This window comes from Andreprevotia lacus DSM 23236, from assembly GCF_900176275.1.
GTDB classification, from domain to species: Bacteria; Pseudomonadota; Gammaproteobacteria; order Burkholderiales; family Chitinibacteraceae; genus Andreprevotia; species Andreprevotia lacus.
The window spans coordinates 56,200-110,980 of sequence record NZ_FWXD01000015.1; the positions used below are offsets into that span (position 1 = coordinate 56,200).

Below are 54,781 nucleotides of genomic sequence, written 5' to 3' on the forward strand. Positions count from 1 at the left end.
GGGCGGTGCTTGCAGGGCGATGATGGCATCCAGCATGGTGCCCATCTTGTCGACCGCCGCCGCAACCGGGATGGCGTGGCGGGCCAGATCGCCCGGCCCCTTCATCGCCTGTTGCAGCGCGTGCTCCAGCCCGTAGGCCAGCTCGCCCAGCGGACGGAAGCCGGCGGTCGACGCGATGCCGCCCAGCGTGTGCGCTGCCAGCAGGAAATTACCCGGCAGGGCATCACCCGCGCTCAGCTGTGCACTGCCGCTGCGCAGCACGGCCATGTGCTTGGCGGCTTCGTCACGGAAAATGGCAAACAGCGTGGACGATACAACCACATCGCCGACATGCACTTCATCGCTTTCCGGGCCGGCGGCGTTGTCGGCAGCGTCAGCCTCGGCGGTTTCCAGCGCCACTTCGGGCAGCGCTTCGGCCGCGGCGTGGTCAAGCTGGTGGCGCAGTTTTTCGGCGCGCTCGCTCCAGGGGGATTCATCCACCTGCGCGCTGCCGCTGTTGGCCAGTTCGGCCACCCAGCCGACAAAGGCGCCGTGCGTATCGCCGATCAGGTCCAGCAGGCCGGCCGATACCGGTTGCTCGGCCTGCAGCCATTTGTTCAATGTCTGCTCGACCGCCCAGGCAACCTCGCCCAGATGGTTGAGGCCCACCATGCGGCCGCTGCCCTTGAGGGTGTGGAAGCCACGGCGCAGCACGGTAGCGGCTTCGCGGTCGGCCGGGTTGGCGCGCACTTGCGCCAGGTGCTGCTCGATGGTGGCCAGCACTTCGACCGCTTCTTCGAGATAAACCTCCAGCAGCTCGGCATCGACCGCTTCGTCCGACTGCGGCAGCGCGCGCTGTGGCTCGGGCTCCGGCACAGGGGCGGCGGCAGCCGGCGCAGGGGCCAGCTCGGGTTCTTTTTCCAGTTCGGCCAGCACCGGTGCGGCTTCTTCTTCCGGCCCGGCGCCCAGCAACTTGGCCAGGCTGGGCGCGAGCAGCTCGCTGCCTTCGTCGCGGCCCTGCGCCATGGCGTCGATATAGAAACCCAGGCTGGACAGTGCCTCGGCCAGTTCTTCCAGCTCGACCGATTCCGGCGGTGTTTCCTGCTCGGCATAGCGCTGGATGCGTTGCTGGCTGGCTTGCAGCAGCGCAACGGCATCGTGCTTTTCCAGCATCATCAGCGCGCCCTGGATCTGGCGCAGGCCAGGATCAAGCTGCTTGAGCGCAGCTTGCGTGCCCGGATCGCGGAAATAGCTGTCCAGCGTTTCTTCAATCTGCTGCAGGTTGCTGCGCATTTCCTGCGCCAGTTGCGCCTGCAACAGGCGCTCCTGCGCTTCACGGCTGACTTCGTCGAGCTGCGGTATGGCGCCGGTATCGGCGCTCGGGTCGGCCAGGCGCTGCGCCATGGCTGCAGCCTGTGCGGCGAAGTCCGGCGCGCGGGTCGGGTAGATGGCGAGTGCGTTATCAGCCAGCAACAGCGCAGTGGCCATTTCCAGCGCGTCGCCTTCGGTCACACCGGCCGTGGCATACCGTTGGCATGCGGAGGCTACGGCCTGCCACAACACGTTCAGCCCGTCGATGGCGAGTGCATCGCTGCGCTCGGCCAGCTTGCCGATTTCGGTCTGCAAGGTCGGCAGCCGGTCACGCTGGCCAGTGGCAACACGGGTCCAGATTTCCTTGGCGGCGGCAACTTCATCGCGCAGCGCACGCGCCTGCATGCGGCCTGCCTCGGCCTCGGCCGGGGCAGCCAGTGCATCGGCATCGACCAGCAGGCCGGCCAGATCAAACGCTGCGTGCAGCTGCGCAGCCAGCGCGCTGCCGCGCTGGTCATGCGCCAGTGCATAGAGCAGATCGCGGAACAGCCGCTCGGCCACCTTGCTCGAGCCGTCGGACAGGCGACGAATCTGCAGGTTGAGGCGCAGCAGCAGCTGCTTGAGGTCGATATCCAGTGGCGCACGGCTGGGCAGCGTTTCCGACACGGCGGATGCAGTCCACCAGAACGCGCGTGCCAAGCCCTGCGGCTGCACGGCGGCAATATCGGCCAGAGCGCGGCCCAGCACGGCGGCCGCAGCCGGGTCGTGGTCACGGATCCAGCGCAGCAGCGCGGCCTCGAAACGGCGTCGCTGCTCGCGCAGGTAAACGCCCCACTCGGACGGGCCAAGCGGGCGGGCCGGCAAGGTGCGCGGCAGATTGAGCTCGGTGAGCAGCGGATAGAACAGCTCGGCGCCACCACTGCTGGCCTTGCGCGCGCGCGCCATCTCGGCAAAACGCGGCAGCATGGTCAGCGGCTGATTGGCACGGCCGGCCATCAGGTCGTCGAGGTAGTGCTTGACGTCGTCGATGGCTGATTCGGCCAGCGTGACAAGTTCGTGCGATACCTCGTCGCGCGCAATGCAGGCGACCAGTTGCTCGATTTCTTCGCCAAAGCGGGCCAGACCATCAAGGCCGACCATCTGCAGCGCGCCGGCGGCCTGGTGCAAATGGGTTTGCGCATGCTTGAGCAGCGCGGCATCGGTCTTTTCGCGATAGGCAACGAGGGCATCGCCGGCACGCGCCAGCGTCTGCTCCAGCTCGCCTTTCACCCAGATCAGCGAGCCTTGGTCAAATTCGGTATGAACGCTCATGGCGGGTCTCGCGAGAGTGCGGGGGCCGCATCATGCTGCGGCGGCACCCCGGAATGAGATTAGGAGAGCTTGAAGCCCGAGACCGAGTCCTTCAGCTCCTGCGCGAGGCCGGTCAGCTGACCGATGATCTCGGCCGACTGCTTGGTACCTTCGGTGGTTTGCTCGGTAATCGACAGAATGTCGCGCATCGAGTGGTTCACCCGGCCTGCCAGCTGTGTCTGGTCTTCGGTCTCGTTCGCGATCGAGCCGATCAGCTTGGCGAGGTCGCGCGATACCTGGCCGATCTCGGTCAGCGCCTTGCCGGCGGCGTCGGACAGCTTGGCCCCTTCCACCACACCCTGGGTGGAGAGTTCCATGGCCGCCACGGCGTCGTGGGTATCGGTCTGAATGGTCTTCACGATCGCGCCGATCTGCTTGGTGGCTTCGCCGGAACGTTCGGCCAGTCGCTGTACTTCCTCGGCCACGACCGAGAAGCCACGGCCGGCTTCGCCCGCCGCAGCGGCCTGGATGGCCGCGTTCAGCGCCAGCACGTTGGTCTGCTCGGTAATGTCCGAGATCAGTTCCACGATTTCACCAATCTCCTGCGACGATTCACCCAGACGCTTGATTCGTTTCGCAGTTTCCTGGATTTGTTCGCGGATTTCGCCCATGCCCTTGATCTGGTTCTGTACCGCATCGGCGCCCTTCTCGGCCGCGGTCAGCGATGCCTGCGCCACGTTGGCCGATTCGGCCGCGTTGTGCGACACACCCTGGATCGAGCGCACCATCTGCTCAACGGTATTGGTGGTGCCGTTGATTTCCTGCGACTGGCGTTCTGCAGCCATCAGCAGTTCGTTCGACACCGATTGCGCCTGCGCCGTGGCGCGGTTTACCTGCTCGGTGGCGCGGTTGATACCGCCAATCAGGTTACGCAGCTCTTCAATGGTGAAGTTGATCGAGTCGGCAATCGCGCCGGTCAGGTCTTCGGTCACCAGCGCGCGGACGGTCAGGTCACCGTCGGCGAGGTCGGACATTTCGTTCAGCAGACGCAGAATCGCGTCCTGGTTTTTCTTGTTCTCGTTTTCCGACTCGACACGACGACGTACCGCTTCCTGGTTGTAAACGCGCGACAACAGGTAAAGCGAAATGATCATGGTCACGGCGCAGAGCGCTTCGACCAGGTTGGTCACGAAGCTGCTCACGCCGCTTTCATAGCTGCCCGCCAGTGTCTGTGCATCGTTCAGCAACTTGTCCGAGTCCCGCACGATGCTCTGGTTGGCCAGACGGGTGTCGACCAGCGGCTGCATGTTCTTGGAGAACGAGGCCACGACCTGTTCAAAGTCATGGAAGGTGGTCTTGATGTTGCTGAGGCGCTCTGCCAGTGCCGAACTGGACACCGGGCGGATTTGCATCTGCTCGCTTACCTGCGGATCGTCACCCACGAACGCCTTGACGATATCGTTGAAGGTCGACACGTCCTTGCCCAGCAGGAACACCACTTCGGGGTTGATCAGCTCGCCGGCCAGCATGGCGTTGGCGTTCTTGGCCATACGCTGGCTCAGCATCGCCAGCTGGTTGGCACTATCAAGTTCGTGCACATTGCCGCCGCTCTCGGAGAGCAGCGAGGCAAATTGCTGGGTTTGCTCCAGCAGCTTTGCGTCGTTGGCGTTGATGCCTGCCACGCTCTTGCCCACGACAACCAGCGCAGCCTTCTGCTTGAGGATGGCATCAACGGTGGGGCGGCTGGGGTTGGGACGATAGGACGCGTTCCAAGTTTGCTCGATCGACTCGAGCTGCGCATTGCTGCCATGGAACCAGCCAAGGAAGCCACCGCTGGACTTGAGCTGCGCCAGGTTGGCGTCGAATTTCTGGTACGCCTTTTCCAGAATGTCAAACGCGTCGGGCTGGCCTTGAATCGCCTGCGTGGACGCCCGCGCCATACGCTGCGACAGCATCTGCATTTCGGTCGCAATCGAGCGGCGCTCGGCATTGCTGGTCGAGGCGCGATAGGAGTAAAACGCGGTCAGCGCCAGCACCAGCAGCGCACCGGCGGCGACGAGAATGAACAGCGCCATCTGCTGACGCGCCGGCATGTGGCCCACCACGGGCAGCGGTTTGAGCGCGGCAACGTCGTCCGCGTCCGTCGGCATGCGGATCTTTTCCAGAATCCACGTGGTTTTGGTCGGCTCGTAAGCCTTTTTGCCGTCTGCCTTGGGCGCTTTGCGGCCAAACAGCTTGAGGCCGTCCAGTTTCAGTGCCATTTGCGTCTGTCTCCCGATGCGTTTTTATCTGATTATGTCTGGGTTCAGGCCAGTCCGGCCTGCAGGAAGACCGGATCGGCCACCAGCGCGGGCACATCCAGTGCACGCCATTGCTGGCCGGCGGCATCGCGCCAGCAGCCCGAGGCGCGCGGATGCTGCGTCTCCTCGGCTTGCATGTCGGCAAGGTGCTTGAGGCCCAGCATGCGTTCAACCAGGATCGCCGAATGCAGGATGTGGCGCGGGTGCAACAGCATCAGCCGTGCAGCGGGCGAGGCCAGCAGCTCGGCGCCGCCAAAATAGGCGCCGACATCCGATACGCTGACCAGATTGCCGCGTACATTGGCCACGCCGCGAAACCACGATTGCGCCAGCGGCACCGAGGATACGGTGGGCACCGGCATCACTTCGGCCACGTCGGCCAGATCAACCAGCCAGTTCTCGCCGCCGATGCTCACGCCGAGGCGGGCATCGACCTGCGCCGTTGCCGTGGCCGTCTTGAGACGTGCCACCACCCCTTCCTGATACTCCCGCAAGCTGATGCGCTTGGCCATGTGCGACTCCCGGCTGTTGAACTCGGACGATCAGAGTGCGGCGATCTTGGCCAGCAGCTCTTGCGGATCGACCGGCTTGACCACGTACTCCACTGCGCCCTGGCGCTTGCCCCAGACCTTGTCGGTTTCCTGGTTCTTGGAGGTGCACATGATGATGGGGATGTGCTTGGTCGCGTCATCGCGGCTGATGGTGCGCGTGGCCTGGAAGCCGTTCATGCCGGGCATGACCACGTCCATCAGGATCAGGTCGGGCATGATTTCCTTGGCCTTGGCCACGGCCTCTTCGCCCGACTCGACGGTCAGGATCTGAAAGCCGTTCTTGGTCAGCAACTCGCCGAGGAAATGACGTTCGGTCGGGGAGTCATCGACGATGAGGATTTTCTTGATGGACATGGTGCCTTCCTAAAACTGGATCATCTGGCCTGGGCCGTTCATTCGTGGCGCACGTGCGCGCTCACGGCGGTCAGCAGGCTGTCTTTGGTAAACGGTTTGGTGAGGTATTCGTCGGAACCGACCATGCGCCCGCGCGCACGGTCGAACAGGCCGTCCTTGGAGGACAGCATGATGACGGGAGTTGCCTTGTAGCGGGCATTTTTCTTGATCAGCGAACACGTCTGATAGCCATCGAGCCGCGGCATCATCACATCGACGAAAATCACATCCGGCTGATGATCGCTGATCTTGGCCAGCGCATCGAAGCCGTCTTCGGCCAGTATGACTTCACAGCCGGCCTGACCGAGAAAAATCTCGGCGCTGCGGCGGATGGTGTTGCTGTCGTCGATCACCATGACCTTGACGCCGGCGAGATTCGACATGGACCTCCTCCTTTTACGGCTCACCCGGCGCGCATGATCACGCAGCCAAAGCAAACCCCTTGTTGATGCGATCATACCGACTGCTTTTTCAATAAGACAAGGCTGATGCGCGATTTGGCCCGGCGGCCTGCTTGTGGCAGCGGGCTGTTGCCATGGCCAAACCTGCATCATAGAACCCGGCGCAGCCCAGGTCTTGCCTGTTTTGCCAGAGACTGCGACGCGCTGCGCCCCCCCCGATTCTGCACAAGCGACTTTACCGCCATAAGCGGCGCGAGCAGTACCTTGATCGTTCAGCAATCGAGAGAGGGGGATTCGGCCAGACAAAAAAGAAACCCCGGTCCAAGGGGAAAACGACCGGGGTGTAATAGGCCCCGGCAATATGGCCGGGGCACCCGCTCAGGGAGGAAAAGCGGGAGGTGCGGGGGCGCACCCAGCTCCTAGGATAGAAAGCCCCACGCAAAGTTCAATGCGAATCACTCACCGTCTGTCGCCTCATCCGGCTGACTGGACGGCGGGACCGCTGCATCAAACCAGGCCCCCACGACTTTCTCTGTCTCTTCCACACCCTGTTTTTTCAGGCTGGAGAACAATTGCACGGTGATCAGCGGGTCACCGGCGAACTCGGCCTGCACCGCACGCAGCGTCTTGACCTTTTCCTGGTTGGTGAGCTTGTCGGCCTTGGTCAGCAGGCAGTGCACCGGCTTGCCGGTGGGACGGAACCACTCCAGCATGCGCCAGTCGCGCTCGGTCAGCGGGCGGCGCGCATCCATGATCAGCACCAGGCCGATCAGGCGCTCGCGGCCGATCAGATACTGGCCCAGCAGTTTTTCCCAGTGTGCGCGCACACTGGCCGGCACTTCGGCATAGCCGTAGCCGGGCAGGTCAACCAGATGGCGACCTGCACCGAATTCGAAGTAATTGATATGCTGCGTGCGTCCCGGCGTTTTCGAGACGAAGGCCAGCCGGGTATGATTGGCCAGCGTGTTGATTGCACTGGATTTTCCGGCGTTGGAACGGCCGGCAAAGGCAACCTCCAGCCCTGCATCGGGCAGGCTGTGCAGGTCATTGACGGTAATCAGGAATTTCAGTCCGCGAAACAGCGACATGGGCGGGGATCTCTATGGGCAGCGCGCGCCGGCAGGCACCGGCAGTGGCGGGAAAACAAGTGGCACGCGGCCTGTGTGGTTCGGCATTCTTTCTTGCTATAGAATAGCAGGATTATATTCGTTAGCCGTCGGTGAAACCGGCGCTTTTGCTTGGGGAGAGCATTCATATGCAGCGCGTGACCGCACTGGCAGCAGCACTGTTGATGACACTGGCGTCGAGCGTTTTCGCTGCCGAGGCGGCAAGCGCCAAGGGTGACCCGGTCAAGGGCAAGGAAATCGTCGACAAGGTCTGTGCTGCCTGTCACGGCGTCGACGGCAACAGCGCCGCGGCAGCCAATCCGAGCCTCGCCGGCCAGCATCCGGAATACATCGTCAAGCAACTGACCGAGTTCAAGAAGCAGGTGCGCAAGAACCCGGTGATGCTGGGCATGGCCACCCCGCTGTCGGATGCCGACATGCACAACGTTGCCGCCTACTTCGGCGCGCAACAGCCCAAGGAACGCGGCGCGTCGGACAAGGCGCTGATCGAGGCGGGCAAGAAGATTTACCGCGGCGGCATCGCCAACAAGGGCCTGCCGGCCTGTATGGCCTGCCACGGCCCGTCCGGCGCCGGCATCCCGGTGCAGTATCCGCGCGTAGGCGGCCAGCACGCCGGCTACATCGAAGCCCAGCTGAAGGCCTTCCGCAGCGGCGAGCGCACCAACAACGTGCCGATGCAACAAATCGCCGCCAAGATGTCGGACAACGACATCAAGGCCGTGGCCCAGTTCATGCAGGCGCTGCACTGATCTGCATCATTGCAACACCGCGGCCGGAACCGAATCCGGCCGCACCACTCCAAAGGGGCGGCCAACGCCCCTTTTTGCTTGAATGACGACCCGACGCCCCACCCCCTTTCTGCGCGCACTGTACGAACTCCTGTCGTCCATGCGCTTTGCCATCAGCCTGCTGACGGTGCTTGCCGTCGCTGCGGTGGTCGGCACCGTCCTCAAGCAGAACGAGCCCTATACCAACTATCACTTCGAGTTCGGTGACTTCTGGTTCGGCATCTTCGAGCCCATCGGCCTGTTCGACGTGTATCACGCGGGCTGGTTTCTGGGCATCCTCGCCTTCTTGCTGCTCTCGCTCGCGCTGTGCATCTATCGCCACCTGCCGGGCATGCTGCGCGACATCAAGGGCTACCGCGAGCACGCCAGCCTCACCTCGCTCAAGCTCATGCACCACGTGGCCGAACAGGACGGCAGCATTGATCTGGCAGCCGCCCAGGCCCAGCTGGGCCGCGCCGGCTATCGCTGGAAAATCCGCGAGGAAAATGGTGCAACACTGCTGGCCGCCAAACGCGGCAGCTGGCAAAAACTGGGCTATTTCTTTGCCCACGCCGCCATCGTGGTGATCTGCATCGGCGGCCTGCTCGACGGCAACGTGGGCCTCAAGATCAGCGAGCTTCTCGGCAGCAAGACGGCTGAAACACGCGAAATCCCTGCCAGCGCCGTGCCGCAGCGCAGCCGGCTTGGTGCAGACAATGGCGCTTTCCGTGGCAATGTCGAGCTGAACGAAGGCGGTGGCGGCGCCGACGTGGTGTTCATCAACTCCGGCAACGGTTATTACGTGCAGGAGCTGCCCTTCATCGTGCGGCTCAAGCAGTTCCACATCGAGCACTACAGCACCGGCCAGCCCAAGAAGTTCGCCTCGGACATCGAGGTGCTGGATCGCAACACCGGCAAGCTGATCAAGGCCGGCACGGTGGAAGTGAACAAGCCGCTGATCGTCAATGGCATCGCCATCTATCAGTCCAGCTTTGGCGACGGCGGCTCGGACCTGACCTTTGCCCGCCGCGATCTGCAGGGCGGCGCTACGTCGACACTGCAGGGCCGCTCCAAATCGAGCCAGCCGCTGACCATCGGCAAGGATGCCTACACGCTGGAAACCGGCGACCTGCGCGTGTTCAATATCGAAAACATGGGCAAGACCGGCGCGCAGACCTCGGCCGTGTCGGTCAACCAGTTCGAGCAGGCGCTGCAGGCAGCGCGCTCGGTCAAGGGTGAACACAATCTGCGCAACGTCGGCCCGTCCATCCAGTTCAAGCTGCGTGATTCGGCCGGCCAGGCCAGCGAATACCTGAATTATCTGGCGCCGTTCAGCGACAACGGTGCGCTCTATCTGGTCAGCGGCATGCGCCGCGCGGTGAGCGAGCCGTTTGCCTTCGTGCAGCTGCCGCTGGATGACGACGTCAAACCCGATACCTTCTTGCGCCTGCGTCACACGCTGCTCGACCCACAGCAGTGGCCGGCGATTGCGCGCCGCACGTCCGAGCAGGCCTTCAAGGACGGCGCCTTCTCTGCCACCAAGCGCGCCGATTTCGAGGCGGTCACCCAGACCATCCTGCAGCAGTTTGCCCAGGGTGGTTTCCCCGCCATTGAGCGTTTTCTCGCCGCCAAGGTGCCCAAGGCCGAGCGCCCGGCCGTGGCGCAGACCTATCTGAAAATCCTGCAGGGCGCCGCTGTCGATGCACTGACACTGGCACAGCAGCAGGCCGGCCAGCCGGTGCCCGCCATGGATGAGCGCCACTACCGCTTCGTGGTGGACAGCCTGGTGGCCACCAGCGCACTGTTTGATTACGGCAGCAGCATCTATCTGCAGCCCACCGGCTTTACCGAGATCAAATCCAGCGGCCTGCAACTAACGCGCGCGCCGGGCATGAAGATCGTTTTCCTCGGCTCCATCCTGCTGGTGCTGGGCATTTTCTGCATGTTCTATATCCGCGAGGAGCGCCTGTGGCTGCACCTTGCCAACGGGCGTACGCTGCTGGCCATGAGCAGCAACCGCCGCACCAGTGACTTTGATCGCGAGTTCGAGCGCCAGCGCGCTGCGCTGCTGCCCGCCGCCAATGGAGAAGCCGCATGACTGCCGCCTTGAGCCTGCGCCAGCGCAGCCCCCTCGATTTTGTCTTTGCACTGCTGGCACTGCTGGCCGGCGGCTTCGCCTTCTCGCGCTATGGCCACTACATGGACTACTACGAGCAGGGCATCCTGCTTGGCGCCACGCTGACGCTGATCGGCTTTGGCTGGTTCTGGCCGGCCATGCGCGTGTTCCTGCCCGTCTCCGCCGTGATTGCGCTGTGCGCCATCGGGCTCTACCAGGGCGATCTGGCACGCGGCCAGACGGCATTCTGGCTCAAGTACATGTTGGCCAGCCAGTCGCTGGTGATGTGGATGTGCGTGTGCTTTTTCCTCGCTACCGGCATGTTCTGGCTCGGCTTGCTGCGCCGCTCGGAAACCGCGCTGTCCATCGGCGTGGGGCTGACCTGGGCAGCCACGACCGCAGCGCTGTCGTCGGCGCTGGTGCGCTGGTACGAAAGTTATCTGATCGGCGCCGACGTGGGCCACATCCCCGTCTCAAACCTGTATGAAGTGTTCGTGCTGTTCTGCCTGATCACCGCATTGATGTATCTGTATTACCAGGCCCGCTTCAAGGCACGCAGCACCGGCGCTTTCATCCTGCTGGTGATTGCAGCCGCAGTCGGCTTCATTCTCTGGTACACCTTTGACCGGCAGGCGCATGAAATCCAGCCGCTGATCCCGGCGTTGCAATCGTGGTGGATGAAGATCCACGTCCCGGCCAACTTCATCGGCTATGGCGCGTTCGGCCTGTCGGCCATGCTGGGCGTGGCCTGGCTGCTGGCAGTACCGGCCGAGCGCCAGAACACGCAGATCCGCAACGCGTTGTATGCAGCAGCAGCCGGCATCGCACTGGCTGGCATCGTGCTCTACATGCAGGCCGATGCCTGGTTCCCCGAGCTGGGCTCGGGCGCCGGTTTCATCACCGGTGCCGCCCTGTGCGTGGCCGCTTGCGTCATCGTGCACCTGCAGCGCGGTCTGCTGTCCGGCCTGTTGCCCGCGCCGGATACGCTGGGCGAGATCATGTACAAGGCGATTTCGGTCGGTTTCCTGTTCTTCACCATCGCCACCATCCTGGGCGCAGCTTGGGCAGCAGAAGCCTGGGGCGGCTACTGGAGCTGGGACCCGAAGGAGACCTGGGCGCTCATCGTGTGGCTCAATTATGCGGCCTGGTTGCATATCCGCCTGGTGAAGGGCTGGCGCGGTGCGGTACTGGCCTGGTGGGCGGTCGCCGGCCTGCTTGTAACCACGTTCGCCTTCCTCGGCGTCAACATGTTTCTGTCCGGCCTGCACGCTTACGGCAAGCTGTAACCAGCAATACAGGCATTCGCGCCGCCAGACCGCGCCGATAAACGGTTTACATCAGGGTTTACTTGTAGTGCGGTCGACCCTGATACTGTCTTAATCTGTAACTGCATGCAGTCATGGAGGGGGACACCGATGGATGGCGTGATCTACCACAAAACCGAAAAAGGCCAACGCGAACTGACCGAGCGCACGCTCGCGCTTTCGCCACGGCTGCGGCAGTTGCTGATCCTGATCGACGGCAAGCGCAATCTGGGCGACCTGCAGCAGATGTCGGCTGGCGCCGACCTGACCGAGCCACTCAATCGCTTGCTCGACGCCCACCTGATCGAAGTCCTGTCCGGCAATCCGCTGCTCAAGCCCAAGGCCGAACCCATGACGAGCCAGCAAGGTGGCCTGACGCCGGAACGGGTAGCTGCGGTACTGCGCGCCGTACACGCCTGCAGCCACCAGTATCTGGGCCAGCAATGGGCCGACAAGCTGGAATCGGCCATACGCGCCGCGCGCACGCCACAACAACTGCAAACGGTGATCGACGATTGCCTGACCGCGTTGCGCCGTTCCGGCCACCGCGGCGCGGCCGATACCTGCCAGCGCGAGGTTGCCAGTGCGCTGACCGCCTGAGAACCCGTCTGCAGTCTGGCTGCAAAGGGCTGATCGGGATTCATGCGCCGCTCAAGCCCGATGTACGACAGTACATTCCGGTTTTTGCGCCATACCTCAGGCCGCCGAGCCGCCTCCGGCCAAAGCGCAAACAAGCTTCTGAGCCACAGGCTCTGTTGCCAAAATAAGACATCGGTGTTTGTTTGCCACGGTGCAGCAGCGCGGTTCTTGCGTACATTGCCGTCGATTCGTCAGCACGGATTCATGATTGCGCCCTGCCGTGGGGCGAACTGGCATAAACTTATAAGCTCGGACTTAAATTAGCAGTGTGCCCAGCACGCGAGGAAAGCAATGGAAGGGGTGATTTACCGCAAAACCCAGAGCGGCCTGGATGAGATGATCACCCGCGCCAACGGCTTGAGCGTAAAACTGCGCCAGCTGTTGATACAGATCGATGGCCTCAAGCCTGTGAGCGCACTGGTCACCCCGCTGTCCGGCCGGGAGCTGGTGCAGGGTTTGATGTCGCTGGAATGGGATGGCCTGATCGAAAAGATCGGCACCGTGCCGGTCGCACCCGCCACCGGCAAGGCAAGCGAGCATGCCGCGGCAAACGGTGCGACAGGGGCGGACAGTGGCCTGATCAGCAGTTCGCAGATCGAGCGTATCCGTCAGGTATTACAGATGTGCAATCGCGCCCATCTGCAAGGCGAGCTGGATGACTGGCTGGACACCACACTGCCGCGCGCCAACACCGAGCTGGCGCTCAACAGCTGTCTGGACTTCTGGAACATGCGCATGCAGGAACGCGGCCAGGCCGCGAATGCACGCACCTATATGCAACAGATTACGGCGATCCTGCAGAAAAATTGATCGCTGCAGCCAGCAAGGCTTGCTCCAGCGCCGCCCAATCGGGCGGCGTTGCTGCTTCCACGATGACCTCGAAGCGGTTGTCGCGCCGATAGGCCGACACGGCGGCGCCGGCCATGCCATCTACCCAGTCGAAGCGATACCAGTCGCGCTCGGTCTGGAACACCCCCTTGGCGCGGCTCAACCCCGCCAGACCATAAGCGGCAGGATCGCCCAGCCGCTCGAACAGATCGGCCAGTTTCGCACTATGGAATAGTGTTTCCGGCGGCAAGATCCAGCCGCAGCTGTGCGAGCCCAGGCTGGATTGCGTCTTGCGCAGCGGCCATTGCGTCGATGCCTCCGCGACTGCCTCCGTCGTGCGCCGGCGTGGCTGCAGCACGGCATTGCCGCTGTGCACATGCGCTTGCGGCTGCTGCGGCCAGCGAGCCTCGTCCAGCGTCAGGTCAAGCAGGGCCGGGTCAAACGCACCCTTGTAGGCATCGACCACCGCCAGCTTGGGCGGGAATAGCGCATCGGCCAACGCGTGCGCGCGATCCACCTGCTCGGCGTCGGCCAGATCACCCTTGTTGATGACCAGCACGTCGGCCAGCTCGATCTGGTCGCGCCAGGTCTGGTGGCTGTTGTAGCGCGCATCGTCGAGATGGCGCGGGTCAAGCAGCGTCACCACCGCGCGCAGCGCATAGGCACCGGCCACCATGGGGTCACGCAGCAGGTCGACAATGCCGGCCGGGTGACCCAGTCCGGAGGGCTCGATCAACAGCCGGTCCGGCCGCTGCCCTTCCTTGCCGGGGCGGGCGATCTTGCCCAGCGCCACGCGCAGCATGGGGCTGGTGGTGCAACAGATGCAGCCGCCCGGCACTTCGGCCACGCGCACGTCGTCGCCGCCGTCACCGCTCAGGGTGGCACCGTCAATGCCGACCTCACCGAATTCGTTGACGATGACGGCCCAGTATTCATCAGCCGGCTTATCGGCCAGCAGCTTGAGCAGGGCAGTGGTCTTGCCGACACCAAGAAACCCGGTAATCAGGTTGACGGGGATTTTTTCGTTCATGAGGCACAAATGATTGCGGCCGGTGTTATTTCAACCAGCTCAGTATGGGGGCCCATTGGGCGTGATCGCGCTCGTAGCGCGGCTTGGGCAGATCGAACAGCGTGAGGCCGCGCGGCTGCAGCTGCACGTAGAGCTGCGTTTCGCGGATATGGGTCAGCACCGGCAGGCCGAAGCCGGCCAGAAAACTGTCGAGCTGGCGCGCAGACTGCGTACGCGGATTGAAGCGCATGGCGACGATGCCGATCTGCACCTCGCCCTTGCGCACGACTTTTTCCTCGGCCAGCTGGCGGAAGAAGTCCTCACTGGCCCACATGTCGAACGCGGCCGCCTGCACTGGCACCAGCACGCGCCGGCACACCTTGAGCGCTGCTTCGAGCTTCTTGCCATGCAAGCCGGCCGGGCTGTCCAGCACTGCCGCTGTCGTGCCCTTGGGTGGCCGCAACGGCTCGCCATCGGCGATGTCCCAGCCGTGAATGGCCGGGTAGCGCTGCGGCCGCAAGGCCAGCCAGCGCCGCGCGGAGTGCTGGCGGTCCAGATCACCCAGCATCACCTGCTCGCCCTGCCAGGCCCAGTAACCGGCCAGATTGGCCGCCAGCGTCGATTTGCCGCTGCCACCCTTGGGATTGGCCACCAGCACTGTTTTCATTCAGGCCACCGGGTGTTGCTGATCGGCGATTTCGCGGTGGCGCTGCACCACGCGGTCGATCACCAGCCGGAACCATTGCTGTGCCAGTTGCGGATCGACCTGCAATGCCGTCGCACGCTCGGCGATGCGTACCATCTGCGCGGCCTCGCGCTCGGCATCCACCGGCGGCAAGCCCTGCTGCGCCTTGTAATGCCCCACCTCGTCGGTCAGCACAAAACGACGTGCCAGCAACTGCAGCAGCTGCGCATCAATTTCGTCGATCTGGCTGCGTAGTGGCGCCAACGGGTGTTCGGTGCTCACGGCAGCCTCGCTCATGCGTCCGGCGCCGGCTTGTGCGGGCGCTTTTTGGTCTCGTCGGTGTGCAGCAACTGCATCGCCGCGCCGGTTTCACCGGCCAGCAGCTTGGGCAGCACGTGGTGCGCGCGCGTCATGGCATCGCCGATGGCGTCGAACTCTTCCTTGCGCGGCGGTTTGAGCACGAAATTGACCACCTCGTTGCGATCACCGGGGTGGCCGACGCCGATGCGCAGGCGCCAGAAATTGGGCGTACCCAGATGCGCCTGGATATCGCGCAAGCCGTTGTGGCCACCATGACCACCACCCTGCTTGAGCTTGACCTGGCCCGGCGGCACGTCCAGCTCGTCGTGCGCGACCAGGATCTGGTCCGGCAATATCTTGTAAAACTGCGCCAGCGCCAGTACGGCGATGCCGCTCTTGTTCATATAGGTTTGCGGCTCCAGCAGCCAGACGTCCTGCCCGTGCAGGCGCACCTTGCCCACCAGACCATGGAATTTCACATCGTGGCGCAAAGGCACCTTACCGTCATCGGCCAGCTGGTCCACCCACCAGAAACCGGCGTTGTGGCGGGTATCGACATATTCAGGGCCGGGGTTGCCAAGGCCGACGATGAGCTTGATCTGGGACATGTATCGATTCAATCAACGAAAAACAGCCGCCATTATCGCACGGACAAGAAAAAACCCGCCGGGCTTGCGCCGGGCGGGTTTCATGCCAAACAAGACCGGATTAACCAGCCTTGGCGCCGTTCAGGCTGGCAACAGCCAGGTCATCACCGCGAGCCAGCGACGACAGCGAGACGCCTTCCGGCAGCTTGATGTCGGACAAGTGAGCGATGGCATGGCCAGCGTTCAGGCCGGACAGATCAACGGTCAGGAATTCCGGGATCTTGGTGGCAACGCAACGCACCAGCGCTTCGTTCAGGATGTGGCTGACCGAACCGCCTTGCAGCTTCACGCCTTCCGAAGTATCAGCGCCGACGAAGTGCAGCGGAACGCGGATTTCAACTTCGGTGTTGTTGTCCACGCGCTGGAAGTCAACGTGCAGCACCAGTTGCTTGAACGGGTGGTAGTTGACCGAGCGAACCAGCACTTGCTCAGCCTTGCCGTCGATCGACAGCTGGATCAGCGAAGTGTGGAAAGCTTCTTCTTGCAGCGTGTAGTACATGCTGTTGTGTTCGAGAACGATGGCTTGCGGTTCCTTGGAACCACCGTAAACGATAGCCGGGAGCTTGCCAGCATTACGCAGGCGGCGGCTCGCACCGGTACCCTGCTGCGGACGTGCCTGGGCTTCGATAGTGTAAGTCATGATGTAACTCCGTTACTTCAAAAAACGCCAGCCGCCCGCGACCAGAACGGCTTGCGATTCCGGGCACAATTGCCCGTGAATTCCTTAATCAACGAAGAGGGTCGAAACCGACTCTTCGTTGTTGATGCGGCGCATCGTTTCGGCCAGCAAGCCGGCAATCGACACTACGCGGATACGATCCGAGCCACGGCCGGCTTCCGGCAGCGGAATGGTGTCGGTGACGACCACTTCATCCAGATCGGAATGCAGGATGCGCTCGACGGCAGCACCGGACAGCACCGGGTGGGTGGCGTAGGCCATCACCTTGGTAGCGCCGTGCGCCTTGAGTGCCTGCGCGGCCTTGCACAGCGTATTGGCGGTGTCGATCATGTCGTCGATGATCACACAGGTGCGATCCTTTACATCACCAATGATGTGCATCACCTCGGCCACATTGGCCTTGGGGCGGCGCTTGTCGATGATGGCCATGTCGACGCCAAGCTGCTTGGCCATGGCACGTGCACGCAGCACGCCGCCAACGTCGGGGCTGACCACCATCAGGTTGTCGTGGTTCTGCGCGCGGATGTCCGCCAGCAGCACCGGGGTCGAATAAATATTGTCGACCGGAATATCAAAGAAGCCCTGGATCTGGTCGGCGTGCACATCCACGGTCAGCACGCGGTCCACGCCGGCAATCGTCAGCATGTTGGCGACGATCTTGGCCGAGATCGGCACACGCGCAGAGCGCGGGCGTCTATCCTGGCGGGCATAGCCAAAGTAGGGGATGGCGGCAGTGATGCGGCCTGCGGATGCACGCTTGAGTGCATCGACCATCAGCATCATTTCCATGATGTTGTCGTTGGTGGGCACACAGGTCGACTGCAGCACGAAAACGTCGCGACCGCGCACGTTCTCCAGCAGTTCGACGGTGACTTCACCATCGGAGAAGCGGCCTACAGTGGCGCGCCCGAGGGAGATGTCGAGGTGGTTGACCACATCTTCGGCAAGCTTGGGGTTAGCATTGCCGGTAAACACCATGAGGCTGTCGTAAGCCATTTCCGAACCCTGAAAAAACGAAAAGCGTGTAACGGGTTACACGCTTTTCTACTTTCGAATTGGCAGGGGAAGAAGGATTCGAACCTTCGCATGTCGGAATCAAAATCCGATGCCTTAACCAACTTGGCGACTCCCCTATCGAACCTTGCTGCAACTGCTATACAGCGTATTCGTATAACGGGTGGCGACTCAGCGATTTCGCTTCAAAAACCGTCGCTCCGTTAGGAAGCCGAGATATTACCCTCGCAATTTCGTTTTGTGAAGCACTAAATGCAAAAAAACATGCGCCGGACCCGGTCATGCGGGTGGGCAGGTGCTGCGCCAGCGCAGCGCGCGCCGGCAACAAGGCAGGAAACAATCTACACGCTACTGCCTCGAGATCATTTCTTGTCTGTTGATAATCAATGGCTTGTGCGGTGATGGGTAGCGTATCGCGCACCAGGTCATCCGCCTTGAAGATCGCCGGCGTAGGCACATGCACCTGCGGATGCAGCACCAGAAAAAATCCGTCCGGCGTGGTCAGCGGCGTCATGATTTCGCCGATGCCTTCAACGAATGCGTTCTGGCCGTAGATGAAAAACGGCACGTCGGCGCCGAGCTGCAGACCGATCTGCATCAACTTTTCGCGGCTGAGCTGCAAATTCCACAGCCGGTTGAGCGCCAGCAGCACCGTGGCGGCGTCAGAACTCCCGCCCCCCAGCCCGCCGCCCATGGGAATGCGCTTCTCTATCCCCAGATCGACACCTGCCGTGCAGCCAGTCTCCTGCTGCAGCAGGCGCGCCGCACGCACGATCAGGTCTTGCGAGGCCGGCACATCCGGCAGCGGGTTGTGGTGCACCACGTCGCCATCGGCCCGCACACGCAGGTAGAGCGTGTCGGCCAGATCGATCAACTGGAATACGGACTGCAGCAAGTGATAACCGTCGGCTCGGCGACCAACGATGTGCAGGAAGAGGTTGAGCTTGGCCGGCGCGGCAAAGGCCTGCCAGCCGTCTTGCGGTGAAAACATCATGGCCATTCGGTGATGGCGATGCGCACGTCGAGCGCATCGCGCTTCAGTTGTATCAACTTGGGATATTGCGGTGCCGGCACGCCGAAGGACACCTGCCAGCCGGCCTGCGCAAAGCGTCGGCTGCCGTCGCTGGCGGTCTGGTCATCGCTCACCGGCAAATCAGGGGCGGTGCGCCCTTCTATCCACCAGCGCAGCGGGGTGACCGGAATGGTGTAGCCGGTGGCACCCTGCAGCAGCGATTCGGCATCGGATGCCTGCAGCTTGTTGCCCTTGCTGTCGGTGAACTCTGCCCCCTGTGGATCGAAGGCCAGCCGCGCTTGTGTCTCGCCCAGCGCGCTGCCCAGCTCGATCTCGGCATGCTCACCGCTGCGCCGCCAGCGGAAGCTGGCCGTCTCGGCCACCTTCTGCCCGTCCAGCTCGCCACGCAGTGCCAGACGGCCATCGGCGGCAAAATCAATATGCGTCGCCGGTGGCGGCGTGGCACAGCCGGCCAGCAGCAGCGCCGCAGCCGCAAGCAACAGCCTGCGCATCAGCGGATGCCCAGCCGCTTGTTCACTTCCAGCAGGGTGGCGTTGGCCGGGTCGGCCAGCAGCATCGCGTCATACACCTTGCGCGCCTCAGCCTTGTCACCCGACTGCCACAGTACCTCGGCGTAATGCGCGCCGATTTCCGGGTCACTCATCAGGCCGTAGGCACGCGCCAGCAACTCGCGCGCCTCCTGCAGCTTGCCCTGGCGGAAGCGCAACCAGCCCATGCTGTCGATGATGATAGCGCTGTCCGGCTCCTTGGCCAGCGCGGCAGTCAGCAGCGTTTCGGCTTCGTCCAGCGAGCGATTGCGGTTGGCCAGTGTATAACCCAGCGCATTCTGTCCCTGCACGCTGTCGGGCTTGAGCGCCAGATAGCGGCGCAGATCGCGTTCGGCGTCGGCATCCTTGCCCAGCAAATCGGCAATCAGCGAGCGGTCATACAGCAGGTCGGCATTATCCGGATAGGTCTTGAGGCCGTTGCTGAGCACCTGCAAGGCCTGATCGTATTGCTTGGCCTCGCGCCACAGTTGCGCCTCCAGCTGCAGGCGCTCGACGCGCGCATCGTTGCTGTCGGCCTGCATGGTCTGCAGCATGGCCAGCGCGTCTTCCATGTGGCCGCTGCGCGCCAGCAGGCGGATGCGACGCTGATCGGCATTGCCCTTCAGATCGCCCTCGACACTTTCATACCATTGCAGCGCCTCGTCGGTGCGGCGCTGCTCTTCGGCAATCTGGCCCATGTAATAGCGCAGATTGGGGGTTTGCTGCGGCGCCTGCTTGATGGCGGCGCCCAGTCGTTGCTCGGCCAGCGCGAGATTGTGCTGCTGCAGCGCCACCAGACCGCTGCCCACCTTGGCTTCCAGATTGTCCGGCTGCACCGTCAGCGCGGCATCGTAATATTTGAGTGCTTCGTCATAGCGCTTGGCCAGCACCAGCTCCTTGGCGACCGACAACTGCACGTTCAATTGCTTGGGATGGCGTTTTTGCGCGGCTTGCAGATAGGCCAAGCGTTGCTCGGCCGGCAACAGCTGGGCATGGTAGACCAGCGGCGTTTCCCAATCGGGCTTGAGTTGCTCGGCAGCGTCCAGTTCGGCAATCGCTTCATCGACCTTGCCGGCATTGGCCAGTGCTACCGCATGCGCGAAATGCGCCTCGGCCAGCTTGGGATAGGGCTGGATCAGCGCTTCGGTCAGCTTGAGCGCGCCAGCCCGATCAGTGCTCTTGTCCCACAGCTGATGCAACTGGGCAAAGAAGGGCGCCACTTCCTTGGGCTGATCACGCAGTATGCCTTCCAGATAAGGCTGGGCTTCGTCCAGGCGGTTGGCGCGCAGCAGCAAGCCCAACATCACCTGCTTGGCCGGGCGCGAGCTGGGTGCACTATCGATCCAGATTTGTGCATCTTCGCGCGCCAGCGCAAGCTGACCGGTGCCCATGGCCACCTCGGTGGCACGCTTGGCCACGCGCGGGTCCTGCGTGCGGCGGGCCAGATCGCTCCAGGTTTGCGCCGCCAGCTGGCCCTTGCCGCGCTGCAGCGCCACTTCGCCCACCAGGAAGCGCAGCAACAGATCGTCGGTCAGCGCCATGCGCGGCAGATCGGCATTGGGCGCGTCGCTGTCAGCCTCGTCATTCTGTGCGGCTGCCGGGCTGGATGCCGCGGCGACACCGGATGCCGCAGCCGGCTGCACATCGTTCTGCGCCGGGGGCACGCTGCTGCATGCGGCCAGCAACCAAGCCAGCGCCAAACCGCTACCGGCCAGACGCAATGAGGAAGGGATCGGCTTGAATACAGGCATGCTGGGCATGGCGACTTTCCAGTAATGAAGAAGTAAATAGACAAGGCACAAGACGACAGACTGCCAATCTTACGGGAATTCCAGCACAAACACTGTAGGCTGGCCTGTATATTTCAAGCTTTCCGGGTGGCAATTTGCCACGCCGCCGGGCCGTCCGTGTCCCTCATGATTTAGGTATAAGCAATGCCGGAACTTCCAGAAGTAGAAACGACGCGTCGCGGCATCTCGCCGCATTTGCAGGGTGCCTGCATCGGCGATGTGATCGTGCGCGAAGCGCGCCTGCGCTGGCCGGTGCCGGCCGATCTGGCGGCCACTTTGCGCGGCCGGCGCATCGAGGCCGTGGAGCGCCGCGCCAAATACCTGCTGCTGCGCTTTGCGCACGGTACGCTGATCATCCACCTGGGCATGAGCGGCAATCTGCGCGTGCTGACCGAGGCGTTCCCGCCCGAGAAACACGATCATATCGACATTGTGTTCGACAACGGCCAGCGGCTGCGCTATCGCGACCCGCGCCGCTTTGGCGCCGTGCTGTGGCACGCGGGCGATATCGCGCAGCACCCGCTGATTGCAGAACTGGGGCCGGAGCCTTTGTCGCTCGCCTTCAATGCGGCTTATCTGCACGCCGCGCTGGCAAGCAAGCGCATCGCCATCAAGCTGGCGCTGATGGACAATCATCTGGTTGTCGGGATTGGTAACATTTATGCCTCAGAATCGCTGTTCCGCGCAGGGGTTTCACCGCTGCGCCCGGCGCAATCGCTGAACGAGGCCGAATGTACGCGGCTGGTGGCCGCCGCCAAGGAAACACTGGAGGCAGCACTGGCCGCCGGGGGCAGCACCCTGCGTGATTATGTCGATAGCGACGGCAAGGCCGGCTACTTCATGCTGCAGAGTTTCGTCTACGGCCGGGCGGGTGAGCCGTGCCGGGTTTGCGGCACGCCCATCCAGCAGATGCGGCAGGGCCAGCGCTCAACCTTTCATTGCCCGACGTGCCAGCATTGACAAAGCCCCTCGTCGCGGGTGATAAAGCTTTCATTAGGCACGAAAAATAGCCATCCACTGTTCAGGTGGAGGAGAACCAGATGAGCACCGAATACCTGCATCAGGACAGCATTGCGGTCAACGACCCGGCCAATATCGAAGTCGTGGCCAGTGACAGGCTGGTGGGCAACTTCCAGGCCTACAGCACCTGGCGTGCCGAATTGTCGCAATCGATCACCCAGTTGTCGCGCTGGCTGAACGAGCAGGATCTGGACGACAGCCAGACCCAGCTGCGCATCAACCGCCTGCTGGACAAACTCAAGGATGACAAGCTCAACATTGCCTTTGTCGCCGAGTTCTCGCGCGGCAAGTCCGAGCTGATCAACGCTATCTTCTTCGCGCACTACAAGCAACGCGTACTGCCCTCCAGCGCCGGCCGCACCACCATGTGCCCGACCGAGCTGCTGTACGACGCCAGCAAACCCGCATCTATCCAGCTGCTGCCCATCGAAACGCGTGCCGCCAACGCTACCACCAGCGAGTATCGCCGCTACCCGGAAGAGTGGACCTCCATCGCACTCGACCTCGACAATGCCGATGCCATGCTGGCCGCCTTCCGCAAGGTGGGTGACACCAAGAAGGTGAGCACCGAAGAGGCGAAGAAATACAGCCTGTACGACGAAAACGACCCCGATCAGAAAATGACCGTCGATGCCGCCGGCCAGATCGAGATTCCGTGCTGGCGCCATGCCATCATCAACTTCCCGCACCCGCTGCTGGAACAGGGTCTGGTCATTCTGGACACCCCGGGGCTGAACGCCATCGGTACCGAACCCGAACTGACGCTGAACCTGCTGCCGAACGCGCACGCCATCCTGTTCATCCTGGCGGCCGATACCGGTGTGACCAAGAGCGACATCGATGTCTGGCGCAACCATATCGGCAAGGCGCAGACCGGCACGCGTGGCCGGCTGGTGGTACTGAACAAGATTGACGGCCTGTGGGACCCGCTGAAATCGGCCGGCGAAATCGAGGCCGAAATCGTCAAGCAGGTCGACACCACCGCGCAGTTGCTGGGCGTACCGACCCGGCAGGTGTACCCGATCTCGGCGCAAAAGGCGCTGGTGGCCAAGGTGCAGGACGACGATGCGCTGCTGGAACGCGCCCGCCTGACCGATCTGGAAAACGCACTGTCGTACGAACTGCTGCCCGCCAAGCAGGACATCGTGCGCGACAGCACCATGACTGAAGTGGAAGACATCGTGTCGGCCACGCGCAACGTCATCAATGCGCGCCGCAAGGGCGTGCAGGAACAGTTGCACGAATTGTCGGCACTCAAGGGCAAGAACCAGGACGTCGTCACGCAGATGATGGACAAGGTGATTGCCGACAAGAAGCATTTCGAACAAGGGCTGGTGCGCTTCCAGGCGCTGCGCAGCGTGTTCAGCCAGCAAACCAACCAGCTGCTGTCATTGCTGGGCATGGACGCGCTGAAGGCTGAAATTTCGCGCATCCGTGGCGAAATGGACAAGAGCCTGTTCTCGGTGGGCGAAGGCGGCCTGCGCTCGCTGATGGAGCGCTTCTTCAAGGACACCAACGCCAATATCGCCAAATCGGCCGAACAGGTGGCCGAAATCCAGGCCATGATGGCGGCAATGTACAAAAAGTTCAGCGAGGAACACGGTCTGGGTTCGGTTACCCCGCCGCCGTTCTCGACCTTGAAGTACCACAAGGAAATGGCGCGACTGGAAAAATCGTTCCGCGAGCATTTCAACACCTGGGGCAAGGTGCTGACCAACAGCCAGAGCAAGCTGACCAACAAGTTCTTCGAAACCGTGGCCAGCCGCGTGGTGTACGTATTTGAAGTAGCCAACCGCGACGTGGAAAACTGGCTCAAGGCCGTGATGGCGCCAATGGAAACACAGGTGCGCGAGCACCAGCTGCAACTGCGCCGCCGGCTGGAAAGCATCAAGCGCATCCACAAGGCCACCGATACGCTGGAAGAACGCCTGGAAGAGCTGGAAGACGTCGATCGCCAGCTTGCCTCACAACAGGGCGACCTGGACGAGCGGCTGCGTGCCGTCTATGGCTTGCTCAACCGCGAAATCGGTCGTTTGAAAGCAGCTTGATCCTGCGCTGCACGCCATGAAAAACGCCCGGAGAACCGGGCGTTTTTTTCTTTGACAACGACCCGCTCAGGGCGCCTCAAGCAGCGCCTGCAACTGCTCGGCAAACGCGAGGATGCGGTTTTCTTCATCCTCATGCAGCGCGTGATCACGCGGGTGCACGATATTGGGCAGGATGAGCGGCTCGGCATAGTTCATGCCACACAGCAACGCCGTAGCCTGCAGCGGCCGCAACAAGGCCGCCGGCTGGAAATGCGGGTCGTCACCCGGCCGATACTGCGCCCCTCCGGTAGTCAGCACCAGTTGCAGCAGCTTGCCCGACAGCGCCCTGCCCCCGTCGCTACCATAGGCCCAGCCCTCGGTCAGCACCTCATCCTGCCAGTGCTTGAGCATGGGCGGCGTGGAATGCCACCAGAACGGAAATGCCATCACGATGCGCTCGGCCCGTGTGCAGGCGGCCTGCTCGGATTCAGCGTCGATCTGCCCATCCGGGTACAGCCCCTCCAGATGATGGATCACCGTATCGGGCAAATCCTTGATCTGATCAACGATCAAGGTGTGTGCATGCGAGGTGGCCAGATGCGGGTGCGACAGCAGGATCAGGTTTTTCACGGCGATCTCCAGCGGCAACGGAATACCCGCTGCTGGCATTGACTGGGCTTTCACTATAGGCCCGTGTGCCGCGCCGCGCGTTATCATGGCATAAATCGACACGACGGATACAGCATGAGCACGACGCCCCTTACCCACTTCAACGCGCAAGGCGAGGCCGTGATGGTCGACGTCGGCGCCAAGACGGAAACCGCCCGGCTGGCGCGCGCCGAAGGCGTGATCCGCATGCAGGACGCCACCTTGCAGCTCATTGTCAGCGGTGGGCACCAGAAGGGTGACGTGCTCGGCATCGCCCGGCTGGCCGGCATCATGGCCGCCAAGAAAACCGGCGAGCTGATCCCGCTGTGCCATCCGATTCCGCTCACCCATGTGGCGGTCGACTTCGCCATCGAAACCGGCGCGGTGCGCTGTGCGGCGGTGGCCGAGACCGTGGGCCGTACCGGCGTGGAGATGGAAGCGCTCACGGCGGTGAACATTGCGCTGCTGACCATCTACGATATGTGCAAGGCAGTTGATCGCGGCATGACCATCGGCGACGTGCGGCTGCTGGAAAAGCGCGGCGGCAAATCCGGCCACTGGCTGGCAGAGAATCCGTTCACGATCTGAGGACTGCGCGTCGGATTTGCCTTAACGCCCGGCGCACGATCCGCTATCCTGCGCCCCTTCAACTTTTTAACCGGATACCGCGATGGAACCGCTGCGACTCTCCAAACGCATGGCCGAGCTGGGCTTGTGCTCGCGCCGCGAGGCCGATGAATACATCGCGCGCGGCTGGGTGTACGTCGATGGCGTGGTCGTCGACGTACTCGGCACCAAGGTATTGCCCACGCAGACCATCACGCTGAAAAAGGCCGCGCAGACCGCGCAGGCCAACCGCGTGACGGTGCTGATCAACAAACCCATCGGTTATGTCTCCGGCCAGGCTGAGGACGGCTATCAGCCGGCCGTGGTGCTGGTGAAGCCGGAAAACCAGTGGGACGGCGACACCACCGGCGTGGCGTTCCAGCGCGAACATCTGCAAAGCCTGGTGCCGGCAGGCCGGCTGGACATCGATTCGGTGGGCCTCCTGGTGCTGACGCAGGACGGCCGCGTGGCCAAAACGCTGATCGGCGAGAACTCGCAGGTGGAGAAGGAATATCTGGTGCGCGTCGAGGGTGATCTGTCCCCGGGTGGTCTCAAGCTCTTGAATTACGGCCTGTCGCTCGACGGCGAGCCACTGCGCCCGGCACAGGTGAAATGGCAGAACGACGACCAGCTGCGCTTCGTGCTCAAGCAGGGCAAGAAGCGCCAGATCCGCCGCATGTGTGAACTGGTGGGGCTGCGCGTGGTCGGCCTCAAGCGCATCCGCATCGGCAACGTCTATCTGGACGATCTGCCCACCGGCCAGTGGCGCTACCTCGCCGCCGACGAAAGCTTCATCTGACATGCAGCGGATTGATCTGCTGCTGGTCGAACAAGGGCTGGCCGCATCGCGCACCGCCGCGCAGGGCTTGATCGACGCCGGCCGCGTGCAGGTGGATGGCAAGCCGGTGAGCAAGTCCAGCAGCAAATTCGACGTGCAGGCGGTCATCAGCGTGACGCCGGACGAGGCCGACCGCTTTGTATCGCGCGGCGGGCTGAAGCTGGCCGGCGCGCTGGCGCAGTCCGGGCTGGACGTAACCGGCATGCAGGTGATCGACGTGGGCCAGAGTACCGGCGGCTTCAGCGATTGCCTGCTGCAGGCCGGTGCGCGCCGCGTGCTGGGGCTGGAGGTGGGCCACAGCCAGCTGCACCCGCGCCTGCAGGGCGATGCACGCGTAGTCACGCTGGAAGGCATCAACGCCCGCCACGTCACCCCGGCCGACCTGGCCGATCAGCTCGACGGCCCGGCCGGTGCCATTGTCGGCGATGTGTCGTTCATTTCACTGACCCTGATCCTGCCCGCACTGGCCTCCTTGTTGCCGAGTGGCGGCAAGCTGCTGTTCCTGGTGAAACCCCAATTCGAGGTAGGGCCGCAGGGGCTGGGCAAGGGCGGCATCGTGCGCGATGCCAGCCTGTATCCGCAGGTGGAACAGAAAATCCGCGCAGCGACCGAGGCAGCCGGCTTTGCGGTACTGGCCTACTTCGACAGCCCGATCGCTGGCGGTGACGGCAACCGCGAGTTTTTCATTTACGCCAACCGGCAATGAACAACGCGGCAAAAAGCTGATCCGCTGCGAACAAAAAACCCGGCTTGGCCGGGTTTTTTGTAGCTTATCCATGAATCATGGCCTGAGCGTAGCCAAAAGGCGCCTCACATCGGCTTGGCGACGTTGATCATCCAGTGCACGCCAAAGCGGTCCACCAGCATGCCGAAGCCATCGGCCCAGAAGGTGGGCTGATAAGGCATGTTGACCTGGCCGCCGTCGGCCAGCGCATCGAAAATGACCTTGCCCTCTTCCACCGTGGCCGGCGCCAGCGACAGCGCAAAGCCGTTCATGCCCGCCCCGGGTGCGGCACAGTTGTCCGACGCCATGATCTGCGTGTCGCCAATGGTGAAATTGCAGTGCATCACCTTGTTTTCCTGGCCCGGCTCGACCGGTGTGCCGGGTGGCACATCGCCGTAACGGGTCAGGAAGGTGGTTTTGGCGCCGAGCACCTTGCCATAGAAGGCCAGTGCTTCTTCGCACTGGCCGTTGCTGAAGAACAAATATGATTGAACCTGCATGGGCTTGCTCCAGACGCTAACCGGAAGAGCACCCAGTATAGGCACGGTCATTTACAAATAATGTGCGCCTTGCAGAACAGCTGGTATGCCTCGTCGACATCCGGCTTGAGGCTGGCGACGATGGCATTGTCCTTGTTGTTGCCGATCACTTCGTAGAAGTAATCCAGGCTTTCCGGGTAGGCAAACGCGGCCTGCCGCATCAGCTTGTGCGCCAGATCCGCCTCGCCCTTGAAGGCGTGCATGACCGCCGCATCGGCCAGCTGGCCCGGATACGGCCGCACGCTGTTGAGGTTGTCCAATATGCCCAGTTTCCACGGGATATCTGCATGGCTGGGCATGATGTAGTTGGACAGCGCGAAATCAGCGTAGTAATCAACAAAGGGGTTGCTGCGCAGGCGCTGCAGCGTGGCGATGTTCAGCCCGTTCTGCTTGGCATCCTTGGTCGACTCCAGAATGGGGTAAATGGTGACATAGTAGCTGCCACCCAGCACGGTAATCACCAGCAGTACGATGGCCGCAGCACCCTGCGCCACCTGCACCGCCTCGCCCGGCCATCGCCACTGCGGTACGTCGTCGCGCACCAGATACAGCATCAGGGCAAACGGCAGCGCAAAGTGGGCATACCACAGCGGGTACTCGACCAGGCTGTGCAGCAACGACACCAACACCAGCGCGGTAGCCAGCATGGCGGTGCTATCGGCACGCCGGCGCCACAGGCCCAGTGCCGCCCAGCCCAGCGCCAGCAGCGCCACGCCGGTACCGAGCACGCCGGTCTCTGCCATCAGGTTGAGCAGCGAATTGTGCGCATGGGTGAACAGCACGCTCTCGCTGACCACGGCAAATTCCGGCCGCACCTGATACAGCACGCTCTGCGCACCATAAGCCGACCAGCCCACCCCCAGCAGCGGATGCGCCTGGAAGGCCAGCCACGCCTTGTGCCACTCCACCAGGCGGCGCGAACCGTTGGATTCAAGCCGCGTCAGGCCGGTTGGCACCTCGGTCTGCACGTGCATGAAGTGCTGGAATACGTCGTTGATCAGCGGTGCGATGTATTGCATGGCCAGGATCAGCACGGCAGCACCGGCCAGCCAGGCAGCGAAATGGCGCGTGCGGTCGCGACTGAAAGCCAGCAGTACGAACGCCAGCGCCAGCCATGCCCCGGCATACATGAGCGGCGAGCGCGAGCCCGACCAAGCCACGCCCAGCGCAAGCCAGGTGAGCGCGATGATCAGCGCGGTACGCGGCAGCAAGTTGGCAAGGAAGCCACCGAATACCACGGCAGCCGCAACACCGCTCAGGGTAATGCCGGCATCGAACAATTGGCCCGGCCAGACGAAACGCCCCAGCAGCACGCACAGCAGGCCGGTAATGCCGGTCACCAGCGCACCGGTGACCACGATATTGACATTGGTACGCTTGCGTTCGGCCAGCAGCCAGCACGCGGCAGCCATCCCCCAGGTGAGGTAGTGGCCATACATGTTCTTCTGACCGATATTGCCGAAGATCAGCCGGCCATCGCCGAACTTGAGCAGCGACACCATCTGGCCTGCGCCGATGGCCGAGTTGAACAGCGCACCGGCCAGCAAGCCCCAGGCAAAGGCCGTCACCAAAGGTTCGATGCCAAATGCCTCGCGCGCACGCGCCAGCCCCCAGATCGATAGCCCGGCGGCAATCATGTACAGCGCCGGCACGGTGCGCTCCGACCAGTACGGCACCGGCATGAGCACGCACTGCAAACCGATCACTGCAGCCAGTGCCAGCCAGAACCACGCGGCCCACGGCACCGCGGTGCGCGCCTGCGCGCCATCGATGCGCTGCCTTGCCGGGATGCAGCTCGCCGCCGCCACCAGCAGCACCGAAAAACCGAATGCCATCAGCTCGGCCGGGAACACCGGATTGGGATTGTAGCGATAAGGAATGCCGCAGGGCACCGCAGCCAGCAGGAACAACAGGGCTTGGAAGACGTAGAGCATCACGAATCCGGGTTGAGAGTCTGCACAGGCTTGACCGTCCAGCCGGCCACCAGGCAGCCAACTTCGAACAGCAGCCACAGCGGAATGGCCAGCAGGCACTGGCTGGTGACATCGGGCGGGGTCACGACGGCAGCAATCACAAAAGCACCAACGATGATATAGGGCCGCCATTCGCGCAGCTTGGCTACCGACACAAAGCCCATGCGCACAGCCAGCACCACCAGCACCGGTACTTCGAAGGTCACGCCGAAGGCCATGAACATGCCCAGCACGAAATCGAGATACTCGGCCGAATCAGGCATCCACTGCATCGAGCTGGGAATGACCGAGGCAAGAAAATGAAACACCACGCCGAATACAAAGAAATAGGCAAACGCCATGCCGGTGATGAACAACAGCGTGGACGACACCACCAGCGGCAAAATCAGCTTCTTTTCATGCGCATACAGACCCGGCGCCACAAAGGCCCAGATCTGGTACAGCGTATGCGGCAGCGACAGCAGTAGCGCCACCACGGCGACGATTTTCACCTGCACCATGAAGGGTGACGCGATGCCGATGGTAATCAGCTTCTGGTTGGGCAATACATGCGTGAGCGGTGCAACGACGAAATCGTACAGGCGCTGCGAAAACGCAAAGCACACCAGAAAAAGCACGATGAAAACAAGTGCAATGCGTACCAAACGCGTACGCAGTTCAAGCAAGTGCACCAACAGGGGCTGCATATCGTTTTGCATGATCAGCGCCTGTCGTTGCCGGCAGCAACCACCGCCGGGGGAGCATCAAAGAGATCAAGCTGGCGCTCGTCGAACACTGTGCGTGCTGCGGCGTCAAGATGATGCACGGCCTCGACCGCCGACGCATCTTCAAGCGGCGCAACAGCTTCGGCTACACGCACAGCGGCAGACGCCGATGGCGCAACTTCCACCTCGACAGGCGGCGTTTCGGACAAGTCAGACGGGGCTGCCGTTTCAACAGGCTCGACTTGTGCGGCATAAACAGCAGGCATGTCTGCCGTACTGATTTCCGGCACAGACAGGTCTGGCGTACCAGCAGCATCCGCAGCCATATCGTCCAACGCGCTCGATAGCGGTTGCTGCAGCGGGGCCGCCAGCGTGCTCAGCTCCTCGCGCGCCTGCTGCACGGGCTCTACCAGGCTCTGGTGGATGGTGTTGCGCAGGCCGTCGCCCTCAGCGCGCAGCTCGGCCTCGATTTTCGCCAGCTCGGTCTGCTGCACCTCGCGGTTCAGATCGGCCTTTACGCTAGCGACAAAACGTTGCGCACGGCCGATCAGCGCACCGATGGTGCGCGCCACCGCAGGCAGGCGTTCGGGCCCGAGCACCACCAGCGCCACGGCGCCAATCACGGCCAATTCGGCAAAGCTGACATCGAACACGGCTTAGCGCTTGTCCTTGTCGGCAACTTCGGCGCTGCCAGGTGCACCGTCGTTCCTGGCTTTGGCAGCCTCATCACCCTTCAGGCCATCCTTGAAACCACGAACGGCATCGCCCAGGTCCTTGCCGGCATTGCCCAACTTCTTGGTACCGAAAACGACCACGACGATGGCCAGCACGATTACCCAGTGCCAAATGCTCAACGAACCCATGTGTTTGCTCCACGCAAAAAAAATTGATCAGACGGCGGCGAATTATGCGCCGGCCGCCAACGATGCCTGACTATTGTTACCGATCTACTGGTGTAGATGACCGGCAACAGGTGTATCAGTGGGTCGTCACGCCCAGAATCCCCGACGGCAGCCCCGGGCCACCGATCACGTGCAGGTGCAGGTGGAACACCGTCTGTCCACCACCCGCACCGGTATTGATCACGGTACGGAAGCCCTTCTGCAGCCCCAGCTGATCGGCCACCCTGGCGCCCACCAGCATCAACTTGCCCAGCAACGCCTGATGTTCGACCTCGGCATGCGCCAGGGATTCAATATGCGTCTTGGGCACCACCAGCACGTGCACCGGCGCAACCGGATGCAGGTCGTGGAATACGATGACGTCCTCATCCTCGTACACCTTGTTGGACGGGATCGCGCCGGTGGCGATCTTGCAGAAAATGCAGTCGGACACGGTCTTACTCCTTGGGGCGGGAAGCTTTTTCTTCGATGCCGGAGATACCCTCGCGGCGCGCCAGCTCGGCCAGCACGTCTTCGTGGCTCAGCCCCTCGTGGGCCAGCAGCACCAGCGTGTGGAACCACAGGTCGGCCACTTCGCGCACCACGTGCAGCTTGTCGCCGTCCTTGGCTGCCATCACGACCTCGACGGCTTCCTCACCCACTTTTTTCAGGATGGCTTCGGTGCCCTTGTGGAACAGCTTGGCCACATAGGAGGTGGACGGGTCGGCCTCGCGGCGGCTGGCCAGCGTGGCGGAGAGGCGTTCGAGGATATCGGCGGAAACCATGGGGCGTTGTCCGGTCTGAAATGGAAGAAGTCAGGCGCAATTATATGGCTGAATGTTGCACGCACGTTGCAGTTCAACGTGACAGATTGAAAAAGGCTGACTCGCGGTCAGCCTTGGCATGCCTGCAGTGGGGCACGATCAGTGCTTGTGGTAGATGGCGCTCGGGTCCTTGAGCACCGGGTCCACCGTTTCCCACTCGCCATCCTTGAGTACGCGGAAGAAGCAGCTCTGCCGGCCGGTATGGCAGGCGATGCCGCCTTCCTGCTCGATCAGGTAGATCAGCACGTCGCCATCGCAATCGAGGCGGATTTCCTGCACGCGCTGGTAGTGACCACTTTCCTCGCCCTTGTGCCACAGCTTCTGGCGCGAGCGCGTCCAGTAGTGCGCCGTGCCTTTTTCGGCAGTCAGCGCCACTGCATCGCGGTTGGCATAGGCAAACATCAGCACGCGGCCGCTGTCCTTGTCCTGCGCGATCACCGGCACCAGCCCCTTGTCGTCCCACAGAATGTCGTCGAGCCAGCTCATCAGTCCACCTTCAGCGTGGCGGCGGTGTAATCCGGGCTGGGCGTGTAGTGCGCGCGGATGGCAATCGCGCCGCCAGGCGCAATGCTTTGCGGCGCGGCATCGACACTGGCCGGCTTCTCGCGGCGGCCCTGCTCATCGACCACGTACAGGCTTTCCGCGCCATTGAAGGCGTAAACGGCCTTGCCCTCGTTCTTCAGGGTAAGAAACAGGGTCAGCTCGTTGTGCGTGCCGTGGCGCATATTGTTCACTTCGATCTTCAGCGGTTTGCCGGCGGTATCCACCTCCAGCTCGCAGGCCCAGACCATGGCCGGCAGCAGTGCCAGCAGCGCGAACAGCTTCAGTGCTTTCATAAACGAACCTCGATGCCGGCGGCGCGCATGGCTTCCTTGGCCTGGCGCACCGTGTATTCGCCGAAGTGGAAAATGCTGGCCGCCAGTACCGCACTGGCGTGGCCTTGTGTCACGCCATCGACCAGATGCTGCAGATTGCCGACGCCGCCCGAGGCGATCACCGGGATATCCACCGCATCGCTCACCGCACGGGTCAGCGGCAGGTTGAAGCCGATCTTGGTGCCGTCGCGATCCATGCTGGTGAGCAGGATTTCGCCCGCACCCAGTTGCTGCATCTTGCGTGCCCATTCCACCGCGTCAAGCCCGGTCGGCTTGCGGCCGCCGTGGGTGAAGATTTCCCAGCGCGAGTTGTCGGCATCGACCGCCTTGGCATCAATGGCCACCACGATGGCCTGGCTGCCGAACTTGGCAGCGGCAGCCTCGACGATTTCCGGATTGGTCACCGCCGTGGTGTTGATGCTGACCTTGTCCGCGCCGGCATTGAGCAAGCGGCGCACGTCCTCGACCTTGCGCACACCACCGCCAACAGTCAATGGAATGAACACCTGCGACGCCACCGCCTCGATCACGTGCAGGATGAGGTCACGGTTGTCGCTCGATGCGGTGATGTCCAGAAAGGTCAGCTCGTCCGCGCCCTGGTCATCGTATTTTTTCGCAATTTCCACCGGATCGCCGGCATCGCGCAGGCCGACGAAGTTGACGCCTTTGACCACGCGACCATCGGTCACGTCGAGGCAGGGAATGATGCGTTTGGCGAGGGGCATGGCAAGCTTCAGGGCGCCAGCGGGGCGCAGTAGATACGGGTTTGGTAAAGGAATTCGATCACACCATGCTGCTGGTGGCGATCAAACAGGGTATCGGCCAAGGCCATCATGTCATCAAAACCGGGCTGGCCGGCCTTGGGCACATAGGAGACCGACAGCACGCGGTCGCGCAACATGGCGCGGTCGCAGCGGTGCACATAGGGCAGGGCCACGCTGCGTGGCTCGGCGCCGAAAAAGGCACCTATGGCATCCGGATCAATGCGCGTGTGCTTCACTTCGTTGTAGTCGGTGCCGAAACGCTGCAGCAGCGCCTCGTAATCGACCAGAAACGGGGTGGCATCCAGCTCGCGGTCGTTCCAGATCAGCGCCACCTGTCCGCCCGGCTTGAGGATGCGCTGCCATTCGGCGCGCGTCGGCAGCGGGTCGAACCAATGAAACGCCTGGCTGGCCGAGATCAGGTCCACGCTGTCGTCGGCCAGCGTGGTGGCCTCGGCCCCACCTTCGATGCTGGCAAACAGCGGCGTGCCGGCAAAGCGCAGTTCAGCCGCCTCGCGCATTGCGCGGTTGGGTTCGACCGCACACACGGTATAACCGGCCTGCAGATAGAGTGCGGTGGATATGCCGGTGCCAGCACCGATATCGGCCACAACGGCACCGTCAGGCAACGCCCCCCAGCCACGCAAGGTCTCGATCACACCGGCCGGGTAGCCCGGCCGGCCGCGCACATAGGCGCCAGCGTGTTCGGAAAAGCGTTTGGTGGGATCGCTGCCGTGCTGCATGCCGGATCAGGCTGCGACCAGTTGGTCGGCCAGTTCCTGCGCGGCTTTGAAGTCGATGGTGCCTTCATAGATGGCACGGCCGGTGATCACGCCTTCGATGCCTTCCGCTTCGACTTCGGCCAGACGGCGCACGTCGTCCAGATTGGTCAGGCCGCCCGAGGCAATCACCGGAATGGTCAGCGCCTGCGCCAGCTTGACGGTGGCTTCGATGTTCACGCCGGACAGCATGCCGTCACGGCCGATGTCGGTGTAGATCACGCTCTCGACGCCGTAGCCCTCGAAACGCTTGGCGAGGTCGATCACGTCGTGGTCGGTAACCTTGGCCCAGCCATCGGTTGCCACTTTGCCATCCTTGGCATCAAGGCCGACGATGATGTGGCCCGGGAAAGCGTCGCACGCTTCGTGCAGGAAACCCGGCTGCTTGATCGCGGCGGTGCCGATGATCACGTAGTCGATGCCGGCATCGAGATACATCTCGATGGTTTCCAGGGTGCGGATGCCGCCGCCCAGTTGCACCGGTACGGCGCCGTCGATGGCCTTGAGGATGCTTTTGACAGCATCGAGGTTCTTGGGCTTGCCGGCAAAAGCGCCGTTCAGGTCGACGAGGTGCATGCGGCGCGCGCCCTGCCCCAGCCAATGGCTGACGAAGCTGGCGGGATCGTCGGAGAACACGGTGGCGTCGGTCATTTCGCCCTGGCGCAGGCGTACGCACTGGCCGTCTTTGAGGTCGATAGCAGGGATGATCAGCATGATAAAAAGCGATAAAGCGTTTTGATAAGAGGGACTTAGGCCTTGCCGTCCCAGTTTACGAAATTTTGCAACAATTGCAGCCCCGCCCGGTGCGATTTCTCCGGGTGGCACTGAATGGCAAAAATGTTGTCGCGCGCTACGGCAGCAGCGAAACGGTAAGGATAGGCCGATTCGATCACGGCCACATCGTCTGCCGGCGCGAAATGGTAGCTGTGCACAAAGTAAAAGCGCTCGCCATCCGGTATGCCGGCCCATAGCGGGTGGGCATGCTTGATGAACATTTCGTTCCAGCCCATGTGCGGCACTTTCAGCTTGTTGCCGTCGGCATCGATCATGCGGTCGGGCGGAAAGCGCACCACCTGGCCCTTGAACACACCCAGGCTGTCGGTCGGACCTTCCTCGCTGCGCTCGAACAAGAGCTGCGCGCCCACGCAGATGCCGAAGAACGGCTTTTCTCCGGCCGCCTTGAGCACCTCGGCCTTGAGGCCGGATTCCTCCAGGTGGCGCATGCAGTCCGGCATGGCGCCCTGGCCGGGGAACACCACCTTGTCGGCAGCAGCCACCACGGCCGGGTCGGCAGTCAGCTCGACCTGTGCGCGGCCATCGGCCACCAGCTCGAAGGCCTTGGTGACCGAGTGCAGGTTGCCCATGCCATAGTCGACGATCGCAATTTTTTGCATCGGCTTAGCCTACCAGTGTGCCCTTGGTGGACGGCGTGATGCCGGCCATGCGTTCGTCGTACGCCACGGCCATGCGCAACGCACGGCCCAGCGCCTTGAATATGGTTTCGGCCTGATGGTGGGCGTTCTTGCCCTTCAGATTGTCGATGTGCAGGCTGATGGCGGCATGGTTCACAAAACCACGGAAGAATTCGCCGAACAGATCCACGTCAAAACCGCCGATCATGGCACGCGTGTATTCGCAATCGTATTCCAGACAGGGGCGGCCGGACAGATCGACCACTACACGCGACAGCGCCTCGTCCAGCGGCACATAGCTGTGGCCGTAACGCACGATGCCCTTCTTGTCGCCCACGGCCTTGGCAAAAGCCTGGCCCAGGGTGATGCCCACGTCTTCCACCGTGTGGTGCGCGTCGATATGCAGGTCACCCACCGCCTTGATCTCGATATCGAACAGGCCATGGCGCGCCACCTGGTCGAGCATGTGCTCGAAGAAGGGTACGCCGGTATCGAACTTGGAGACGCCGGTGCCATCCAGATTCAGCGTGATGGTGATCTGGGTTTCCAGCGTGTTGCGGGTGACGGTGACAATACGGTCGGTCATTACTTGATGATCTCTTTCAGTGCCGCGACGACAACGGCGTTGTCTTCCGGGCGGCCAACGGTGAAACGTAAGCAATTATCCAAGACTTTCGGCCCGCCGTGCAGATTCTTGATGAGAATCTTCTTCTCTTTCAGTGCATTGAACACCGCAAGGGCATCCGGCACTCGCGCCAGGATGAAATTGGCCTGGCTAGGGAACGCCGTAACCCCCGGCAGCGCGTTCAATGCCGCAAGCAGATTGGTGCGCTCCTGCTTCAACACTGCGGCCTGGCCGTTGAGCACGTCCACGTGCTCCAGCGCCAGCTCGGTAGCAATCTGCGTCAATACATTGATGTTGTAGGGCAGGCGCAGTTTATCAAGCTCGGTGATCCAGCCCGGCGCACCCACAATGAAGCCCAGTCGCAGGCCGGCCACGCCGAGCTTGGACAGGGTGCGCATCACCAGCAGGTTGGGATAGCGCTGCAGGCGCGAGAAGAACGAGTCTTCAGCAAAAGCGTGATACGCCTCGTCCACCACCACCAGCCCCGGTGCAGCCTCGATGATGGCCTCGATCGCTGCCGCATCGAAGGCATTACCGGTCGGGTTGTTCGGATAGGCGAGGAACACCAGCGCCGGCTGGTGTTCGCGCACAGCCGCCAGCATGGCATCGAGATCAAGCGAGAAATCGGCCGGGTTCAGCGGCACGCCCACGTAATTGATGCCACAGAAGGTGGCGATCATCTTGTACATGACGAAGCTGGGCTCGACCGACAGCAAGGTGGCGCCCGGCTTCATGACCAGCATGGCCAGGAGCTGGATGATTTCGTCCGACCCATTGCCCAGCAGCACGTCGAAACCGTCCGGGATGCCCATGGCGGTTTTCAGGCCGGCCTTGATGCCGCTGCCCTGCGGGTCCGGGTAGCGGTTGATCGGCGCTTGCGCCAGCCGGCGGCCCAGCTCGGCCTGCAGCTCGGGCGGCAGATCGTAGGGGTTCTCCATCGCGTCGAGCTTGAGGAAGCCTTGTGCGGGCGGGACGTGGTAGGCGTGCAGCGCCGAAATCTCGGCACGCAGGATGTCGGTATGCGAGGTCATGCGGATTTCTTTTTGCGTTGGGGTGCGCGCAGTGCGGCGGCAAGGCCCTTGCGGGCCCATTGCAGTAGCTCGGGCTGCTCTTCAAGCGCGGCTTCAGGCGGCGGATAGTACTTCATTGTCTGCGGGCTGCCATCCTTCATGTGGTAACGGAAGGGCAGCAAACCGTACGCGGTGTAATCAGGAATGCTCTCGTCGTCGGCTTTGAAATAGAGCACGTCATCGACGACGATGGCAAAGAACAGCTCGTCGCAATAGATGCCATAGCCACCAAACATGGCCTTGCTGCGGATTGCACCCAGCGGGGCAAGCTGCTCGATCAGCCAGGAGAGGTATTCGTTTTTAGCTGCCATGCGCCACCGTAGCACGTGGGCAGCCACACCGTCATCCGCAGCGGCGCGGCGGCGAAAACAGCGGGGCTTCAATCGCCATCGCCGAAACCGCCATCCGGCCCGCCAACGTCAATATCAAGCAAATCAGCCTCGTGAGCCTGGTCGTCACCCAGCAAACGCCACCAGATCACCCCCAGCACGCAAGCCCCGCCGGCGAGCCCGGCACTGCGCATTGTGTATGCAAAGTATGCGCAGGCCCAGGCGGCGAGAAAAACGACAATCCGCAGCAATTTGAGTCTATCCATATTCACGACCTCCAGCAGGCAGGCGAGCCCTTAGACGGCACGCCGATGATGACAACACTCAGTGACCGCCGCCATCGCCCCCACCATCACCGCCGTCGCTACCGTCCCCTCCGTCACCATCTCCGCCGTCACCCCAATCCCAATCCAGGTCATCACCCCAGTCATCAAACACGTCGAGCGCGCGCTCGTCATCAAGCAGTTGATGGTGACCACCCGCCCAGAGCAAGCCACGGCGTGGGTAGATCTCCCTGACGATGGAGGTGGCCGTCGTCATGAGCTGCAGCACCATGATCACGGCGCCAACCCCGAATGCGGGCAGCGATACGATCTTCAGCCCAAAGACGATCACGGCCAGCCCGATCAACGAGCCGACTGCCCAGATCCGCAACAACTGGTCGATCGTCCGTGGCGAACTTTTGTTGGCGCGCGATGGGCGGGGGTATTCCGTGGCAGGCAGGAGCTCGGCGCGGTGCGGTTGCGGCTCTTGGCCTTGCTGGGTCGGCTGATTACCTTGCCCGGCGGAGCGGATGATTGCCGAAGCCGCCCCCCAGAAAACCAGCAACAGGCCCAAAGCCCCCGTGCCAAACAAGCCGAAGGAACCGCTTTCCATCCCCCATACGGTCATCAGCAGCGCAATGGTGCCACCTGCCAGCCAGACACCCAAGCGCGACATCATGGGCAATGCCCCCGGGCCGGTGACAAGACAACGCCAGCCTGCCTTGACCGGCCCGGGCAAGCAGCCAGTAGCGATGTTTCAGTCAAAGCTGCCGCCGCCGTCGCTGCAGCCGGCATCGTAGCTGCCAGAATCACTGCACGAACTGTCGTTGTCCGACGAGGACGATGACCAGTCATCGCTGCGCTCGTACAGGCTGCCCACGCTGTAGGATGTATCGACCAGGCTGGAATAATCGTTGCTGGCATGCAGCGAATTCACTTCGCTGCTGAGCGCCACTGCACGCCGCCGCTCTTCTGCTTCGTCGCGTTTTGCCAGATACAAGGGGCCGTCACCAGGCCGATAGGGGCTGTACACCCAGTCAAAAAACAGGCCCAACACCACCAGCACACCCAGCAACCAGCTCCACAGCCGGGCGTGGTGCAGCAGCGCCACCGCCAGTGCAATGCCCAGCAGCACCAACAACATGCGACCACGGCGGCGGTTCATCAAAGCACCCCGCCTTCCTTCATCTCGCGATAGCGGTTGACCAGCGCCAGCGGCAGGGCCTGAGGGGTGACATCGATCAGCTCGCGGCCGTGGCCGCTCAGCGCGTTGAATGCCTTGCGGCGCGCTTCCAGATACTCCAGCGTGCCGCAATGGGTGAGTGCAGCTTCAAAATCAGCCACCGGGCGCAGCAATTCGCTGTCGAGCACCGTCTCGCGCAGGCTGGCGCACAGCACGCGGTGCGGGTTGACCAGCAGGGTCATCGCATCGGCCAGGCTATCACTGTCTTCGTCGCGCAGATTGGTCAGCAACACCACCAGTGCGCGCTTTTTGGCGCGCTCGGCCAGCGCTTCGGCAGCGGCAAGGTAATCCGGGTGCGTTTCGCTGGCCTCCAGGTCGTACAGGCTGGACAGCAGGCGGTCGAACGAGGCTCGCCCCTTCAAGGGCGGCAGCCAACGCTCCTCCCCGCCAAAGGTATACAGGCCGATGGCATCACCCTGCTTTTGCGCCAGCCAGGCCAGCACCAGCATCGCATTGAGCGCGTGATCGAAGTGCGAGGTATCGCCATCCTGCGCCTGCATGCGGCGACCGCAATCGAGCAAAAAGATGATCTGCTGGTCGCGCTCTTCCTGATATTCACGGCTGATCGGCTTGCGCAGCCGCGCTGTTGCCTTCCAGTCGATGGCACGCAGCGCATCGCCCTCACGGTAATCGCGCAGCTGATGAAAATCGGTGCCTTCGCCACGGCGACGGCGGCGGATCACGCCGGCCTGCGGCACCAGGCGGTCGGCAGCCAGCAGCGAGCGCTTGAGCACCGGTGCAAAATCGGGGAAGACCTTGACCGGCGTTTCCGCGCCCAGCCACGCACGCCGCCACCACAGGCCCAGCGGCGATGCCACGCGTGCCTCAAGCCGGCCAAAGCGGTGATCGCCGCGCGCCTGCGGCTGCACGCGATAGACAAAGCGCACGAACTGCCCGGCAGAGAGCGTGCTGGGGTGGGGCAAGCCCTCCTGCCCCCAACCGGACGGATAGTGATCAAACAGCGCCAGGCGCAGGGTACGCCCCCCGGTGTGGCGCACGACAAGCGCAACGTCACCCCAACGACCAATGGGCCACACCCCGGCCACGCTGCGCTCTGCGCGCAACACCGGCACACGCCAGCCCAGCACGGCGTCAGCCAGCACGGCAAGCAATACGGCAGCCAGCACCAGCCACCAGGCCAGCAGCGGCAACCAGGGCAAGGCCAGCGCGAATGCGAGCAGCGCGGCAAACAGCCAGAGCAGCTTGCGGGTGGGCGTCATGCGCGCGGCGCGGCGATCTGTTCCAGCAGGCCGGCCAGCGCGCGGTCTGCCGTCAGGCCATCCAGCTCGGCCTCGGGCGCGAGCGCCACTCGGTGGCGCAGCACCGGCAATGCGGCACGCTTGACCTCATCCGGCGTCACATAGTCATTGCCGTCGATCAAGGCCAGCGCACGGGCCACGCGCACCAGCGAGATCGCGCCGCGCGGGCTGGCGCCGATGGACAGGCCCGGCCAGTCACGCGTGGCGCGCACGATGCGCACCGCGTAATCCAGCACCTGCTCGTCCACGCGGATGGCGGCGGTCACCTGCTGCAGCGCCAGCACGGTGTCGGGCTTGATCAGCGTGTTCACTGCGTTCACATCCAGCCCGTCGCTCGATGCGGCACCAGTCACCTGTTTGACCAGCGCCAGCTCTTCGCCTGCGGTCGGATAGTCGATCAGCACCTTGACCAGAAAACGGTCGAGCTGCGCTTCGGGCAGCGGATAGGTGCCCTCCTGATCGATGGGGTTTTGCGTGGCCAGCACCATGAAAGGGCTGGGCAGCGGAATGGCCTCGCCCTCGATGGTGACCTGGCGCTCCTGCATGGCTTCCAGCAGCGCCGCCTGGGTCTTGGCCGGCGCGCGGTTGATTTCGTCAGCCAGCAAGAGGTTGGCAAATACCGGGCCACGGCGGATGGTGAAGCGGTGTTCCTTCATGTCGAGGAAGGCGTGACCGGTTACGTCGGCCGGCATCAGGTCGGGCGTGAACTGGATGCGCGAGAACTGGCCGGCAAAGGTCTTGGCCAGCGCGCGCACCAGCAAGGTCTTGCCCAGACCCGGCACGCCTTCCAGCAGCACGTGGCCGCCGGCCAGCAGGCTGGCCAGCACCGTGTTCACCGTATCGGTCTGGCCGACGACGGCGCGGCCGATTTCCTCGCGCAGGCGGCGAACGACCTCGACGGCCTGGGTGAAACGTTCCGTGCTCATAACTTGTTCCTCAAGGTTTGCAAGGTAGCCACCGCAGCGGCAAACGCACCCGGGTGACGGGTAACGGGGCGATTGAGCGCCGCATCCAGCTCGGTCTGCGGCATGTCATAACGTTTGGCCAGCCGGCGCGTCAGCTCGTCTGGCGGCAATTGCGTCCACTCGGGCATGCGCCGCTCCAGCAGCGCGCGCGTGGCTCGGCGGGCTGCTTGCAACAATTGAGCCTCGCCATTGCGTCGCCAGGTCCAGCGGGCGCTGGCGCGGATATGTTCCAGCAATGCACGGCGCTGGCTGCCATGCACCGGCAACAGCGGGCCAAAGCGCACGCCGCAGTGCCATACCCACAGCAGGATGAGCACGGCCAGCGTGATCAGCGCCTGTGGCCAGGTGGCCCACAGCCGTGCGTACCATTGATCGGGCGCACCCGGCCGCACCAGCCAGGCCTTGCCCGGGTTGATGCGCGCCAGCTCCCACAGCAGTTGCGCGTTGTCACGCTGCAGCAGCGCATGCTGGTCGAACAGGCGCGAGCTGCCCAGCACGACGATCCAGCCGCTGCCGCGCTTGTAGGCCAAGAGGAAATGTCCACCGGCATCCGTCCAGTCCGGTTTTACGCTCGTGGACGGCTGCAGCGCCTGCTCCTGCCATGTGGTCACGGTCAGTTGATAGCCCAGCGCCGGCGGCCTGATCAGGTAAGGCCCTTCCTGCTTGCTGTCCTCAACGGCAGAAATCTGCAGCGATGCAAGCAGCGGATTGCCGCTGTCCTCTTCACCATCGTCATCGGGAGAAGGCCGATGACCAGACTTTTGCGTTGAGAACGACGTGATCAATACACCACCGGCATCCACCCAGTGCAGCAGCGCACGCTGCTCACGTGCCGGCAGCGAGGCATCAGCACGCATCGCCACCAGGGTGTCGTGCGGCCCCAGACGCCCTGCCACGCCATGCAATGACGGTTCGTCGCGCGTGGTCAAACCACGCCGCGCCAGAAAGCGGCTGGCCATCAGCAAGGGGTTTTCCAGGCTTGCAGCCGACGGCGAGCGGGACACCGAGACATTCTGCCTTTCCCGGTACTGCAACCACTCGATCACCTCGTACAGCACGGCGCCAGCGATCACGGCGATCAACAGCCAGAGCGCGATCTTTTTCATGCCCGCACCTCCGCCAGCGCGCTGCGCCAGCGCTGCAACACCTGCTCCAGCCGCTCGGCCACCGGCCATTGATCGGCATAGGCGGCAGCACTCCAGATCTCGGTGACGTCGCGGCAGGCATCCAGCGCCTGCGCCGGCAGCCGCTGCGCTTCGGCAGCGCGCCGGCCAGCCCTGAGCACATCGCCTTCGGTGTCGCCAGCATGCAGCTCAAGCGCATGGTCGTGCGCCAGCCGCGATACCGTGGCGCGATACAGCAGCGCCAGTGCATCGCGCTGCCGCCCTTCGCCCCATAGCCTGCGCACGCCGGCCGGCACATCGTCGGGCAGGCTTTCCGGCCGGATATCCAGGCCACAGATTTCGTCGGGCAGCGGCGGACGGACCTTTACCGACGCAAGCAGCACCGACAAGCGCTCGCGATTGCGCCACAGCAACCAGGCCAGCAAGCCCACCAGGCCGGCAACCAGCACCAGCTTGAGCATATCCGCCGAACCAAGGCCAATGCCGCTGTTGCTGTCACGCGAGCGGCTGGGGCCATCCCGGTCAAACAGCCAGCGCAAGAAACGGTACAGCCATGATTCGCTGTCCTTGCCTGCCTTGATGTCCCGCTTTTTTTCCACCCAGCGCAGCTCGCACTTCCAGGTGCGGAAATCCTCGCTGGCACGCACGGTTTCCAGATCGCGCCGTACGGCATCCTGCTCGGCATCGTGGGCAGTGCCACGCTCTTTTTGCTGTGCAGTTACATAGCTGGGCAGCTCGCATTGGCCGTCGGCAGCGCCAGACGCCGCGTGCGCTGCCGGTACAACAGCCGGGCGGGATGCGCTCAACACCGGTTCTGCCGCATGGGCACGCGGTTGCGGCAGCATGAACACCGCAGCACACAACAAGGCAGCAACAGCGCTGCCCAGCGGCTTGAGCAGCCTGGCCCGCCGCTGCGCCATGCGCCGCAGGGCCAGCTCGATATCCCAGCCCTCCAGCTCGGCACGGCGGCGCAGGTAGAGCGTGAAGCAGCCGGCCGAGTACACCGGGCCGATCAGGCCATCGGCCAGCACATAGCTGATATGGCCCGCCAGCGCGACCACCTCGGGCTGCACCAGATACTTGCCCAGCGCCTCAAGCGCCGACATGTCATCGGGCGTGATCGCGAACATGGCCACCAGACCGTAGGCCGCCAGCTCGAACACCAGGGTGAAATGCAGGCAGGCCACACCAAACCACGATGCCGCGCCATAAGCGCCGCGCGCACCCAGCGCCCGGCGGCGTTGCAAGGCGAACTTGCCGCGCGCGCCTTCCAGCATCCAGATCGGCGCATACAGGCCGCGCCCGACCATAAAGGGCCGCCAGATGGTCAGGAAGCGCAGCCAGCCGCCCAACTGGCGCGGCCATGCGCGCAGCGCCTGCCAGGCCGTCACATGCTCGCCGAATACCTCGCGCGACAGGATATACAGCGGCAGCCGGTCAAACAGCGGGCGCAACCACCACATGGCCAGGGTACCCCAGGCCAGATCGTCGCGCGGCAAGATGGCCCACAACAACAGCGCCAGCGCCAGCCAGGGCAGCCACCAGGCCAGATAGACACTGCGCCAGTAGCGGCGCAGCAAGGGCTGGCCCAGATCGATGGCGGCAGCGTGCGAGCCGGGCCGGATGTCGATTTGCAGCGCTTCAAGTTGCACGTTTGCGCCCCGCCAGACAGAAATAGGCAATCACCGCCAGCCACAACATGCCGCCCACGATGAACTTGGCGGTGGCCGGGATATCGGTACGCGCCGACCAGAAGCCCTCGAAAAACGCGGCAAGGAAAATCATCATCGCGGCGCCGAGCAACATGGGCAGGATGCTGGCAGCGCTCTCGCGCAAGGCCGCCACGCGGCCGCGCCGGCCCGGCAGCAGCAGCGCAGACCCCAGCTTGAAGCCCGACGCCGATGCCAGCAGCAGGCCGGTGATCTCCAGCGCGCTGTGGGTAATCACGAAAGACCAGAAATTGAGTGCCGTGGCCGGATCGCGCGACAGCCACGCGGCCACCACGCCGAAATACGCGCCGTTGTAGGCGGTGAAAAACAGCGCCCCCACGCCAAACGCCAACCCGCCGACAAAGGAGCGCAGCCCGATCGAAACGTTGTTCATGATGTAGAAGCCGAACATCATCACGTCGTCGTCACTGCCGCGCCGTGCCAGCTTGTGGGCGCCGCCGCGATACATTTCCTCGAAATTGGCCAGTTGCCCCGGCGACATGAAGCTGTAGGCCAGCTCGTGATCCCAGGCGACGGCCAGGCCCACCAGCAATGTCAGGCCGTAAAACACCAGCAGCGACAAGGCCACCACCCGCCATTCGGCGCGTACCAGACGCGGAAAATCGCGCAGCACCCAGCGCATGAACGCGTGCTCCTGCGTGCCGACTGCCGAGTAAATCAGCCTGTGGGTATTGATGGCCAGCAGATCCAGCCGCTGCACCAGCGAGGGCGAATAGCCACGCTGGCGCGCCACGGCCAGCGTATTGCACAGCGCGCGGTACTTCACCGGCAGATCGGCCGATGGCTGCTTGCTGGCCAGCTCCTGCTCGATATCCTGCCAGAGCGCGGCATGGCGGCTCTCAAACTGGTGTTGCCTCATGCCTGCTTGCCCCCGGTCAACCCTGCCGCATACTGAAACAGGCGCTGCAGCGACGCTTCGCCCTTGAGACCAGTCAACGGCTCGGCCAGATCGCCCAGTTCGGTCTGGCGTTGCGCAGGTACGGTGCGTACACGCTCGACCAGATCGAGCAAGGCGCGTTGCTCGTCCGGCGTCAACGCATAAGGCAGCGGCAGCGGCGTAACCACAGGCAGCGCCGGGCGCACGGTGGCCTTGTCGCGGTAAACAACCACGGTGCCGGCCACGATATCGCCCAGACGGCGCGCATGTTTGTCCAGCAAGATGAAGCCGAGGCCTATGCCGTAGGAGAACGGCAGGAAATCAATCTCGCGCAGCAGGTTGCGCAGCACGGATTCGCGCCAGCCCACCGGCAGGCCATCTTCGCGCAAAACCTGCAAGCCGGTCAGCCGCTTGCCCAGCGAAGTGCCGTTGAAAAACACTTCCAGCACGATGAAATAGGCCCATTCGATCAGGAAGAACACGACCATCATCATGCCGGTGCCTGCGCCGCCCGGCATGGCAAGCTGCAACAGGAACATGCACAGAAAACCGATCACCGCACGTGCGATCAGATCGATAAACCACGCGTAACCGCGCCGTGCGGCACCAGCCGGTACCACAGCCAGCGTGACGCCCTCAGGGGTGAAGATATGCAGCTTGCCGTCAATCATGCCAATTTCGCGTCAGGCTTTGACTACGATCGTGCCGGCCATGTCGTCGTGCGCACAACGGTAATTGCCCCGAAAAATCATCACGGCATCAATGAAAGCAGCCAGGCCACCAAGATAGGGAATCCACCTCACCACACCGATCGGCAGCGCGCGCATGAATACATAACGCGCCAGGGAACAGCGTGAGCCATCTTCCCGCACTACCCGAATCCGGCAGATTTTCTTGCCCACGGTCTGGCCATTGCGGTAAATCAACCAGCAGTTGCCCCCCCACCAGAGTATCAGCCAGGCAAAGCTAAGCAGGCCGAATTTGACCGCATCTGATTCAAGCGAAGCTTCCTTGCTGAGCCAGGGATAAAAAATGATGGCCAGACCCCCATACATGAGGACGGTATCGATTATCGTTGCCAGCCAACGCATGCCTCGACCGGCCATTTCCTGACCCGCTCCCGCGACGGTGGACTCGTCCATACTCGCTTGAGATGCTGCATAAGGGTTGTCAAAAAAATCCGGCCGAGTCACTTGTTGCACGCTCCACATTCCTGTCTGAAACAGACAGCAGCGGCCATTCTAGCAGTGAATAAAAAAAATACCCCGCATCAGCGGGGCATTTTTTGCATGGAGGTTGCAGCGTGGCTTACTTCAGGCGGAATTCTGCGGCATTGGCGTGCGCGGTCAGCCCTTCACCATGCGCCAGCACGGCGGCGATCCTGCCCAGTTTTTGCGCGCCGGCTTCGGATACCTGGATCAGGCTGGAGCGCTTCTGGAAGTCGTACACGCCCAGCGGGCTGGCAAAGCGCGCGGTGCGCGCGGTGGGCAGCACGTGGTTGGGGCCGGCACAGTAGTCGCCCAGCGATTCGCTGGTGAACTTGCCCATGAAGATGGCGCCGGCGTGGCGCAGCTTTTGCACCCATTCGCGCGGCTCGGCCACCTGCAGCTCAAGGTGTTCCGGCGCGATCTGGTTGGAGATGGCGCAGGCTTCGTCCAGATCGCGCACCAGGATCAGCGCACCACGGTTGGACAGGGATGCTTCGATGATGGCGCGACGCGGCTGCGTGGGCAGCAGCTTGGCGATGCTGGCTTCAACCTGGGCGATATAGTCGGCATCCGGGCACAGCAGGATGGCCTGGGCGATTTCGTCGTGCTCGGCCTGGCTGAACAGGTCGATGGCCACCCAGTCCGGGTCGGTCGCGCCATCGCACAGCACGAGGATTTCCGACGGGCCGGCCACCATGTCGATGCCGACGATGCCGAACACCGCACGCTTGGCGGCTGCCACATAGGCGTTACCGGGGCCGGTCACCTTGTCGACCGCTGGCACGGTTTGCGTGCCATAGGCCAATGCACCGACCGCTTGCGCGCCCCCAATGGTGAACGCGCGCGACACGCCAGCCACATAGGCAGCAGCCAGTACCAGATCATTGCGCTCGCCCCTGGGGGTGGGCACGACCATGATGATTTCCGGCACGCCAGCCACATGGGCCGGGATGGCGTTCATCAGCACCGACGAGGGATACGCCGCCTTGCCGCCCGGCACATAGATGCCGACGCGATCCAGCGCGGTAATCTGCTGGCCCAAGAGGGTGCCGTCTTCGTCCTCGTAGGTCCACGAGCTCATTTTCTGCCGCTCGTGGTAGCGGCGCACACGCTCGGCCGCGGCGGTCAGTGCATCGCGCTGCTCGGCCGGCAGGCGCTCGTAGGCGGCTTTCAATTCTTCCTGCGTCAGCTCCAGATCGGCCATCGACTCGGCGCTGGTGCCGTCGAAGCGGTTGGTGTACTCGATCACGGCAGCATCGCCGCGCGTTTTCACGTCGGCCAGAATGGCGGCAACGCGCAGGTCCACTTGCGGGTCTTGCGAGGTTTCAAACGCCAGCAGCGCAGAGAGCTGGGACTGGAAATCGGGCGAGCGGGAATCGAGTCGGCGGATCATGATAGGCAGCACATATTGCTTGGGGATAGCCGATTATACCCAAGCCACCCCGCCACGCCCGCGCCGTGCAACTTGTTACGTGCTGATCTGGATCAAGACAGCGCCACTTTCAGCCCCAGCGCCACCAGCACGCCGCCCAACAGGCGGTCTATCCACTTCTGGCCGCGTGCCAGTGCACTGCGCACCGGCGCACTCTGGATCAGGAACACCAGCAAGGGCCACCAGACCACCGCCAGCGCCCAGATGATGAAGGCGTACCAGAGCTTTTCGAACACGCTGCTGTGCACGTTCAGCACCTGGGTGAACATGGCGAGGAAAAACAGCGTGGCCTTGGGGTTGAGCAGATTGCACAGCAAGCCCTGCATGAAGGCGGCACGCAAGCCGATCTCCTCACGCCGCGCATCGAGCGCCACGCTGGCGCCGCCGCGCGAGCGCAGCGCCTGGATGCCAATCCAGATCAGGTACGCGGCGCCGGCATATTTGAGGATGTTGAACAGCCATGGCGTGGTGGTAATCACCACCGCCAGCCCGGCCACGCAATAGGCCATGTGCACCAGAATGGCGGTGTTGACGCCGGCAGCGGTCGCCAGCGCCGCCCCCTTGCGGTAGCGCGCGGCATTCTTGACGATGAGAAAGAAATCCGGCCCCGGCGACAGCATGCCCAGGGTGGCGATGGTGGCAACGAGCAGCGAGGTTTCCAGCATGGCGGGCTCACATGGCAATCATGCCACCAGCGTGCCAGCCCGCACGGCTGCACGCCATGCGGGGTTTACGCGATGCCTTAGGGCCTGTTAACACTTATTTCACGCTTGCGTTCGGGGTAGTTCGGGATGGAGCGCAAGGCGCAGAACGCGCCGCGGTACGGGTACCGCAAGCGGTTTGCAACGCAGCGAACCGCCCGAAATACCCCGAACCCGCAGGGCTGGGCCGCAAAGAGGCCATCTACGGCGTTACGCGCCTTGGCAATAACCGGTTATTGCCTGCGTTGCGTGCCTTGTAGCTGACCTCTTTGCGGCCCAGCGCAAGCGCGAAATAAGTGTTAACAGGCCCTAGTTGCTGGATTTGTCGTTGCTGTCCTGCCCATGCTCGGACGACGAATCAGAATCGCTCTCGCCTTTGTCATCCTGCCCCGTGCCACCGGCCACGCCGGCAGGTTGCTCGTACTGATGATGACGGTCATAACGTCCGCGCAGGTTTTCCTTCTTGAGCATGAACGGCAGCGAGATCAACGAAATCACCAAGCCAATACCACCCAGCACCGACACCCAGGTTGTCGGTGGCTCTGCAGGCAAGCCGTAATCGTTCTCGCCCTTGCTGCCCGGCATCACGCACAGGGCGAACGAACCCAGCGTAACCAGCGCCGCAATGATGGTACCCAGGGTCGGGCTTGCCTGATAGGAAGCCCCGGCGGCAAAGGATGAACCGATGATCCAGTAGCCGGACAAGCCCAGATCATGCAAACGCAAAATGGTTTGCCGCACGTACAGCCACCATCCCACAGCGCAGACGGCCAGCGTCAGCATGACCGAGTGCAACAGCAGTATCACGATCAGCAGTGCCGGAATGGCCGCGCCAACTACCACCATGGTATAGGCCAGATAGCGCATGCGCCCCAAGCGGCCCTGACGACTCAAGCTGAAGATCGACGGGGTCTCGTATGCCTCTTCGTCATCAAGCTCGGTGCTGTTGCTGGCAGCGGCGTTGCGCGCATACGGATTGGCTGTTGTCGGCTGCGGCGTCTGTGCACGCTGCTTTGCCTCCTGCTCCGCCGTTTCACGCGCGGCAATCATGCGTGGCATGTCGGCACCGCAACCCAGGCACAAGGTGCGCTTGGCTTGCTCGCGCCCGCAGGCTGGGCAGCATATGGTGTTTGCAACTGACGGCTCGTCATCCACCAGCGCCAGGGCCGGACGGGCGGCGGGGGCCGGAGCAGCAAGCGGGGCAGGGGCAAGCACCGTTGCCGTGGCCTCCGCGGCCAACAACGGTTCCAGCGCAGGAAAAGGCGTGGGTGCGTTGGTCACCGCAGCCGCCGGCCTTACACTGACTGCCGGTGCAGCAGCAATCAGCGGCGCCAGTGCGGGCAGCGAAGGGGCAACAGGCTGCTCGGGCACCAGCGAAATGATGGACGATCCCTCGCGGGCCGGCGAGCTGGCGGGCTTGGCCTGCGGTGCGGCTGCTGCCGTCACGGGCTGGGGAGCGGGGGCAGCACTGCGGTTGGCGGGGGCAGCGGCATGCGGCCGCGTCTGTACCACCACGCCGGCCCGATTGAGGCCAGCGGTATAGGATTCAACATCCTTGTGCGGCAGGTGCTGCTTGATTACCGTGGGCGCGTTCTGCAGTAGCTGGCGTGCACGTGCCAGATCCAGCCGCATCAATCGGGCCAGGTTCTCGGCTGCGGTATCTTCGCTAAAGCCAGGCAGCAAGTGCCCCGTCAGGATGAGTTGTACGGTATCGCTCATTGCACGACTAAGTAACAAGGTTGATGCGGGGAAGATAACGACAGCGCTCGTAAGCGGCAAGCAATACGAAAAAACTGTCTCACTCTGCGCAAGTAAAAATTCAGTAACTTTCTTACGAAGGGGAATACCGTTTTTCCGGATCTTCCAGCCGAAGCAGATGGTATTTGGAAGCGATGGCGGCCCACAAGCCAGCGCAGCTACCGTTCGTCATATGCCCTGTGGCTGCCCGCATGCCCTCGCATGGAACGAAATGCTCATGCGCCCGAGCGTTCGAGCTAACGACCTCATGCCGGCCACCGACAAGCGCGGCAAGACGCATGACCAGCGGCGGCAACATGGCTGGCGGGTTGGTGCGGCTTTGGGTAGCGGGATGCCACCGCCACGCGGCGCAACTCGTCATGTACAAGCATATTGAGTCACAATGTCGTCAAGCTGTCGCGAGCCGGTTCGGTTGCAGCCCCTTAATCCGCAGCCGGCGCAAGCATGCCGGCCGCCGCGACGTTCACGGAGATCCTGCCGGAACCGGGTCCGCGTCCAAACCACGGCGGCGGCCCCCTGATTCACGGTGTTTGCCATGCGCGAATTCATCCTTCACAGCCGCTGGTACGAGATCATGCTGGCCGGCCTCGCTTTCTTTGCCGGGCTGTATCTGCTGCTGGGCACGATCAACACGCTGCTGACCCGCCATCTGCTGCCGGCCATCGGCTACGGCGGCGTGCTCGATCCGCGCCCGCTGCTGCCCGGCCAGATCAGGCGCGAGCTGCTGCAATCGGCCTGCTCGATTTTCCTGTTCGGCACCGGCGTGATTTTTCCGTGGGGGCTGCTGCAATGGGGCTGGGCCGGCATCGCGCTTGACCCGCCGTGGTGGCAGACCACGCTGGAAATCATCGTCCTCATCGCCTGGAACGAGGTGCACTTTTACGCCAACCACTGGCTGCTGCACACGCGCTGGCTGCGGCGCTTTCACACCCCGCATCACCGCTCGGTGGTGGTGACGCCGTGGGCGACCTACAGCTTTCACCCGGTCGAGGCCATCCTGCTGGGCAATGTGATCATGCTGCCCATGGTGGTGCATGATTTCAGCGTGGGGGCGCTGCTGGCGCTACCGGTGTTCAGTCTGTTGTTCAACAACATCGGCCACTCCAACTACGACTTCCTGCCCGATGCGCATGCCGACCGCTGGTGGCTGAACGGCGCGCGTCGCCACCATCTGCACCATGCCTGCTTTCGCGGCAACTTCGGCTTCATGTTCCCCTTCATGGACCGGCTGTTCGGCACCGCGCTGCCGCCCGATGCCGCACACAAGCAGCTGGACGGCTGGCGGGCGAGGCACACCGACCATGCTGCGTAGCTGGCGCGATCTGCAATCGCTCATCTACCTGCTTGCGCTGCCGCTACTGGTAGCCTGGCAATGGCGGCGCGGTTTCAGCTGGCTGGCGTATGGCGTGGTGCTGTTCCTCACCCTGGGCGTGGGCGTCATCCACCATAACCATGCCCACTTGCCGATGTGGCGCAGCCGCTGGCTGAACCGGCTGACCGACCTGTACTTGAGCCTGCTGCAGGGCCACCCCGGCTTTGTCTTTCACTGCAGCCACATGGCCAATCACCACCGCTACCGGCAAGGCCCGCAGGACATGACGCGCACCTGGCGCTTTGGCGATCACAACCACTTGGCTGGCTACCTGCTGCACCCATTGCAAGTGCTGCCGGTACTCTATCCGCATTTCGCCGCATGGCTGGCAAGACTGCGCCGGCGCAGCCCGGCGGCATACCGCCGCTGCCTGCTGCAATATGCAGCCGTACTGCTGCCTTGGGGCGCGCTGGCGTGGCTGGACTGGCAAAACTGGCTGCTCTTGGTGTTACTGCCGCAACTGCATGGCCTGCACTGGCTGCTGGCCACCAACTACCTGCAGCATGCGCATGCCGACGGCCATTCACGCTACGACTACGCGCGCAATTTTGCCGGCTGGGTCAACCCGCTGCTGTTCAATATCGGCCTGCACACTGCCCACCACGAACACCCGCACGCGCACTGGTCCACCCTGCCGACCCTGCACGCGCAGCTGCGCCACCGGATCGACCCGCGCCTGCAGGCCGGCGGCCTGCTGCCCTATATGTTCCGTACCTTTCTGCTTGGCCCGCTATTGCCGCGCCACCGCAGCCACAGCTTGATGACGCCCCCGGAGACCCGCTGATGCCCACCCGTTTCGAGCATGTGTATATCGAGGCCGCCGGCTACCACCTGCCCGGCCCGCCGGTCGACAACGACGGCATGGATGCCTATATCGCGCCCATCAACCGTATTTCCGGCCGCATCAAGGCACGCATCCTGGCCGAGAATGGCATTGCCAGCCGCCACTACGCGATTGATGCCGACGGCAATACCGTGCTGTCGCACGCGCGGCTGGCCGCCAATGCGGTCGAAGATTGCCTGCAGCGTGCGCAGGCAACTGCGGCCGATGTCTCGCTGCTGGCCGTTGGCTCATCCGGCGGCGATGCACTGATGCCGGGCTTTGCCGCCATGATCCAGGGCGAGCTGGGCGCACCACCGATGAGTACGCTGTCCAGCCAGGGCATCTGCGCGGCTGGCGTGACCGCACTGGCGCATGCCGCGCAGGGCATAGAACTGGGCGCGCACCGGCAGGCGCTGGTGGTGGCGGCCGAAATGCCGTCGCGCATGTTCAAGCGCAGCCGCTTTGCACCGCGCGGCTACGACAGCGACTTCGACGCCCACTTCCTGCGCTGGATGCTGTCCGACGGCGCCGGCGCGCTGCTGCTGACCGACACGCCCAGCGGCCGCAATGGCGTGCGCCTGAAGCTGAGCTGGGTGCACCAGCAAAGCTTTGCCGGCGACTACCCGGTATGCATGCAGCTGGGGCTGAGCGAGGATCGCAACACCTCCTTCCTCGACTATCCGTCCAGCAGCGAGGCCGAAGCGGCGGGCGCGCTGTCGCTGCGGCAGGACATCCGCCTGCTGCCGCATCTGTTCGACGTATCCATCCACGAATACGTGAAACTGGTCGAGGGCGGCTGGATCAAGTCGGACGAGATTGACCACTTCCTGTGCCATTACTCATCGGCCAAGTTCATCCCGGTGGTGGCCGACCTGCTGGACAAGGCCGGGCTGAGCATCCCGCAGGCGCGCTGGTACAGCAACCTCGCCACGCGCGGCAATACCGGCGCGGCGTCCATCTTCATCATGCTGGCCGAGTTCCTGGATACGCATACGGTGAAGCCGGGCGAGAAAATTTTCTGTTTCATCCCCGAGTCAGGCCGCATCAGCGCCGCCTACATGCTGCTGGAAGTGGAAGCCGCCAACGCACCACAACAGCCGGCACTGCTGCGTGCGGCCCCCAGTACGGCAGCACTGCAGCCTGCCACGATCAGCGCACCGCATGACCCGGCCAGCGCACCGGATGCACTACAACCCTTGCTGACCACGCTGGCCGGCATCTGGCACGACTACCGCTCCAGCGTGTGGCGCAGCCCGGTCATCCACAAGCTGGTGGCAGGCCGCTTTACCCAGGCCGATTACCAGTGCTGGACCGCGCAATGGGTGCCGCAGGTACGCGAAGGCAGCAAGTGGATGCGCGAGGCCGTGGCCTCGCTCACCGGCCCGTATGCCGCGCTGGGCGATCTGATCGAGCTGCACGCCACCGACGAGCAGAACGACTTCATGATCCTGTACCAAGATTATCAGGCTGCCGGCGGCAGCCAGCCGATAGACGCACTGCGGCGCAATCCGGGTGGCGAGGCGCTCAATGCCTATCTGCACGCACTGGCTGCCACCGAGAACCCGCTGGGCCTGCTGGGCGCGATCTACATCATCGAGGGCACCGGCCAGCGCATCGTGCCGGCGCTGCTACCCTTGCTGCGCAAGCAGGTGGACCTGCCCGCCAGCGCCTTCCGTTTTCTGGAATATCATGGCGCCAACGATGAGCATCATCTGGCACGCTGGCTGGCTGCGGTGGAAATCACGCTGGCGCTGGAACCGGCAGCAGGCGATGCGATCCTCGCCACCGCACGCCGCACCGCGCAGCTTTACCTGATGCAGTTCGAGCACATCATCGACGGTTGAAAGCGGCCGAGCATCCAGGCAGACGCAGCGGCGAGCAACAGCGAGGCTCCCTCGCGGCGGCGAGGGCGGGGGGAGCGGAAACAAACAGGGAGTGGCGCAGTTTCGCCCTCAACAGTCGCGGAGCGGCCGGCTGTGCCGGGCGCTTGATAACCGCGATCCATCAGCAACAGTCATACAGGAGCACAATGCAATGAAGAGGTCGCCGGATTTTCTGCAACAGGAGCACGACCCGCGCGACCCCAACCCGTGGCTAGCGCTCTATCTGGACCAGAGCACGCCGCTGCCCGATCATGTGAAGCGCGCCTGGCTGACCGACTCCAGCTCGGTGGCGCGGCAGTTCCTGCTGCCCTTCATCCGCCCGCTGGCGCGCGCCGGCATCATCCTGATCCAGATCATCAAGGTGTTCGTACCGCGCCGCTGGGCCGCCTCGCGTTTCCTGCACTGGATACTGGCCGAGGGGTTGAAGCGCATGGTATCGCCCGAGGCCAACTGGCTGGTGATGCGCCATTTTCACCTCGGCAGCCAGATTCTCGCCTTCATCGCCGCCAATGCGCCGGTGCCGGCCGAGACCTCGCCGCTGCACCCGCTGGTGCTGGACGACCTGAAGGACGACACCTTCCTCAAGCACGACCTGAACCTGTTCAATTTCGTGATCCGGCTCAATCAGGCGCTGCGCTTTGCCGATCAATCGCTGGGGCCGGTGGCAAGGCCGGATTTCAGCATGATCAGCGAACCGCCGCTCGATATTGCCGCCATGCCCGATGGCTGGCTCAACGTGATCGATCTGCAGACTGCCATCGAGTGCTTCACGCCGGTCTACCAGCTGTTCCTGACCGACAACGACTTCTGGCGTGCAT

Annotated in this window: 59 protein-coding genes and 1 tRNA gene (2 of these 60 running past the window's edge); 14 read left to right on the forward strand and 46 right to left on the reverse strand. The window is 63.2% G+C overall.

Translation table 11 applies throughout. The annotated features are described in order from the left end of the window. The 6 genes from B9A19_RS13290 to yihA all read right to left on the reverse strand — a co-directional run. Positions 1 to 2,601, reverse strand: partial view of a hybrid sensor histidine kinase/response regulator gene (locus B9A19_RS13290; RefSeq protein WP_084091288.1) — the beginning only. It extends 3,204 nt beyond the left edge of the window; 2,601 of the gene's 5,805 nt are visible here — the first part of the coding sequence; its start codon is at positions 2,599 to 2,601; the stop codon falls past the left edge of the window. A gap of 59 nt (positions 2,602 to 2,660) precedes the next feature. Next, positions 2,661 to 4,841, reverse strand: a complete 2,181-nt coding sequence (locus tag B9A19_RS13295) for a methyl-accepting chemotaxis protein (protein ID WP_084091289.1) — start codon at positions 4,839 to 4,841, stop codon at positions 2,661 to 2,663. Positions 4,842 to 4,885: 44 nt separating this feature from the next. Continuing rightward, positions 4,886 to 5,392 (reverse strand): chemotaxis protein CheW, encoded by a 507-nt coding sequence (locus B9A19_RS13300; RefSeq protein WP_084091290.1) that lies wholly within the window; start codon positions 5,390 to 5,392, stop codon positions 4,886 to 4,888. A 30-nt stretch (positions 5,393 to 5,422) separates the two neighbouring features. Beyond that, positions 5,423 to 5,785, reverse strand: a complete 363-nt coding sequence (locus B9A19_RS13305; RefSeq protein ID WP_084091291.1) for a response regulator — start codon at positions 5,783 to 5,785, stop codon at positions 5,423 to 5,425. A gap of 38 nt (positions 5,786 to 5,823) precedes the next feature. Beyond that, positions 5,824 to 6,207 (reverse strand): response regulator, encoded by a 384-nt coding sequence (locus B9A19_RS13310; RefSeq protein WP_084091292.1) that lies wholly within the window; start codon positions 6,205 to 6,207, stop codon positions 5,824 to 5,826. A gap of 473 nt (positions 6,208 to 6,680) precedes the next feature. Then, positions 6,681 to 7,313, reverse strand: coding sequence for a ribosome biogenesis GTP-binding protein YihA/YsxC (gene yihA / locus B9A19_RS13315; RefSeq protein WP_084091293.1), 633 nt, complete (start codon positions 7,311 to 7,313; stop codon positions 6,681 to 6,683). Positions 7,314 to 7,480: 167 nt separating this feature from the next. Between yihA and B9A19_RS13320 the strand changes: the two genes are divergently transcribed. The 5 genes from B9A19_RS13320 (at position 7,481) to B9A19_RS13340 (ending at position 12,988) form a co-directional block, all read left to right on the forward strand. Next, positions 7,481 to 8,101, forward strand: coding sequence for a c-type cytochrome (locus B9A19_RS13320; RefSeq protein ID WP_084091294.1), 621 nt, complete (start codon positions 7,481 to 7,483; stop codon positions 8,099 to 8,101). 82 nt (positions 8,102 to 8,183) lie between these two features. Then, positions 8,184 to 10,217, forward strand: a complete 2,034-nt coding sequence (locus B9A19_RS13325) for a cytochrome c biogenesis protein ResB (protein ID WP_084091295.1) — start codon at positions 8,184 to 8,186, stop codon at positions 10,215 to 10,217. Next, entirely contained in the window at positions 10,214 to 11,521 is a 1,308-nt protein-coding gene (gene ccsB, locus B9A19_RS13330; protein WP_084091296.1) for a c-type cytochrome biogenesis protein CcsB, read from the forward strand. Before B9A19_RS13325 ends, ccsB begins: the two co-directional genes overlap by 4 nt. Before the next feature lie 129 nt (positions 11,522 to 11,650). After that, a complete protein-coding gene (locus tag B9A19_RS13335; protein ID WP_084091297.1) occupies positions 11,651 to 12,139 on the forward strand; it encodes a hypothetical protein in 489 nt (162 codons plus the stop codon). Between the two features lie 330 nt (positions 12,140 to 12,469). After that, entirely contained in the window at positions 12,470 to 12,988 is a 519-nt protein-coding gene (locus B9A19_RS13340) for a hypothetical protein (RefSeq protein ID WP_084091298.1), read from the forward strand. Here the strand turns inward: B9A19_RS13340 and B9A19_RS13345 are convergent. The 10 genes from B9A19_RS13345 to B9A19_RS13390 form a co-directional block, all read right to left on the reverse strand. Next, on the reverse strand, positions 12,963 to 14,036 hold the full coding sequence (locus B9A19_RS13345; RefSeq protein WP_084091299.1) for a CobW family GTP-binding protein: 1,074 nt from the start codon (positions 14,034 to 14,036) through the stop codon (positions 12,963 to 12,965). The two genes, B9A19_RS13340 and B9A19_RS13345, sit on opposite strands and share 26 nt — an antisense overlap. 25 nt (positions 14,037 to 14,061) lie before the next feature. Next, positions 14,062 to 14,682 carry a nucleotide-binding protein gene (locus B9A19_RS13350; RefSeq protein ID WP_084091300.1) on the reverse strand — a complete coding sequence of 207 codons (621 nt, stop codon included), beginning with the start codon at positions 14,680 to 14,682 and terminating at the stop codon, positions 14,062 to 14,064. Further along, positions 14,683 to 14,997: a chorismate mutase gene (locus B9A19_RS13355; RefSeq protein ID WP_084091301.1), complete on the reverse strand. Its 315-nt coding sequence runs from the start codon at positions 14,995 to 14,997 to the stop codon at positions 14,683 to 14,685. Then, positions 14,994 to 15,608, reverse strand: a complete 615-nt coding sequence (gene pth, locus B9A19_RS13360) for an aminoacyl-tRNA hydrolase (protein ID WP_084091302.1) — start codon at positions 15,606 to 15,608, stop codon at positions 14,994 to 14,996. Before pth ends, B9A19_RS13355 begins: the two co-directional genes overlap by 4 nt. Positions 15,609 to 15,708: 100 nt before the next feature. Continuing rightward, on the reverse strand, positions 15,709 to 16,287 hold the full coding sequence (locus B9A19_RS13365) for a 50S ribosomal protein L25/general stress protein Ctc (protein ID WP_084091303.1): 579 nt from the start codon (positions 16,285 to 16,287) through the stop codon (positions 15,709 to 15,711). 84 nt (positions 16,288 to 16,371) lie between these two features. Continuing rightward, complete coding sequence (locus tag B9A19_RS13370; RefSeq protein WP_084091304.1) at positions 16,372 to 17,322, reverse strand: ribose-phosphate pyrophosphokinase; 951 nt, start codon at positions 17,320 to 17,322, stop codon at positions 16,372 to 16,374. A 60-nt stretch (positions 17,323 to 17,382) separates the two neighbouring features. After that, positions 17,383 to 17,459: transfer RNA gene (locus B9A19_RS13375), tRNA-Gln, on the reverse strand. A gap of 20 nt (positions 17,460 to 17,479) precedes the next feature. Beyond that, positions 17,480 to 18,334 (reverse strand): 4-(cytidine 5'-diphospho)-2-C-methyl-D-erythritol kinase, encoded by an 855-nt coding sequence (gene ispE, locus B9A19_RS13380; RefSeq protein WP_084091366.1) that lies wholly within the window; start codon positions 18,332 to 18,334, stop codon positions 17,480 to 17,482. After that, the gene (gene lolB / locus B9A19_RS13385) at positions 18,331 to 18,864 is read right to left on the reverse strand and encodes a lipoprotein insertase outer membrane protein LolB (protein WP_084091305.1); all 534 of its coding nucleotides are present in this window, start codon (positions 18,862 to 18,864) and stop codon (positions 18,331 to 18,333) included. Before lolB ends, ispE begins: the two co-directional genes overlap by 4 nt. Further along, positions 18,864 to 20,660, reverse strand: a complete 1,797-nt coding sequence (locus B9A19_RS13390) for a tetratricopeptide repeat protein (protein ID WP_084091306.1) — start codon at positions 20,658 to 20,660, stop codon at positions 18,864 to 18,866. The genes lolB and B9A19_RS13390 overlap by 1 nt, the downstream gene beginning before the upstream one ends. 174 nt (positions 20,661 to 20,834) lie before the next feature. Here B9A19_RS13390 and mutM point away from each other — a divergent pair, with 174 nt between their 5' ends. Both mutM and B9A19_RS13400 read left to right on the forward strand, forming a co-directional pair. Next, positions 20,835 to 21,650 (forward strand): bifunctional DNA-formamidopyrimidine glycosylase/DNA-(apurinic or apyrimidinic site) lyase, encoded by an 816-nt coding sequence (mutM, locus tag B9A19_RS13395; RefSeq protein WP_084091307.1) that lies wholly within the window; start codon positions 20,835 to 20,837, stop codon positions 21,648 to 21,650. Positions 21,651 to 21,730: 80 nt separating this feature from the next. Beyond that, the gene (locus tag B9A19_RS13400; protein WP_217807065.1) at positions 21,731 to 23,758 is read left to right on the forward strand and encodes a dynamin family protein; all 2,028 of its coding nucleotides are present in this window, start codon (positions 21,731 to 21,733) and stop codon (positions 23,756 to 23,758) included. A 66-nt stretch (positions 23,759 to 23,824) separates the two neighbouring features. On the opposite strand, the gene B9A19_RS13405 is transcribed toward B9A19_RS13400, so the two are convergent. Further along, positions 23,825 to 24,367, reverse strand: coding sequence for an NAD(P)H-dependent oxidoreductase (locus B9A19_RS13405; RefSeq protein WP_176216929.1), 543 nt, complete (start codon positions 24,365 to 24,367; stop codon positions 23,825 to 23,827). Positions 24,368 to 24,481: 114 nt separating this feature from the next. On the opposite strand from B9A19_RS13405, the gene moaC reads away from it, so the two are divergent. The 3 genes from moaC (at position 24,482) to B9A19_RS13420 (ending at position 26,535) form a co-directional block, all read left to right on the forward strand. Next, complete coding sequence (moaC, locus tag B9A19_RS13410; protein ID WP_084091309.1) at positions 24,482 to 24,973, forward strand: cyclic pyranopterin monophosphate synthase MoaC; 492 nt, start codon at positions 24,482 to 24,484, stop codon at positions 24,971 to 24,973. Between the two features lie 82 nt (positions 24,974 to 25,055). Then, a complete protein-coding gene (locus tag B9A19_RS13415; RefSeq protein WP_084091310.1) occupies positions 25,056 to 25,790 on the forward strand; it encodes a pseudouridine synthase in 735 nt (244 codons plus the stop codon). Between the two features lies 1 nt (position 25,791). Beyond that, complete coding sequence (locus B9A19_RS13420; protein ID WP_084091311.1) at positions 25,792 to 26,535, forward strand: TlyA family RNA methyltransferase; 744 nt, start codon at positions 25,792 to 25,794, stop codon at positions 26,533 to 26,535. A gap of 104 nt (positions 26,536 to 26,639) precedes the next feature. On the opposite strand, the gene B9A19_RS13425 is transcribed toward B9A19_RS13420, so the two are convergent. The 29 genes from B9A19_RS13425 to B9A19_RS13560 all read right to left on the reverse strand — a co-directional run bounded on the left by B9A19_RS13425 (position 26,640) and on the right by B9A19_RS13560 (position 49,846). Next, positions 26,640 to 27,053, reverse strand: coding sequence for a VOC family protein (locus B9A19_RS13425; RefSeq protein ID WP_084091312.1), 414 nt, complete (start codon positions 27,051 to 27,053; stop codon positions 26,640 to 26,642). 47 nt (positions 27,054 to 27,100) lie between these two features. Beyond that, entirely contained in the window at positions 27,101 to 29,026 is a 1,926-nt protein-coding gene (locus B9A19_RS13430; RefSeq protein WP_084091313.1) for an O-antigen ligase family protein, read from the reverse strand. Continuing rightward, a complete protein-coding gene (gene tatC / locus B9A19_RS13435; protein ID WP_084091314.1) occupies positions 29,026 to 29,763 on the reverse strand; it encodes a twin-arginine translocase subunit TatC in 738 nt (245 codons plus the stop codon). Before tatC ends, B9A19_RS13430 begins: the two co-directional genes overlap by 1 nt. 2 nt (positions 29,764 to 29,765) lie before the next feature. Then, a complete protein-coding gene (gene tatB, locus B9A19_RS13440; protein WP_084091315.1) occupies positions 29,766 to 30,422 on the reverse strand; it encodes a Sec-independent protein translocase protein TatB in 657 nt (218 codons plus the stop codon). Between the two features lie 3 nt (positions 30,423 to 30,425). After that, the gene (tatA, locus tag B9A19_RS13445) at positions 30,426 to 30,632 is read right to left on the reverse strand and encodes a Sec-independent protein translocase subunit TatA (protein WP_084091316.1); all 207 of its coding nucleotides are present in this window, start codon (positions 30,630 to 30,632) and stop codon (positions 30,426 to 30,428) included. A 115-nt stretch (positions 30,633 to 30,747) separates the two neighbouring features. Further along, a complete protein-coding gene (locus B9A19_RS13450) occupies positions 30,748 to 31,104 on the reverse strand; it encodes a histidine triad nucleotide-binding protein (protein ID WP_084091317.1) in 357 nt (118 codons plus the stop codon). A gap of 4 nt (positions 31,105 to 31,108) precedes the next feature. Continuing rightward, positions 31,109 to 31,435, reverse strand: a complete 327-nt coding sequence (locus B9A19_RS13455; protein WP_084091318.1) for a phosphoribosyl-ATP diphosphatase — start codon at positions 31,433 to 31,435, stop codon at positions 31,109 to 31,111. A 138-nt stretch (positions 31,436 to 31,573) separates the two neighbouring features. Further along, positions 31,574 to 31,960, reverse strand: a complete 387-nt coding sequence (hisI, locus tag B9A19_RS13460) for a phosphoribosyl-AMP cyclohydrolase (protein ID WP_084091319.1) — start codon at positions 31,958 to 31,960, stop codon at positions 31,574 to 31,576. Then, a complete protein-coding gene (locus B9A19_RS13465; protein WP_084091320.1) occupies positions 31,960 to 32,310 on the reverse strand; it encodes a hypothetical protein in 351 nt (116 codons plus the stop codon). Before B9A19_RS13465 ends, hisI begins: the two co-directional genes overlap by 1 nt. Then, on the reverse strand, positions 32,307 to 33,074 hold the full coding sequence (hisF, locus tag B9A19_RS13470) for an imidazole glycerol phosphate synthase subunit HisF (RefSeq protein ID WP_084091321.1): 768 nt from the start codon (positions 33,072 to 33,074) through the stop codon (positions 32,307 to 32,309). Before hisF ends, B9A19_RS13465 begins: the two co-directional genes overlap by 4 nt. Before the next feature lie 8 nt (positions 33,075 to 33,082). Continuing rightward, positions 33,083 to 33,853 carry a class I SAM-dependent methyltransferase gene (locus B9A19_RS13475; protein WP_084091322.1) on the reverse strand — a complete coding sequence of 257 codons (771 nt, stop codon included), beginning with the start codon at positions 33,851 to 33,853 and terminating at the stop codon, positions 33,083 to 33,085. A 6-nt stretch (positions 33,854 to 33,859) separates the two neighbouring features. Next, complete coding sequence (gene hisA / locus B9A19_RS13480) at positions 33,860 to 34,603, reverse strand: 1-(5-phosphoribosyl)-5-[(5-phosphoribosylamino)methylideneamino]imidazole-4-carboxamide isomerase (protein WP_084091323.1); 744 nt, start codon at positions 34,601 to 34,603, stop codon at positions 33,860 to 33,862. A 35-nt stretch (positions 34,604 to 34,638) separates the two neighbouring features. Further along, a complete protein-coding gene (gene hisH, locus B9A19_RS13485) occupies positions 34,639 to 35,283 on the reverse strand; it encodes an imidazole glycerol phosphate synthase subunit HisH (RefSeq protein ID WP_084091324.1) in 645 nt (214 codons plus the stop codon). A 4-nt stretch (positions 35,284 to 35,287) separates the two neighbouring features. After that, entirely contained in the window at positions 35,288 to 35,887 is a 600-nt protein-coding gene (gene hisB / locus B9A19_RS13490) for an imidazoleglycerol-phosphate dehydratase HisB (protein ID WP_084091325.1), read from the reverse strand. Next, positions 35,887 to 36,957, reverse strand: coding sequence for a histidinol-phosphate transaminase (gene hisC, locus B9A19_RS13495; RefSeq protein WP_084091326.1), 1,071 nt, complete (start codon positions 36,955 to 36,957; stop codon positions 35,887 to 35,889). Before hisC ends, hisB begins: the two co-directional genes overlap by 1 nt. Then, positions 36,954 to 37,307 carry a TfoX/Sxy family protein gene (locus tag B9A19_RS13500; RefSeq protein ID WP_084091368.1) on the reverse strand — a complete coding sequence of 118 codons (354 nt, stop codon included), beginning with the start codon at positions 37,305 to 37,307 and terminating at the stop codon, positions 36,954 to 36,956. Before B9A19_RS13500 ends, hisC begins: the two co-directional genes overlap by 4 nt. Before the next feature lie 68 nt (positions 37,308 to 37,375). Beyond that, complete coding sequence (locus B9A19_RS22605; protein WP_176216930.1) at positions 37,376 to 37,519, reverse strand: hypothetical protein; 144 nt, start codon at positions 37,517 to 37,519, stop codon at positions 37,376 to 37,378. A 130-nt stretch (positions 37,520 to 37,649) separates the two neighbouring features. Continuing rightward, on the reverse strand, positions 37,650 to 38,267 hold the full coding sequence (locus tag B9A19_RS13505) for a hypothetical protein (protein WP_084091327.1): 618 nt from the start codon (positions 38,265 to 38,267) through the stop codon (positions 37,650 to 37,652). A gap of 78 nt (positions 38,268 to 38,345) precedes the next feature. Continuing rightward, positions 38,346 to 38,753 carry a hypothetical protein gene (locus B9A19_RS13510; protein ID WP_084091328.1) on the reverse strand — a complete coding sequence of 136 codons (408 nt, stop codon included), beginning with the start codon at positions 38,751 to 38,753 and terminating at the stop codon, positions 38,346 to 38,348. Continuing rightward, on the reverse strand, positions 38,753 to 40,051 hold the full coding sequence (locus tag B9A19_RS13515; protein ID WP_084091329.1) for a DUF58 domain-containing protein: 1,299 nt from the start codon (positions 40,049 to 40,051) through the stop codon (positions 38,753 to 38,755). Before B9A19_RS13515 ends, B9A19_RS13510 begins: the two co-directional genes overlap by 1 nt. Further along, on the reverse strand, positions 40,048 to 41,016 hold the full coding sequence (locus tag B9A19_RS13520) for an AAA family ATPase (RefSeq protein WP_084091330.1): 969 nt from the start codon (positions 41,014 to 41,016) through the stop codon (positions 40,048 to 40,050). Before B9A19_RS13520 ends, B9A19_RS13515 begins: the two co-directional genes overlap by 4 nt. Further along, entirely contained in the window at positions 41,013 to 42,161 is a 1,149-nt protein-coding gene (locus B9A19_RS13525) for a DUF4350 domain-containing protein (RefSeq protein WP_084091331.1), read from the reverse strand. The genes B9A19_RS13520 and B9A19_RS13525 overlap by 4 nt, the downstream gene beginning before the upstream one ends. Next, the gene (locus tag B9A19_RS13530) at positions 42,158 to 43,831 is read right to left on the reverse strand and encodes a DUF4129 domain-containing protein (RefSeq protein WP_084091332.1); all 1,674 of its coding nucleotides are present in this window, start codon (positions 43,829 to 43,831) and stop codon (positions 42,158 to 42,160) included. Before B9A19_RS13530 ends, B9A19_RS13525 begins: the two co-directional genes overlap by 4 nt. Further along, on the reverse strand, positions 43,821 to 44,768 hold the full coding sequence (locus B9A19_RS13535) for a stage II sporulation protein M (protein WP_084091333.1): 948 nt from the start codon (positions 44,766 to 44,768) through the stop codon (positions 43,821 to 43,823). Before B9A19_RS13535 ends, B9A19_RS13530 begins: the two co-directional genes overlap by 11 nt. Continuing rightward, positions 44,765 to 45,457, reverse strand: coding sequence for an RDD family protein (locus B9A19_RS13540; RefSeq protein WP_084091334.1), 693 nt, complete (start codon positions 45,455 to 45,457; stop codon positions 44,765 to 44,767). The genes B9A19_RS13535 and B9A19_RS13540 overlap by 4 nt, the downstream gene beginning before the upstream one ends. 12 nt (positions 45,458 to 45,469) lie before the next feature. Then, positions 45,470 to 45,988 (reverse strand): RDD family protein, encoded by a 519-nt coding sequence (locus B9A19_RS13545; RefSeq protein ID WP_176216931.1) that lies wholly within the window; start codon positions 45,986 to 45,988, stop codon positions 45,470 to 45,472. Between the two features lie 106 nt (positions 45,989 to 46,094). Next, positions 46,095 to 47,387 (reverse strand): histidinol dehydrogenase, encoded by a 1,293-nt coding sequence (gene hisD, locus B9A19_RS13550; RefSeq protein WP_139798829.1) that lies wholly within the window; start codon positions 47,385 to 47,387, stop codon positions 46,095 to 46,097. Between the two features lie 92 nt (positions 47,388 to 47,479). Further along, complete coding sequence (locus B9A19_RS13555) at positions 47,480 to 48,091, reverse strand: LysE family translocator (protein WP_084091336.1); 612 nt, start codon at positions 48,089 to 48,091, stop codon at positions 47,480 to 47,482. A 345-nt stretch (positions 48,092 to 48,436) separates the two neighbouring features. After that, a complete protein-coding gene (locus B9A19_RS13560; protein ID WP_084091337.1) occupies positions 48,437 to 49,846 on the reverse strand; it encodes a DUF805 domain-containing protein in 1,410 nt (469 codons plus the stop codon). A 574-nt stretch (positions 49,847 to 50,420) separates the two neighbouring features. Here B9A19_RS13560 and B9A19_RS13565 point away from each other — a divergent pair. From B9A19_RS13565 to B9A19_RS13580, 4 genes are all read left to right on the forward strand, one after another. Next, the gene (locus B9A19_RS13565; RefSeq protein WP_084091338.1) at positions 50,421 to 51,197 is read left to right on the forward strand and encodes a sterol desaturase family protein; all 777 of its coding nucleotides are present in this window, start codon (positions 50,421 to 50,423) and stop codon (positions 51,195 to 51,197) included. After that, a complete protein-coding gene (locus tag B9A19_RS13570) occupies positions 51,187 to 52,041 on the forward strand; it encodes a fatty acid desaturase (RefSeq protein WP_084091339.1) in 855 nt (284 codons plus the stop codon). Before B9A19_RS13565 ends, B9A19_RS13570 begins: the two co-directional genes overlap by 11 nt. Beyond that, positions 52,041 to 53,924 (forward strand): StlD/DarB family beta-ketosynthase, encoded by a 1,884-nt coding sequence (locus tag B9A19_RS13575; protein ID WP_084091340.1) that lies wholly within the window; start codon positions 52,041 to 52,043, stop codon positions 53,922 to 53,924. The genes B9A19_RS13570 and B9A19_RS13575 overlap by 1 nt, the downstream gene beginning before the upstream one ends. A gap of 190 nt (positions 53,925 to 54,114) precedes the next feature. Further along, a protein-coding gene (locus B9A19_RS13580) for a DUF6999 family protein (RefSeq protein ID WP_084091341.1) crosses the window boundary here: on the forward strand, positions 54,115 to 54,781 show its 5' portion. The gene runs 221 nt beyond the window's last position; only the first 667 of its 888 coding nucleotides appear in the window; the start codon lies at positions 54,115 to 54,117; the stop codon falls past the right edge of the window.

What these genes read in the sequence shown, in the direction of transcription:
- mutM (WP_084091307.1), top strand. Translation starts at nt 20,835, where the DNA reads ATGCCGGAACTTCCAGAAGTAGAAACGACGCGTCGCGGCATCTCGCCG.
- ccsB (WP_084091296.1), top strand. Translation starts at nt 10,214, where the DNA reads ATGACTGCCGCCTTGAGCCTGCGCCAGCGCAGCCCCCTCGATTTTGTC.
- B9A19_RS13415 (WP_084091310.1), top strand. Translation starts at nt 25,056, where the DNA reads ATGGAACCGCTGCGACTCTCCAAACGCATGGCCGAGCTGGGCTTGTGC.
- B9A19_RS13515 (WP_084091329.1), bottom strand. Translation starts at nt 40,051, where the DNA reads ATGACGCCCACCCGCAAGCTGCTCTGGCTGTTTGCCGCGCTGCTCGCA.
- hisB (WP_084091325.1), bottom strand. Translation starts at nt 35,887, where the DNA reads ATGACCGACCGTATTGTCACCGTCACCCGCAACACGCTGGAAACCCAG.
- B9A19_RS13455 (WP_084091318.1), bottom strand. Translation starts at nt 31,435, where the DNA reads ATGGTTTCCGCCGATATCCTCGAACGCCTCTCCGCCACGCTGGCCAGC.
- B9A19_RS13325 (WP_084091295.1), top strand. Translation starts at nt 8,184, where the DNA reads ATGACGACCCGACGCCCCACCCCCTTTCTGCGCGCACTGTACGAACTC.
- hisD (WP_139798829.1), bottom strand. Translation starts at nt 47,387, where the DNA reads ATGATCCGCCGACTCGATTCCCGCTCGCCCGATTTCCAGTCCCAGCTC.
- hisH (WP_084091324.1), bottom strand. Translation starts at nt 35,283, where the DNA reads ATGCAAAAAATTGCGATCGTCGACTATGGCATGGGCAACCTGCACTCG.
- B9A19_RS13300 (WP_084091290.1), bottom strand. Translation starts at nt 5,392, where the DNA reads ATGGCCAAGCGCATCAGCTTGCGGGAGTATCAGGAAGGGGTGGTGGCA.
- hisI (WP_084091319.1), bottom strand. Translation starts at nt 31,960, where the DNA reads ATGAGCTGGCTCGACGACATTCTGTGGGACGACAAGGGGCTGGTGCCG.
- B9A19_RS13475 (WP_084091322.1), bottom strand. Translation starts at nt 33,853, where the DNA reads ATGCAGCACGGCAGCGATCCCACCAAACGCTTTTCCGAACACGCTGGC.
- B9A19_RS13355 (WP_084091301.1), bottom strand. Translation starts at nt 14,997, where the DNA reads ATGAGCGAGGCTGCCGTGAGCACCGAACACCCGTTGGCGCCACTACGC.
- B9A19_RS13365 (WP_084091303.1), bottom strand. Translation starts at nt 16,287, where the DNA reads ATGACTTACACTATCGAAGCCCAGGCACGTCCGCAGCAGGGTACCGGT.
- B9A19_RS13540 (WP_084091334.1), bottom strand. Translation starts at nt 45,457, where the DNA reads ATGATTGACGGCAAGCTGCATATCTTCACCCCTGAGGGCGTCACGCTG.
- B9A19_RS13575 (WP_084091340.1), top strand. Translation starts at nt 52,041, where the DNA reads ATGCCCACCCGTTTCGAGCATGTGTATATCGAGGCCGCCGGCTACCAC.
- B9A19_RS13555 (WP_084091336.1), bottom strand. Translation starts at nt 48,091, where the DNA reads ATGCTGGAAACCTCGCTGCTCGTTGCCACCATCGCCACCCTGGGCATG.
- B9A19_RS22605 (WP_176216930.1), bottom strand. Translation starts at nt 37,519, where the DNA reads ATGCGCAGTGCCGGGCTCGCCGGCGGGGCTTGCGTGCTGGGGGTGATC.
- hisA (WP_084091323.1), bottom strand. Translation starts at nt 34,603, where the DNA reads ATGCTGATCATCCCTGCTATCGACCTCAAAGACGGCCAGTGCGTACGC.
- B9A19_RS13505 (WP_084091327.1), bottom strand. Translation starts at nt 38,267, where the DNA reads ATGATGTCGCGCTTGGGTGTCTGGCTGGCAGGTGGCACCATTGCGCTG.
- hisC (WP_084091326.1), bottom strand. Translation starts at nt 36,957, where the DNA reads ATGACCTCGCATACCGACATCCTGCGTGCCGAGATTTCGGCGCTGCAC.
- tatA (WP_084091316.1), bottom strand. Translation starts at nt 30,632, where the DNA reads ATGGGTTCGTTGAGCATTTGGCACTGGGTAATCGTGCTGGCCATCGTC.
- B9A19_RS13295 (WP_084091289.1), bottom strand. Translation starts at nt 4,841, where the DNA reads ATGGCACTGAAACTGGACGGCCTCAAGCTGTTTGGCCGCAAAGCGCCC.
- B9A19_RS13400 (WP_217807065.1), top strand. Translation starts at nt 21,731, where the DNA reads ATGAGCACCGAATACCTGCATCAGGACAGCATTGCGGTCAACGACCCG.
- hisF (WP_084091321.1), bottom strand. Translation starts at nt 33,074, where the DNA reads ATGCCCCTCGCCAAACGCATCATTCCCTGCCTCGACGTGACCGATGGT.
- B9A19_RS13310 (WP_084091292.1), bottom strand. Translation starts at nt 6,207, where the DNA reads ATGTCGAATCTCGCCGGCGTCAAGGTCATGGTGATCGACGACAGCAAC.
- B9A19_RS13390 (WP_084091306.1), bottom strand. Translation starts at nt 20,660, where the DNA reads ATGCCCAGCATGCCTGTATTCAAGCCGATCCCTTCCTCATTGCGTCTG.
- B9A19_RS13430 (WP_084091313.1), bottom strand. Translation starts at nt 29,026, where the DNA reads ATGCTCTACGTCTTCCAAGCCCTGTTGTTCCTGCTGGCTGCGGTGCCC.
- B9A19_RS13370 (WP_084091304.1), bottom strand. Translation starts at nt 17,322, where the DNA reads ATGGCTTACGACAGCCTCATGGTGTTTACCGGCAATGCTAACCCCAAG.
- lolB (WP_084091305.1), bottom strand. Translation starts at nt 18,864, where the DNA reads ATGCGCAGGCTGTTGCTTGCGGCTGCGGCGCTGCTGCTGGCCGGCTGT.
- B9A19_RS13345 (WP_084091299.1), bottom strand. Translation starts at nt 14,036, where the DNA reads ATGAACGAAAAAATCCCCGTCAACCTGATTACCGGGTTTCTTGGTGTC.
- B9A19_RS13340 (WP_084091298.1), top strand. Translation starts at nt 12,470, where the DNA reads ATGGAAGGGGTGATTTACCGCAAAACCCAGAGCGGCCTGGATGAGATG.
- B9A19_RS13425 (WP_084091312.1), bottom strand. Translation starts at nt 27,053, where the DNA reads ATGCAGGTTCAATCATATTTGTTCTTCAGCAACGGCCAGTGCGAAGAA.
- B9A19_RS13525 (WP_084091331.1), bottom strand. Translation starts at nt 42,161, where the DNA reads ATGAAAAAGATCGCGCTCTGGCTGTTGATCGCCGTGATCGCTGGCGCC.
- B9A19_RS13420 (WP_084091311.1), top strand. Translation starts at nt 25,792, where the DNA reads ATGCAGCGGATTGATCTGCTGCTGGTCGAACAAGGGCTGGCCGCATCG.
- B9A19_RS13570 (WP_084091339.1), top strand. Translation starts at nt 51,187, where the DNA reads ATGCTGCGTAGCTGGCGCGATCTGCAATCGCTCATCTACCTGCTTGCG.
- moaC (WP_084091309.1), top strand. Translation starts at nt 24,482, where the DNA reads ATGAGCACGACGCCCCTTACCCACTTCAACGCGCAAGGCGAGGCCGTG.
- B9A19_RS13520 (WP_084091330.1), bottom strand. Translation starts at nt 41,016, where the DNA reads ATGAGCACGGAACGTTTCACCCAGGCCGTCGAGGTCGTTCGCCGCCTG.
- B9A19_RS13565 (WP_084091338.1), top strand. Translation starts at nt 50,421, where the DNA reads ATGCGCGAATTCATCCTTCACAGCCGCTGGTACGAGATCATGCTGGCC.
- B9A19_RS13560 (WP_084091337.1), bottom strand. Translation starts at nt 49,846, where the DNA reads ATGAGCGATACCGTACAACTCATCCTGACGGGGCACTTGCTGCCTGGC.
- yihA (WP_084091293.1), bottom strand. Translation starts at nt 7,313, where the DNA reads ATGTCGCTGTTTCGCGGACTGAAATTCCTGATTACCGTCAATGACCTG.
- B9A19_RS13465 (WP_084091320.1), bottom strand. Translation starts at nt 32,310, where the DNA reads ATGAAAGCACTGAAGCTGTTCGCGCTGCTGGCACTGCTGCCGGCCATG.
- B9A19_RS13320 (WP_084091294.1), top strand. Translation starts at nt 7,481, where the DNA reads ATGCAGCGCGTGACCGCACTGGCAGCAGCACTGTTGATGACACTGGCG.
- B9A19_RS13305 (WP_084091291.1), bottom strand. Translation starts at nt 5,785, where the DNA reads ATGTCCATCAAGAAAATCCTCATCGTCGATGACTCCCCGACCGAACGT.
- B9A19_RS13500 (WP_084091368.1), bottom strand. Translation starts at nt 37,307, where the DNA reads ATGGCAGCTAAAAACGAATACCTCTCCTGGCTGATCGAGCAGCTTGCC.
- B9A19_RS13335 (WP_084091297.1), top strand. Translation starts at nt 11,651, where the DNA reads ATGGATGGCGTGATCTACCACAAAACCGAAAAAGGCCAACGCGAACTG.
- tatC (WP_084091314.1), bottom strand. Translation starts at nt 29,763, where the DNA reads ATGCAAAACGATATGCAGCCCCTGTTGGTGCACTTGCTTGAACTGCGT.
- ispE (WP_084091366.1), bottom strand. Translation starts at nt 18,334, where the DNA reads ATGATGTTTTCACCGCAAGACGGCTGGCAGGCCTTTGCCGCGCCGGCC.
- B9A19_RS13350 (WP_084091300.1), bottom strand. Translation starts at nt 14,682, where the DNA reads ATGAAAACAGTGCTGGTGGCCAATCCCAAGGGTGGCAGCGGCAAATCG.
- B9A19_RS13535 (WP_084091333.1), bottom strand. Translation starts at nt 44,768, where the DNA reads ATGAGGCAACACCAGTTTGAGAGCCGCCATGCCGCGCTCTGGCAGGAT.
- B9A19_RS13510 (WP_084091328.1), bottom strand. Translation starts at nt 38,753, where the DNA reads ATGAACCGCCGCCGTGGTCGCATGTTGTTGGTGCTGCTGGGCATTGCA.
- pth (WP_084091302.1), bottom strand. Translation starts at nt 15,608, where the DNA reads ATGTCCCAGATCAAGCTCATCGTCGGCCTTGGCAACCCCGGCCCTGAA.